Origin of the sequence: Rhizobium sp. NLR22b (assembly GCF_019685295.1) — a bacterium.
Lineage (GTDB): Bacteria > Pseudomonadota > Alphaproteobacteria > Rhizobiales > Rhizobiaceae > Rhizobium.
In genome coordinates, this window is record NZ_JABDWM010000020.1 from 57,672 (window position 1) to 115,172 (window position 57,501).

At 57.6% G+C, this 57,501-nt stretch carries 47 protein-coding genes and 9 pseudogenes; 26 read left to right on the forward strand and 30 right to left on the reverse strand.

Going from position 1 to position 57,501, the window contains the following annotated elements:
* Positions 1 to 133 precede the first annotated feature (133 nt).
* Together HJC00_RS26945 and HJC00_RS26950 are read right to left on the reverse strand one after the other, a co-directional pair.
* Positions 134 to 478: pseudogene (locus HJC00_RS26945) on the reverse strand (aldolase/citrate lyase family protein); the annotation flags it as partial.
* Between the two features lie 61 nt (positions 479 to 539).
* Positions 540 to 1,294, reverse strand: a protein-coding gene (locus tag HJC00_RS26950; RefSeq protein ID WP_221098863.1) for an IS5 family transposase whose coding sequence is annotated in 2 segments (ribosomal slippage) — positions 540 to 961 and positions 961 to 1,294 — 756 coding nt in all. Because the reading frame shifts where the segments join, the coding sequence is not laid out codon by codon here.
* A gap of 936 nt (positions 1,295 to 2,230) precedes the next feature.
* On the opposite strand from HJC00_RS26950, the gene HJC00_RS26955 reads away from it, so the two are divergent.
* From HJC00_RS26955 to HJC00_RS26965, 3 genes are all read left to right on the forward strand, one after another.
* The gene (locus HJC00_RS26955) at positions 2,231 to 3,727 is read left to right on the forward strand and encodes a S8 family serine peptidase (protein ID WP_221135299.1); all 1,497 of its coding nucleotides are present in this window, start codon (positions 2,231 to 2,233) and stop codon (positions 3,725 to 3,727) included.
* 7 nt (positions 3,728 to 3,734) lie between these two features.
* Positions 3,735 to 3,977 carry a hypothetical protein gene (locus HJC00_RS26960; protein WP_125460989.1) on the forward strand — a complete coding sequence of 81 codons (243 nt, stop codon included), beginning with the start codon at positions 3,735 to 3,737 and terminating at the stop codon, positions 3,975 to 3,977.
* A gap of 214 nt (positions 3,978 to 4,191) precedes the next feature.
* Positions 4,192 to 6,324 carry a DNA/RNA non-specific endonuclease gene (locus HJC00_RS26965; protein WP_168254687.1) on the forward strand — a complete coding sequence of 711 codons (2,133 nt, stop codon included), beginning with the start codon at positions 4,192 to 4,194 and terminating at the stop codon, positions 6,322 to 6,324.
* Between the two features lie 53 nt (positions 6,325 to 6,377).
* On the opposite strand, the gene HJC00_RS33195 is transcribed toward HJC00_RS26965, so the two are convergent.
* The 12 genes from HJC00_RS33195 to HJC00_RS27025 all read right to left on the reverse strand — a co-directional run bounded on the left by HJC00_RS33195 (position 6,378) and on the right by HJC00_RS27025 (position 18,355).
* Positions 6,378 to 6,581 (reverse strand): S8 family serine peptidase, encoded by a 204-nt coding sequence (locus HJC00_RS33195; protein ID WP_221160049.1) that lies wholly within the window; start codon positions 6,579 to 6,581, stop codon positions 6,378 to 6,380.
* Positions 6,582 to 7,378: 797 nt separating this feature from the next.
* Positions 7,379 to 7,696, reverse strand: coding sequence for a hypothetical protein (locus tag HJC00_RS26975; protein WP_168254689.1), 318 nt, complete (start codon positions 7,694 to 7,696; stop codon positions 7,379 to 7,381).
* Positions 7,697 to 8,024: 328 nt separating this feature from the next.
* Positions 8,025 to 9,014 (reverse strand): GlxA family transcriptional regulator, encoded by a 990-nt coding sequence (locus HJC00_RS26980; RefSeq protein WP_168254690.1) that lies wholly within the window; start codon positions 9,012 to 9,014, stop codon positions 8,025 to 8,027.
* Positions 9,015 to 9,038: 24 nt separating this feature from the next.
* On the reverse strand, positions 9,039 to 10,037 hold the full coding sequence (locus HJC00_RS26985; RefSeq protein WP_168300939.1) for a 4-hydroxyproline epimerase: 999 nt from the start codon (positions 10,035 to 10,037) through the stop codon (positions 9,039 to 9,041).
* Between the two features lie 20 nt (positions 10,038 to 10,057).
* A complete protein-coding gene (locus tag HJC00_RS26990) occupies positions 10,058 to 10,912 on the reverse strand; it encodes a proline/glycine betaine ABC transporter permease (RefSeq protein ID WP_085739312.1) in 855 nt (284 codons plus the stop codon).
* A complete protein-coding gene (locus tag HJC00_RS26995) occupies positions 10,912 to 11,757 on the reverse strand; it encodes a proline/glycine betaine ABC transporter permease (protein ID WP_168254692.1) in 846 nt (281 codons plus the stop codon). The genes HJC00_RS26990 and HJC00_RS26995 overlap by 1 nt, the downstream gene beginning before the upstream one ends.
* Before the next feature lie 13 nt (positions 11,758 to 11,770).
* Entirely contained in the window at positions 11,771 to 12,862 is a 1,092-nt protein-coding gene (locus HJC00_RS27000) for a glycine betaine/L-proline ABC transporter ATP-binding protein (RefSeq protein ID WP_168254693.1), read from the reverse strand.
* 91 nt (positions 12,863 to 12,953) lie between these two features.
* Positions 12,954 to 13,805 (reverse strand): glycine betaine ABC transporter substrate-binding protein, encoded by an 852-nt coding sequence (locus tag HJC00_RS27005; protein WP_221164858.1) that lies wholly within the window; start codon positions 13,803 to 13,805, stop codon positions 12,954 to 12,956.
* Positions 13,806 to 13,883: 78 nt separating this feature from the next.
* Entirely contained in the window at positions 13,884 to 15,230 is a 1,347-nt protein-coding gene (locus HJC00_RS27010) for an FAD-binding oxidoreductase (RefSeq protein ID WP_168254695.1), read from the reverse strand.
* Positions 15,227 to 16,744 (reverse strand): aldehyde dehydrogenase, encoded by a 1,518-nt coding sequence (locus HJC00_RS27015; RefSeq protein WP_168254696.1) that lies wholly within the window; start codon positions 16,742 to 16,744, stop codon positions 15,227 to 15,229. Before HJC00_RS27015 ends, HJC00_RS27010 begins: the two co-directional genes overlap by 4 nt.
* Complete coding sequence (locus HJC00_RS27020; RefSeq protein WP_168254697.1) at positions 16,737 to 17,648, reverse strand: dihydrodipicolinate synthase family protein; 912 nt, start codon at positions 17,646 to 17,648, stop codon at positions 16,737 to 16,739. The genes HJC00_RS27015 and HJC00_RS27020 overlap by 8 nt, the downstream gene beginning before the upstream one ends.
* Positions 17,645 to 18,355 carry a GntR family transcriptional regulator gene (locus HJC00_RS27025; RefSeq protein WP_168254698.1) on the reverse strand — a complete coding sequence of 237 codons (711 nt, stop codon included), beginning with the start codon at positions 18,353 to 18,355 and terminating at the stop codon, positions 17,645 to 17,647. Before HJC00_RS27025 ends, HJC00_RS27020 begins: the two co-directional genes overlap by 4 nt.
* Positions 18,356 to 18,614: 259 nt before the next feature.
* On the opposite strand from HJC00_RS27025, the gene HJC00_RS27030 reads away from it, so the two are divergent.
* The gene (locus tag HJC00_RS27030) at positions 18,615 to 19,331 is read left to right on the forward strand and encodes a GntR family transcriptional regulator (protein ID WP_168254699.1); all 717 of its coding nucleotides are present in this window, start codon (positions 18,615 to 18,617) and stop codon (positions 19,329 to 19,331) included.
* A 50-nt stretch (positions 19,332 to 19,381) separates the two neighbouring features.
* Here the strand turns inward: HJC00_RS27030 and HJC00_RS27035 are convergent.
* Positions 19,382 to 20,211 (reverse strand): annotated as a pseudogene (locus HJC00_RS27035) (LysR substrate-binding domain-containing protein).
* On the opposite strand from HJC00_RS27035, the pseudogene HJC00_RS27040 reads away from it, so the two are divergent.
* The 3 genes and pseudogenes from HJC00_RS27040 to HJC00_RS27055 form a co-directional block, all read left to right on the forward strand.
* A pseudogene (locus HJC00_RS27040) lies at positions 20,096 to 20,871 on the forward strand (2Fe-2S iron-sulfur cluster-binding protein); the annotation flags it as partial. The pseudogenes HJC00_RS27035 and HJC00_RS27040 sit on opposite strands and share 116 nt — an antisense overlap.
* 225 nt (positions 20,872 to 21,096) lie before the next feature.
* Positions 21,097 to 22,179: a hypothetical protein gene (locus HJC00_RS27050; RefSeq protein ID WP_168300928.1), complete on the forward strand. Its 1,083-nt coding sequence runs from the start codon at positions 21,097 to 21,099 to the stop codon at positions 22,177 to 22,179.
* Complete coding sequence (locus tag HJC00_RS27055; protein WP_210633119.1) at positions 22,176 to 23,087, forward strand: antitoxin; 912 nt, start codon at positions 22,176 to 22,178, stop codon at positions 23,085 to 23,087. The genes HJC00_RS27050 and HJC00_RS27055 overlap by 4 nt, the downstream gene beginning before the upstream one ends.
* Positions 23,088 to 23,327: 240 nt before the next feature.
* Here the strand turns inward: HJC00_RS27055 and HJC00_RS27060 are convergent, their stop codons facing one another.
* Positions 23,328 to 23,978 (reverse strand): TetR/AcrR family transcriptional regulator, encoded by a 651-nt coding sequence (locus HJC00_RS27060; RefSeq protein WP_221164861.1) that lies wholly within the window; start codon positions 23,976 to 23,978, stop codon positions 23,328 to 23,330.
* A 32-nt stretch (positions 23,979 to 24,010) separates the two neighbouring features.
* The gene (locus tag HJC00_RS27065) at positions 24,011 to 24,847 is read right to left on the reverse strand and encodes an enoyl-CoA hydratase/isomerase family protein (protein WP_221135293.1); all 837 of its coding nucleotides are present in this window, start codon (positions 24,845 to 24,847) and stop codon (positions 24,011 to 24,013) included.
* Between the two features lie 208 nt (positions 24,848 to 25,055).
* On the opposite strand from HJC00_RS27065, the gene HJC00_RS27070 reads away from it, so the two are divergent.
* The 5 genes and pseudogenes from HJC00_RS27070 (at position 25,056) to HJC00_RS27090 (ending at position 30,984) form a co-directional block, all read left to right on the forward strand.
* Positions 25,056 to 26,486 (forward strand): alginate export family protein, encoded by a 1,431-nt coding sequence (locus HJC00_RS27070; RefSeq protein ID WP_221164869.1) that lies wholly within the window; start codon positions 25,056 to 25,058, stop codon positions 26,484 to 26,486.
* 265 nt (positions 26,487 to 26,751) lie between these two features.
* A pseudogene (locus HJC00_RS27075) lies at positions 26,752 to 27,825 on the forward strand (RHE_PE00001 family protein); the annotation flags it as partial.
* Positions 27,826 to 28,068: 243 nt separating this feature from the next.
* On the forward strand, positions 28,069 to 28,947 hold the full coding sequence (locus HJC00_RS27080; RefSeq protein ID WP_221164862.1) for an ABC-three component system protein: 879 nt from the start codon (positions 28,069 to 28,071) through the stop codon (positions 28,945 to 28,947).
* Positions 28,925 to 29,173 carry an ABC-three component system middle component 8 gene (locus HJC00_RS27085; protein WP_221164863.1) on the forward strand — a complete coding sequence of 83 codons (249 nt, stop codon included), beginning with the start codon at positions 28,925 to 28,927 and terminating at the stop codon, positions 29,171 to 29,173. The genes HJC00_RS27080 and HJC00_RS27085 overlap by 23 nt, the downstream gene beginning before the upstream one ends.
* Positions 29,174 to 29,175: 2 nt before the next feature.
* Complete coding sequence (locus HJC00_RS27090) at positions 29,176 to 30,984, forward strand: DUF2326 domain-containing protein (RefSeq protein WP_221164864.1); 1,809 nt, start codon at positions 29,176 to 29,178, stop codon at positions 30,982 to 30,984.
* Positions 30,985 to 31,131: 147 nt separating this feature from the next.
* On the opposite strand, the gene HJC00_RS27095 is transcribed toward HJC00_RS27090, so the two are convergent.
* The 7 genes and pseudogenes from HJC00_RS27095 to HJC00_RS33200 all read right to left on the reverse strand — a co-directional run.
* Complete coding sequence (locus HJC00_RS27095) at positions 31,132 to 31,533, reverse strand: hypothetical protein (protein WP_221164871.1); 402 nt, start codon at positions 31,531 to 31,533, stop codon at positions 31,132 to 31,134.
* Positions 31,534 to 31,535: 2 nt separating this feature from the next.
* Positions 31,536 to 32,333, reverse strand: coding sequence for an ImmA/IrrE family metallo-endopeptidase (locus HJC00_RS27100; protein WP_259672322.1), 798 nt, complete (start codon positions 32,331 to 32,333; stop codon positions 31,536 to 31,538).
* Between the two features lies 1 nt (position 32,334).
* Positions 32,335 to 32,658, reverse strand: a complete 324-nt coding sequence (locus HJC00_RS27105) for a helix-turn-helix domain-containing protein (protein ID WP_221164865.1) — start codon at positions 32,656 to 32,658, stop codon at positions 32,335 to 32,337.
* Between the two features lie 156 nt (positions 32,659 to 32,814).
* Positions 32,815 to 34,068, reverse strand: a complete 1,254-nt coding sequence (locus HJC00_RS33065; RefSeq protein WP_311044195.1) for a UvrD-helicase domain-containing protein — start codon at positions 34,066 to 34,068, stop codon at positions 32,815 to 32,817.
* Positions 34,069 to 34,133: 65 nt separating this feature from the next.
* Positions 34,134 to 35,147: a nucleotidyl transferase AbiEii/AbiGii toxin family protein gene (locus tag HJC00_RS27115; protein WP_221164866.1), complete on the reverse strand. Its 1,014-nt coding sequence runs from the start codon at positions 35,145 to 35,147 to the stop codon at positions 34,134 to 34,136.
* Positions 35,140 to 35,733, reverse strand: a complete 594-nt coding sequence (locus HJC00_RS27120) for a DUF6088 family protein (protein WP_168302090.1) — start codon at positions 35,731 to 35,733, stop codon at positions 35,140 to 35,142. Before HJC00_RS27120 ends, HJC00_RS27115 begins: the two co-directional genes overlap by 8 nt.
* A 457-nt stretch (positions 35,734 to 36,190) precedes the next feature.
* A pseudogene (locus HJC00_RS33200) lies at positions 36,191 to 36,327 on the reverse strand (IS6 family transposase); the annotation flags it as partial.
* Between the two features lie 633 nt (positions 36,328 to 36,960).
* On the opposite strand from HJC00_RS33200, the gene HJC00_RS27130 reads away from it, so the two are divergent.
* The gene (locus tag HJC00_RS27130) at positions 36,961 to 37,986 is read left to right on the forward strand and encodes an LLM class flavin-dependent oxidoreductase (RefSeq protein WP_168302091.1); all 1,026 of its coding nucleotides are present in this window, start codon (positions 36,961 to 36,963) and stop codon (positions 37,984 to 37,986) included.
* 5 nt (positions 37,987 to 37,991) lie between these two features.
* Here the strand turns inward: HJC00_RS27130 and HJC00_RS27135 are convergent.
* Positions 37,992 to 38,176, reverse strand: a pseudogene (locus tag HJC00_RS27135) (IS6 family transposase); the annotation flags it as partial.
* 703 nt (positions 38,177 to 38,879) lie between these two features.
* On the opposite strand from HJC00_RS27135, the gene HJC00_RS27140 reads away from it, so the two are divergent.
* The 9 genes from HJC00_RS27140 (at position 38,880) to HJC00_RS27180 (ending at position 49,136) form a co-directional block, all read left to right on the forward strand.
* On the forward strand, positions 38,880 to 40,358 hold the full coding sequence (locus HJC00_RS27140) for an acetyl/propionyl/methylcrotonyl-CoA carboxylase subunit alpha (RefSeq protein ID WP_221164867.1): 1,479 nt from the start codon (positions 38,880 to 38,882) through the stop codon (positions 40,356 to 40,358).
* On the forward strand, positions 40,355 to 40,858 hold the full coding sequence (locus HJC00_RS33070; protein ID WP_205919284.1) for a biotin/lipoyl-containing protein: 504 nt from the start codon (positions 40,355 to 40,357) through the stop codon (positions 40,856 to 40,858). The genes HJC00_RS27140 and HJC00_RS33070 overlap by 4 nt, the downstream gene beginning before the upstream one ends.
* Before the next feature lies 1 nt (position 40,859).
* A complete protein-coding gene (locus HJC00_RS27150; RefSeq protein WP_210633128.1) occupies positions 40,860 to 42,467 on the forward strand; it encodes an acyl-CoA carboxylase subunit beta in 1,608 nt (535 codons plus the stop codon).
* A gap of 56 nt (positions 42,468 to 42,523) precedes the next feature.
* Complete coding sequence (locus HJC00_RS27155) at positions 42,524 to 44,053, forward strand: class I adenylate-forming enzyme family protein (protein ID WP_210633127.1); 1,530 nt, start codon at positions 42,524 to 42,526, stop codon at positions 44,051 to 44,053.
* Positions 44,054 to 44,665: 612 nt separating this feature from the next.
* The gene (locus HJC00_RS27160; RefSeq protein WP_221127367.1) at positions 44,666 to 45,778 is read left to right on the forward strand and encodes a fatty acid desaturase family protein; all 1,113 of its coding nucleotides are present in this window, start codon (positions 44,666 to 44,668) and stop codon (positions 45,776 to 45,778) included.
* Positions 45,779 to 45,818: 40 nt separating this feature from the next.
* Entirely contained in the window at positions 45,819 to 47,165 is a 1,347-nt protein-coding gene (locus HJC00_RS27165; RefSeq protein WP_210633125.1) for an O-acetylhomoserine aminocarboxypropyltransferase/cysteine synthase family protein, read from the forward strand.
* Positions 47,166 to 47,178: 13 nt separating this feature from the next.
* On the forward strand, positions 47,179 to 47,955 hold the full coding sequence (locus HJC00_RS27170; RefSeq protein ID WP_210633124.1) for a gamma-glutamyl-gamma-aminobutyrate hydrolase family protein: 777 nt from the start codon (positions 47,179 to 47,181) through the stop codon (positions 47,953 to 47,955).
* Positions 47,952 to 48,881, forward strand: a complete 930-nt coding sequence (locus HJC00_RS33075) for a DMT family transporter (RefSeq protein ID WP_168302097.1) — start codon at positions 47,952 to 47,954, stop codon at positions 48,879 to 48,881. Before HJC00_RS27170 ends, HJC00_RS33075 begins: the two co-directional genes overlap by 4 nt.
* A 15-nt stretch (positions 48,882 to 48,896) precedes the next feature.
* Positions 48,897 to 49,136, forward strand: a complete 240-nt coding sequence (locus HJC00_RS27180) for an autoinducer binding domain-containing protein (RefSeq protein ID WP_281438384.1) — start codon at positions 48,897 to 48,899, stop codon at positions 49,134 to 49,136.
* 874 nt (positions 49,137 to 50,010) lie between these two features.
* Here the strand turns inward: HJC00_RS27180 and repA are convergent.
* The gene (gene repA / locus HJC00_RS27185) at positions 50,011 to 51,273 is read right to left on the reverse strand and encodes a plasmid partitioning protein RepA (RefSeq protein ID WP_168302098.1); all 1,263 of its coding nucleotides are present in this window, start codon (positions 51,271 to 51,273) and stop codon (positions 50,011 to 50,013) included.
* 255 nt (positions 51,274 to 51,528) lie between these two features.
* On the opposite strand from repA, the pseudogene HJC00_RS27190 reads away from it, so the two are divergent.
* Positions 51,529 to 52,369, forward strand: a pseudogene (locus HJC00_RS27190) (sugar ABC transporter substrate-binding protein); the annotation flags it as partial.
* Positions 52,370 to 52,928: 559 nt separating this feature from the next.
* The gene (locus tag HJC00_RS27195) at positions 52,929 to 53,162 is read left to right on the forward strand and encodes a RodZ family helix-turn-helix domain-containing protein (RefSeq protein ID WP_131702551.1); all 234 of its coding nucleotides are present in this window, start codon (positions 52,929 to 52,931) and stop codon (positions 53,160 to 53,162) included.
* Between the two features lie 822 nt (positions 53,163 to 53,984).
* On the opposite strand, the gene HJC00_RS27200 is transcribed toward HJC00_RS27195, so the two are convergent.
* Positions 53,985 to 54,446 carry an ACT domain-containing protein gene (locus tag HJC00_RS27200; protein WP_245007089.1) on the reverse strand — a complete coding sequence of 154 codons (462 nt, stop codon included), beginning with the start codon at positions 54,444 to 54,446 and terminating at the stop codon, positions 53,985 to 53,987.
* A 275-nt stretch (positions 54,447 to 54,721) separates the two neighbouring features.
* Positions 54,722 to 55,225, reverse strand: a pseudogene (locus HJC00_RS32825) (ABC transporter permease); the annotation flags it as partial.
* Here HJC00_RS32825 and HJC00_RS27205 point away from each other — a divergent pair.
* A pseudogene (locus tag HJC00_RS27205) lies at positions 55,220 to 55,545 on the forward strand (DDE-type integrase/transposase/recombinase); the annotation flags it as partial. The pseudogenes HJC00_RS32825 and HJC00_RS27205 overlap by 6 nt on opposite strands.
* A gap of 147 nt (positions 55,546 to 55,692) precedes the next feature.
* Here HJC00_RS27205 and HJC00_RS27210 read toward each other — a convergent pair.
* Together HJC00_RS27210 and vapB are read right to left on the reverse strand one after the other, a co-directional pair.
* Positions 55,693 to 56,112, reverse strand: coding sequence for a type II toxin-antitoxin system VapC family toxin (locus HJC00_RS27210; RefSeq protein ID WP_018496488.1), 420 nt, complete (start codon positions 56,110 to 56,112; stop codon positions 55,693 to 55,695).
* Positions 56,112 to 56,348: a type II toxin-antitoxin system VapB family antitoxin gene (gene vapB, locus HJC00_RS27215; protein ID WP_168302099.1), complete on the reverse strand. Its 237-nt coding sequence runs from the start codon at positions 56,346 to 56,348 to the stop codon at positions 56,112 to 56,114. The genes HJC00_RS27210 and vapB overlap by 1 nt, the downstream gene beginning before the upstream one ends.
* A 357-nt stretch (positions 56,349 to 56,705) precedes the next feature.
* Here vapB and HJC00_RS27220 point away from each other — a divergent pair, with 357 nt between their 5' ends.
* Positions 56,706 to 57,002 (forward strand): hypothetical protein, encoded by a 297-nt coding sequence (locus HJC00_RS27220; protein WP_168302100.1) that lies wholly within the window; start codon positions 56,706 to 56,708, stop codon positions 57,000 to 57,002.
* Positions 57,003 to 57,501: the final 499 nt, after the last annotated feature.

The following is a 57,501-nucleotide window of genomic DNA, read 5'->3' on the forward strand; positions in this document are numbered from 1 at the left end:
GCGACGGCGACCGCGATGGCCTTTGAGTAAGCGGATCGAGATTTTTCACCTGAACGGCGCGGATGCAGGCATGTGGCGCTCTGCGGACATCGTGTTTTCATCCGATTCCAATGCGCCCGGCAGAGGTTCGAAGTCAGACCTGCTTGGCTTCATTCAGGACTTTCGCGAACGCGTCGGCGATTACTTTTTCGTCGTACTCCACAGACACAAGCTGAAAGCCGTCGCGCACGAGCTCGCGCGAGCGTTCAACGGTTCCCGCGAACGCACATGCGATCTTTCCCTTCGCGCGGGAGCGGCGGGCAACATCGAGAGTGGCGTTCCGCACTGCGCTTCCGTTTGGATCCATGATTCCGCTGCACAAGGCGAGCGAGAGGTCAGCAGGACCGACCAGAACGCCGTCGAGGCCGGGAACATTCAGGATTTCATCGAGGACATCGAGAGCCTCGCGTGTCTCGCACATGGCGATCGCCAACGTATTCCCGTTGGCAGACTGAACGAATACTTGGTCATCGGTTGCACTAGGGTCAGGACTCGTTAAATCACAGCCAGAAGATAACGGCTGCGGCGATGCATATGCTTGAGAAGAATGTGTGGGCGCAGCGGTCGTATCTGGTGTGAATTCTCGGCCAGTCCTTGAGCCTGCCGAACATGTTTTCGATCCTGTGGCGCTTTTTGTAGAGCGTCGGATCGTGCGGGATCGGCACCTTGCGGTTTGCCCGCGATGGAATGCAGGCCGTTATTTTGCGTTGCGCCAACGCGTCTCGAAACCAGTCAGCGTCATAGCCCTTGTCGGCCAGAAGCGTCTTTGCCTTGGGGAAAGCATGCAGCATCTGCGCGGCACCTTTGTAGTCGCTCATCTGTCCTTCGCTCAGAAGTAGGATCAACGGCCGACCGTGACCATCGCAGACAGCATGCAGCTTGGAGTTCAACCCGCCTTTGGTGCGTCCGATACGTCGGGGAACATCCCCTTTTTTAGCAGACTGGCTGCGGTGCGATGGGCCTTCAAATGAGTGGCATCGATCATCAATTGCTCAGGCTTACCCCGCTTTGCAGTCAGTTCGGCCAGAATGCGATTGAACACACCGAGCCTGCTCCAGCGGATGAAGCGGTTATAGATCGTCTTGTGCGGCCCATACTCCTTTGGAGCGTTGCGCCATCGCAACCCATTACGCAGAACGAAGATGATGCCGCTCAAAACAAGCCTATCATCAACGCGTGGAACGCCATGCGATAGCGGAAAATATGGCTCGATACGGCGCATTTGCGCATCCGATAACAACATCAAATCACTCATGGCGGTCCCTCCGTTCGATCCCAGTGAATCAAAACCGAGGAAACCTCGCAAGAAGCATGCATCGGCGCTAATGGGTACAATTTTCAGATCGTGTCGTTGGGCATTTAGCTGCACCTAATTTGAGATTATTCGGTGCGATTTTCCGTGCCGGACGCCTTCCAGTTCGGCAATAACCCTCTGTAATACGCGGGAATTTTCTGATGGAAGTTTGGTGATAGGCAGCCATCTTTGCCCCGGCGGCGAATCTCATATTAAGTGCCAAAAAACGAAGCCAGAATCTCGAATTAATGCCAAGTCTGAAATTAAGTAGCGGGCTATCTTGTTGAAACTGTTAGAACTAGACTCACGATCAAATGCAAAACGACACCACACTGACCAGGCTGAAAAGGCACCAAGGCGGTAGTTTCGAATGCGGCCGCTGCATTCGCCCGATCGAGAGTCATTATTATGTAACATCAGCAGCTTCGTGAATTCTGGAAGCCGAAACTATTGGGGTCGTGAGTTCAGGTCCGTTCAAAGCGCACTCGATCGAGGAGCTGTTTCCGCGGAGGCAAACGCGCTGTACCCTCGGTTTACTTCGGCCATTTATTCTTGGTCTCTTCCAAACCAACCAAGGGACACCAGTATCTGAACCGCGGGGGCGAGATATTGCCTCACGTCCGATTATTTGGTGCAGCTCGTCAACACTTTCGCGAACGTCTAGAACGCAGTCGGCCAGCCGGAACAGAACGCCAGGTGAGCCCTCGCTATATCTTAACAATCGGAGCTCTGGTGGCGCCAGTCCAGCCGGCAATACCGACTTGCGCGGGCTCGGGTGGCCTCATTGACGGGCAGTAAGTGAAGTCCGCGACTGCCACTTATCAGACCATCTTATTTGTCGTATCAGTTGCACCACCGTCGCTTTTGATCGTGTGTATTGGATCTTCCGAGGTGCTTATGCTGAAACAATATATTGTCCTTCCGGCGCACGGATTTCGGTCGCCGGTCCTTGCTCAGGCCGCGGCGCTCAGGCTGACAATACCCTTTGCTGCCGCCGCCGGTGGAACGGCCGCCCTCACCAGGGAGGCGATGAGCAAGGTCGAAGTTGTCGACTCGGTCAGCGTCGATGGGCCAAAGCTTGTCGAGATGACGCCTGAGACGGAGTTGGAGCTTCGACTGGAGGAGCCCGCCCTCAAGATCGTTCCCCTCATTACCTATGAAAAGATGCGGGCCATCTACAAGGTGAAGCGAGCAGCGGCGGCCGCGGTTGTTGCGCAACCAGGCCAAGGTGCCGTGCTTCGCGTCGAGGATACCGATGGAAACTCGCTTTCCGGCGCCCGGGTTGTAGCATTCACCAATTTCCGTACCAGGGCCGGAGATGACGGCTCGACAGACGCCAATGGCGAGATCCGATTGCGAATTGCGCCCGGCGTAAAGCTTGAGCGCATCTACGTCTATGGCCCCGCCTGCCACTGGGGGCGCTTTGAGCGCAATTTCACGCTGGCGGCAGGCGCGATCGTGCAGCTTGAAACGATCGATCTTTCAAACCAGCTGCTTGCCCTACGGCGGTTTCGCGACGTTCTTCCCGCGACGGCGGGTGACGGGGTCGTTGTTGGCATCGTCGATACCGGCATCGACCCGAACCACCCCCTCTTACCCAATATTTCGGGAGGGGCAAACATGGTTCTTGAGGAAACGAAGGACGATCCTGGCGAGATCGCCGACTGGGGGCCGGCCGCTGTCGAAGGCGAACACGGCACGCATGTGGCAGGGATCGTTGGTGCCAGACCGACGGTTGACATCGACCTCGCCGGCGTCGCGCCCGGCGTTACGCTGAGAAGCTACCGGGTCTTTCCCCATAACGGTGGAGACGCGACCAACTACGACATCATGAATGCAATCGATCGGGCTGTTCAGGATGGATGCAACATCATCAATCTTAGCCTTGGCGGCGGCGAGGAGGACGAGGCGATCAGAGCGGCAATTGGATCGGCACTTGACAGCGGCGTCCTGGTAATAGCCGCCGCCGGCAATGACGGCCGAAAGCCGGTGAGCTATCCTGCCGCGCTGCCGTTCTGTATCGCTGTTACGGCGATGGGATGGACGAATTCGTTTCCGGCAGCGTCTTCGGAGGCTGGAGATGTCGCTAGGCCATACGGAGGGGAGAATACTTTCGTGGGCGCATTTTCGAATTTTGGACCGCAAATTGATCTGACGGGGCCTGGTGTCGGCGTTGTCTCGACCTTGCCTGGAGGGACATTCGGCGCGATGAGTGGAACCTCGATGGCAAGTCCCGCATTGGCTGGCTATGCGGCCTATCTTTTGGGGCAGGATGCGACTATATTAGGCTTGAACGGTGCCGAAAAAAGCACCGCGCTTAGAGACAAGCTCTTCGGCTCGGCGACACCGCTTGGTTTTGGCCGGGATTTCGAGGGCTTCGGACTTCCAGGATAGGATGATCATGAGCGACATGGTTATGCAACAAGTGATATTGAGGAAGAACAGCCCGACAGGGCCGTCCTCGAATGAAACCGCCGAGAAGATCGGGCGGGCCGGTGCGACCGTCGTTGACCAGAAGGCGTCCTCACTGTTGATCGAGGGCGATGAGGAGACCATCCGCTCGGTAACCAAGAGCCTGAACGGATGGATCACCATCCCGATGAAACGCTACTCCGTTCCCGATACGCGAAAGAAGGCCGGCTGATCGTCTTAGCCGATTTTTTCAGGAACGTTTCAGTCGCGTTGGCGACCTCGACCAAGGGTTTCGGTGGGTCAATCCGTCGGTTCATAGCGTCGATTACCATTCCCCTTAGTTTTCCGCCACACGAGGCCTCTGCTCTGCAAGTTGAGGTGGCGCGCCGCTATACAACCGTCGCAAATGTATATTAGACTTCGTCATCGTTGAGCAGGGGATGGCGATGACGGATCTGGAAACGAGACTGCAGCGGCTTCGTGCGCTGAATGCTGCCAGTGGATCGCAGGACAGGGAACTCGCAGAGGAACGAGCCGACCTTGCACCAAAAACGCTGGCTTCTCCCAAACTTGCGGTCCAGCGTGATCTCAACGCGGAACCCGAACCGAAGGAGCATCGCGCTCTTCTTGCCGAGATCACCAAAGAGAGCATCATCCTTCGACGGGAGCGGCCGATCCTGGCCATCCGGGAAAACAAGGCGGAGTTGGTCTTCAAGGACCAGGCCGACAGCGAAATCTGGAAGCAACGCCTGACCGATGCCGCGCCCGCCCTTGATATTGCCATTCGCGCCGCCGGCCGCATCGAACTTTCGGGCGCCGAGTTCGACTGGGTCGGGACCGGCTGGCTTGTACGCAACGATATCATTGTCACCAACCGCCACGTCGCCGAAGAGTTCTCCGAACACAATGGCAGCGGATTCGTCTTCAAGCAGGGCACAGACGGCCCGATGAAGGCCGGCGTCGATTTCCTGGAGGAGATCGACAATCCCGATGAACTGGTTTTCCGTCTTCTGAAGCCTCTCTACATCGAAGAGGAGCCGGGACCTGACGTCGCGTTCTTTCAGGTCGAACTCGTGAGCGGCGATGCGAAGCTGGCCGATCCCATTCCTCTGGCGGCAAATCCCGGCACGTCCCACGGTGTCGCGGTAATCGGCTATCCAGCATTCGACAGCAGGATCCCGGACGTGGATCTGATGGAAGATCTCTACGGCAGGGTCTATAACAAGAAGCGGCTCGCCCCTGGTGCAATCACCGCAGTCAAAGACGGCAAGCTTCTCCACAATTGCACGACCCTTGGTGGAAATTCGGGCTCCTGCGTGCTTGATCTTTCAAGCGGCGAGGCGTTCGGCCTGCATTTCAGTGGCCGGTTCATGGCGACGAACTATGGTGTTCCAGCCGATACGATCCGCAGCCTTCTTGCCAAGGTCCTGAAGCCGCATGCAGCAAATAGAACCACCAGGCGCGATACCAGAGTCGAAGTGTCCCATGGATCGCAAAACACATCCTCGACGGTCCAGGATCATACGATTGCGCTTGCGACGGCGTCCGTGACCATTCCGGTGACGGTGTCGATCAGCGTCGGCCAGCCGGTTGCCTATCAACCTTCGCAGCCGATCCCGCGCAGAGGGCCTGACATCACGCAGACGGCGGACCTTGACGGCGAGGAGGCAGCGGTTGCCGACTACCGTGATCGCAAGGGATACCGCGCGGCGTTTCTCCACGCCGACGATTCAGATGACATGGACGATGATCACGAGGCGAATGAAGCCTCCGTCGCCTTGCCGGTGGTCACCGGTGAAGCAGCCAAGGACGTGTTGTCGTTCCAATACGAGGGTAAGGCCGAAACTACGCTGCGCTACCAGCATTTCTCGGTGGTGATGAGCGAGAGCCGCCGCATGTGCTTTTTCAGTGCGGTCAATATCAATGGTTCGCTTGCCAAGAAGACCAAGCGTCCAAGCTGGCGGTGGGATCCTCGCATCCCGCGCGCGCAGCAGATCATGAACGAATGTTACGGCGATCCGCCAAGGTTCAGCCGTGGCCATATGACCCGCAGGGAAGACCCGGCCTGGGGCGAGCCGGATATCGCTACCCGCGGCAACGCGGATTCCATGCATGTGACCAATGCCACGCCGCAGATGCAATCGTTCAATTCACCGGTCTGGCTGGAACTCGAAGATTACGCTCTCGGACATGCCCGTCAGGACAGGATGCGGATTTCGGTCTTCACCGGACCGTACTTCACCGACAAGGATCCCGAGCTATACGGCGTGAGAATTCCATTGCGCTTCTGGAAGATCATTGCCTTCATTCACGATGACACCGGCAAGCTGTGTGCGACCGGTTACGAAATGGGCCAGGAACCCGACTTGCTGCCGGAGGAGGAGTTTGTGTTCGGGCCTTTTGCCTCAAGCCACGTCGACGGTGTGATCCAGACCCGGATTGCGACAATCCAGGCGAGGACCCAAATCGACTTCGGTCAGCTTGTCGCCGTGGATCCCCTGGCGGGGGATGACGAGGCACGCTTCGACAGGTCGCCGCGCCAGATCGCGGATCTCACCGATATCCGCTTCGTGCGGTAGCACCGGGGTGCTGGGGGTAGGGACAACGAGCGGGACAGTCATCCGTCCCGCGCCTACGCTCTATCATGACTTGCGGCGGCCTGCCAATGCAGGGCCGCCAACCCGGCGATGTGGGGGCATGCCATGCTGGTGCCGCCCAAGGCCTCCAATGCATCTTTCCTGGTCTTGTATCTTCCCGGGCGAAACGATACCGACGCCCAGACCGACCAGCGTCGGATTGGAAACGGCGCGACCGTCAGCCCGTCGTCCGCCTCCATGACGGCGCCGACCGAAATCACGCCGATGGCTGCAGAAAGGCTCGACCGCTGGATTACAAGGGTTTTGCCGCGTCCCGGCCGCTTTCATTGCCGGCTGCCGCCAACGACGACGGCGGAACGGCCAATCGATTGCTGGCGCCTGTTCATCTCCAGCAGCGCATTCGAACAGGCGAATGAAGGTTTCGAGCGCTTGAGAGGTCGCTGCTTCTGGTGCGTACCCTTTTTCCACCAGCCACTCGCAATAGCTCGGGAAATCGAAGCCGAGCGACGTCGAGATCACGTTTGCACCGCTCGAAAGCGCCCACTGGAACCCCTCCAGCAATGACCCCAAACCGCGGCTGGGACCCGGGCAGCACTGCTCGCCGTTGCGCAAGACGACGTCATCAGGCGCTACATCTTCGACCGCGATGCCCTGTGGTCCCGAGTAATCTGGAATCTGGAAGAGCATCTGAGATATTCGGATCTCAGGGCCTGTGCCATTGCGCCTTCAAGCCCGCTTCTTGCGATTGGTGCCGATGAAAGCACCATCGTCCTTCTGGACACCCGCGACGGGCAGGCCGTGCAGCAGATCGACACCACCGCGACGCTTCCGGGCGAGGTCCCGGGATTGGTTTTCCTCGATGACAAGACGCTCGTTGCGGTCGGTCCGAGGGACAGGTCGTGTATCTCCCGGCCTAGTCGAAGCGGGACCTGCAATCAGGCGCTTTTCAGCTTGCCCGGCAACCGGTATCCCGACCCATTCTGCGGATGTGCATCGTTGAGCGGCGGTGACAATGCCAGGGAGACGGCCTCAGCATTCAATGCGGAAACTGGTAGTTATAAGCGACAAGCCGGGCCCTGGCTTTGGCAAGCTCATTCTCCGTAAAGAGCGAACGCCACTTGCTGTTGTCGAGCACCAGTGCCTCCACGGTGAGATCGAGCCTGTTGCGCTCCCAAAGGTTCGTGTATCCCTCGGAAGGTGACGTGGCATTTATGAGATAGCGCGCCGTTGCAAGCCCCCCGCGATCATTCAGCATACCCAGAAAAACGTTGGCATTGTATCTGGCCTCGGTCTTGGCCCGCTGGTAGATCGACATCATTGCCGTGTCGAACTGCCTCTCGAGATTTGTGGTCATCAAAGCTTCCCCATCGCGCCTGCCTGAATAGCCAGCTTCAGATAGCCGCACAACACCAAACCAGCCGGACGCGAACACCTATTTCCATCGCCGGTCCTGTACACGTTGATTGAAATCTCGTAGTTCAGTCGCTTCCGAGCGAATGCCAACGCGATGTGGCCGCGCGACCTTGCGACGTTATAGGACCGTGCTGTTTGCGTCGCTGGTATCCAAATCTTCCTCAGCGCTTAGCCGAATGTGGCGACGGGACGCCGGTTTCGCATCCCTGCAAGGCGATCAATGAATCGTAATCTGGGGAACGTATCTCACCAAATTGTCAAAGTGCCCGCTAGCTCAACTCGGTAGCGCGCATCCTCGTTGGGCTTTTTCCAAATGTCTGGGAGAAGGCGCGGGAGAAGTGGGAGGCGTTTTCAAAGCCGACTTCGAGCGCTACTTCGATCAAGGAGGCTTTAGTCTTGATGAGCAGTTGCTTGGCGCGTTCCATCCGCACCCGTCGGTAGACGAGGGCGGGGGAGCTTTTGGTTTCCCCCATAAACAGGCGCTCGAGCTGTCGTCTGGAGAGCCCGACCGATGCGGCGAGTTCCTCGATCGGCAATCGACCCTCGATATGCTGCTCCATCATGATCAGCACGGCCCTAATCCTTGGATCCTTGCACTCGATGGAGAGCGGCTTGCGGGTCTGGATGGCAAGCGCGGTTCGCGCCTTTTCAATGTGGAGAACCTCGAGCGCATTGCGCTCGGCTTCCTTGCTGATGTGACGACGGACGATCAATGCCGCCATGTCGGCGGCGCTGCTGCCGCCGGCGCAGGAGCCCCTTGTCCGGTCGAGGTTGAAAATCCGATCGGACCGAACCTGGTGGTCGGGGAAGCGCTCGCGAAACGTGTTGTAGTGCAGCCAACTGACGCAGGTCCGGTGCTCCTTCATCAGGCCGATTTCGGCAAGGATGAAGGAGCCGGTGCACACACCGATCAGCTTGACCTTTTTTGTCGATGCCTTCTTCAGGAAGTCGACCGTTTCCTGGTCGACGGATGGACCGTTGTTGAGCAGACCGCCGACCACGACAATGTACTGGAACTGGCTGGGATCAACGAAGTCCGATGTCGGCGCGAGCTTGACGCCGCAACTGGACGTTGTCAGATGCCGCGTGCTGCCGAGCACCTCCCAGTCGGCCAGTACCCGGCCTGACCTGTCGAATTCGTCGCTCGCCAGGCGGAGCGTGTCGACGAAGAGGGCGAAGGCAGAGAGCGTGAACGATTTCGCGAGCACGAAACCGATCTTCAGCCGGTCGACAGGCGCGTTTGGCTCCAACGATTTCATCTCAACTCCACCGCGCTTTGGCCTTTATCTGATCTGGAAACCGTGCGCCAAAGGATCTCGATCGTCTACAAAGATCGTATTGTGGCCGATGATGCGTGCCCAGCCGCCGACACTCGGCTTGATGCCGTGGAACGGACCGACGTCGACCTCTGCCTCAATGCGCCCTTCAAAGACCGTACCAATCAGGCTTTCCTGGCGGAAGGTCTCGCCGGCAGGCAAGCGACCTTTGCCGTGAAGCTGGGCCATGCGTGCCGAGGTGCCGGTACCCCCAGGAGACCGGTCGATGGCCTTGTCGCCGTAGAAGACAGCGCCACGCCCGTCGGCTTTGTCGCTGGTCGGCGTGTCGCACCACAGAGCGTGATGCACGCCCCTGATCCTTGGGTCATCCGGATGTTCCGGATCGCAGATCTTGGCCAATGCGTCGCGCAGTTTGACGCTGAGATCGACGATATCGCTGGCGGACATGCCGCCCAGTCCCGACCACGCGGCCTGCGGCTCCACCACGGCGTAGTAATTCCCACCATAGGCGATATCGACGATCAGGCGCCCGATGCCTGCGACATCGACGGCAATGTCTGCGGCGTGGAGATAGCTCGGCACGTTGAACATCCGCACCGATTCCACGAATTCGCCGGGCTTCTCATACTGGATATCGACACGGCCCGCCGGGGTCTCGATGGAAAGCCTGCCTTCTACCCGCGGCGTGATCAGGCCTTCCTCGATGCCGGCGGTCACGAGACCGATCGTGCCGGCGCCACACATCGGCAGGCATCCGCTGACTTCGATGAAGATGACCGCGAAGTCGCAATCCTCGCGATAGGCCGGATAGATGATCGCGCCGGACATGATGTCATGGCCTCGCGGTTCAAACATCAGAGCCTGTCGCACCCAGTCATGATCGCGGACAAACAGTTCCCGGCGCTCAGTGATCGGAAGATGCGGAAGAAGCGGGCCGCCCGCGGCAACGAGACGGACCGGATTGCCGCAGGTGTGGCTGTCAATGCAGAAGAAGCTGCGCCGCATGATAAGACCTTTCGAATATGTCAGTTTCCGGCCGTAGCCGGTGCTTTGCGCTGAAGGGCACCACGCGACAGCCGGTCGAGGAAGATTGCGACCGCGACGATGGCAAGGCCCGCACGAAGGCCAAGCCCCATTTCCATTCGTGTCAGGCCGCGCGTCACCTCGGCACCAAGACCACCCGCTCCGACGAGACCTGCAAGAACGACGATGGCGAGCGATAGAAGAATGCACTGGTTCAGCCCCACCAGCAGTGTTGGCGTCGCCGCGGGGATTTCGATCTTGAACAGGATGGCGCGGGGCGAGGCGCCTGTGGCCTGCCCGAGTTCCAGCAGGTCCTTCGGAACCTGACTGAAGGCCAGCGTCGTCAATCGCAGCATCGGTGGCACGCCGTAGACGATCGTGGCGATGATGGCAGGCACGCGGCCGAGGCTGAAGATCATCACGGCAGGGATGAGATAAACCCAAGGCGGGACCGTCTGCATGATGTCGAGCACGGGACGGATGGCCGCCTCGAACTTGCGGTAACGGGATGCCAGGATGCCGAGCGGAAACGCAATCAACACCGAAATACACACCGACACCGTCACCAGAGCGAGCGTCTGCATCGATGCCTCCCACAGGCCCGCCAGAAAGCAGAAGGTCAGCGCGATCGCGCTGGTTACCGCGACGCGAACATTAACGACGACGGCAGCGAAAACCACGGCAATGAGGATGACCGCGTAGAAGGGCAGGTAAAGCAGGCTCGATTCAAGGCCGCCCAGAACGGCCTCGATCACTTTCGTCACCATGTCGAAAAAGGGATGGAAATTGGCGTTCAGCCAGTCGATGACCGGGGCGAGGTAAGCGCCGGGGGAGAAACGAACAAGGTCCAGGTCCATCACTTGCCTCCATTGGCGCGGCGCGCCGCACTCTGGGTCAGTCGGTCGATCACCATGGTGAGGATGACGATGGCGATGGCGGCGTTGATCGAGGTGGCGATATCGAGCGTTCTCACCGCGCTGTAGATGGTTTCGCCAAGCCCGCCGGAACCGACGATGCCTGCGATCACCACCATCCCAAACGCCATCATCAGGCTCTGGTTGATCCCTGCCATGACGCTCGGGATTGCGAAGGGCAGCCTGATCTTGACGAACATCTGCCACGGCGTCAGGCCACTTGCCTGCCCGAGCTCGATGAACTCGCGCGGGGTTCGGCGGATGCCGAGCGATGTCAGGCGGATTGCCGGAGGCATGGCAACGATGACGGTCGCCAGAAGAGCCGTGGCCGGTCCGTATCCCATCAAAGCGATCGCCGGCAGAAGGTAGATGTAGGGCGGAAGGGTCTGGATGAGATCGAGGATCGGTTCGACGAACCTGTCGAAAGATTTGACGAAGCCGGCCACGACGCCAAGAGGGATACCGATGAGCAGCGCCATGAACGTGGCCGTGATCACCAGGGCCAGCGTGCTCATGGTCTCGGCCCACAGTCCCATCACCGCGCATCCGAGCAGGGCGACGCCTACCAGAAGCCCGGCCGGCACGTTGATCAGCCGCCATCCCAGCGCCGCCGCGACAAGGGCGATCACATAGAATGGTGGAAGCTGCACGAGCCAGAGGACGCCGTCATAGGTGCCCTCCAGAACGGCGCGGATGCTGTCGAATAGCCACGAGGCATTGTCGCTGATCCAGTTCAGCGCATCGTCGATCTTCTCGTCGAAGCTGTCAGTGATGAGGGACGTGTCCATGACCATCTCCGATCTATGCCGCAGCGGGCACGGTGGCGGGACTGCCGGCGACACCACAGAGCAGGCCACGTATCGTAACGATGCCGACCACCTTGCCACCCTCGACAACAGCGACGGCATCGCGGCTCGATTGCATGGTCAGTTCGATCAGGGCGCCGATATCCGCTTCGGGCGTGGTGCGGAGCAGCGAGCCAACATCGACATTCGGGTGGCTGCGCGTGTATTCGGCAACCGGCATCATGACGGAGTGCGCCTTGACCAGATGAATCCTGGAAATCCCGGCAACGAACTCGGCGACGTAGTCGTCCGCAGGCTTGGTCACGATCTCCTCGGCATTACCGACCTGGACGATGACCCCGTCCTTCATGATGGCGATGCGGTCACCGATCCGGATGGCTTCCTCAAGATCGTGGGTGATGAACACGGCCGACTTTCCAAGCGACTTGGTCAGTTGCCGGAATTCGTCCTGAAGCTGGCGGCGGATCAGCGGATCGAGCGCGCTGAATGGTTCGTCCATCAGGATGATCTCGGGATCGGCGGCGATGGCGCGGGCAAGGCCGACGCGCTGCTGCATGCCGCCGGACAATTCGGAAGGGTATCGTGTCGTCCAGTCGGACAGGCCAACCTTGTCCAGCGCCGCGCGGGCTGTCTTGTATCGTTCTTCCTTGCCGACGCCGCGAACCTCAAGTCCGAAGGCGGCATTCTCCAGAACGGTGCGGTGCGGAAGCAGGGCGACGCTCTGGAAAACCATCCCGATGTTGCGGGCACGAATGTCGCGGAGTTCGGCGGCATTCAGGGCGGAGATGTCCTTGCCCTTGACGAGGATCTTGCCAAGGCTCGGTTCGATCAGTCTGTTGAGCAGCCGGATGAGCGTGGACTTGCCGCTGCCCGACAGTCCCATGATACAGAAGATCTCGCCGCGCCTAACCTGAAGGTTGGCGTCCGAGACGCCGACGACGCAGTCGTAGTCCGTCAGGATCTGTTTCTTGGACAAGCCGTCTGTCTTTACCGCCTCGACGGCCGCCTTGGCCTTGGCTCCGAATATCTTCCAGACCGACTGGCAGTCGATCAGGATATCGCCGGCATCATTCATTGACATGGTCATAGCGTTCCCCGCGAGCCGGTTTGATACCGGCATTCTCATTCGTGGAATGTGGAGCCGGGCCGCCAAACATGTGGAGGCCCGGCATTCGGCTTTATTCGGTGGCGATGTTTTCCCAGCGCTTCAGGAGGTCGGCATGGCTGTCGGTCCAGTCCTTGATCGCCTCGTCCATCGTCTTGCCGTCGTTGACGGCGCTGTTGATCGCGGTGATGTCGGCAAGCGGAACATAAACGCTGGCAATCACTTCACGGGCGTGCGGGTTCTCCGCGGAAAAGCCCTTTTGCCCGATCCAGTAGTAGCTCTGCGGTGGAGGGAAGACGCCTTTGGGGTCCTGAAGGAACTTGACGTCGTATTTCTGCATCATCCAGGACGGCTCCCAGATCGTCACGGCAATCCATTCCTTGCGATCGGTGGCGGACTTCAGCGCGGCGGTCATCGCGGCCGTACTGCCTTCGACGAGCTGCAGCTTGAGATCATAAGCCTTCACGGAATTGGCCGTGTCCCTCATCAGGCCCGAGCCCGGCTCGATACCGACGATCTTTCCGCCGAACTTGTCGGCATTGTCGTTCAGCTGATCCATGGAATCGATGGTGACATACTTCGGAACAGCGACGCCTTGGAACAGGCCGTGCGAGACCGGCGAAATCTTTTCGAGGCGCTTCTTGTTCTTGTCCCAGTAATCCTGCGCGACGTAGTCCGTCTGCGAGGCGAGGATCTGGACGTCACCCTTGCCCAGGGCGGCATAGGCGATGCCCCACTCGGAGAACGGGACGACCTTTACGGTGTAGCCGGAATCTTCGAGTACTTTCTTGGTGATCCCGGTGATCGGTGTCAAGTCTTCCCAGGACATCGTGCCGATGGTGATGGTCTTTTCTTCCGCATGCGCCGACATGACGGTCATCCCGATCATCGCCGCTGCGCAGAATGCTTTCCACAGAGTCTTCATTTCTCGCTCCTAATTTTGCGTTCCCATTATCGTTGAAGCCTCGCGCTGGGCTCAGTCTTCACATTGCGCGGCGAGGGATCATCCCTCGCGGCCTGCACGCAATTCCTGCAAACGGATCACGGAATTGATGCCGAGCCAGGCGAACGGCTCCGGCGGCAGCCGGGAGGGCTGCGCGTGATCCATGTATTCTTCTAGTTCTCGGGAGGTCGTACCGGTGGCGAGGTCGGCAGCCATCATGCCCGCAAGGGTGCTTTTGACCGTACCGAGGCCATTTTCGCAGCAGGCCGAATAGAGCCCCTCGTCGATCTCGCCAAAGGCCGGGACATGGTTGCGGCTCAGGCAAAGGCGGCCGGCCCAGCTGTATTCGAACGGCACTTCGGCAAGGCCCGGAAACCGGGCGTCGAAGGAGCGGCGATGCTCGCTCGCCATCTTCGCCATACGCCGTTCGCTGACGCTTACCGTTGTGTCGTAGGTATATTTCGTCCGGATCACGATCCGCGACTGCCCGCCAGTGGTAAGCTTGCGCACAGTGGCGCCCATCGCGTCGGCGGGAAGAAGAGCCCACTTGTCGCGACCTGATTTTTCCTTGCCCACGCCATCGGCATCGAAGGGTGCGGTCATCGAGGCGTAGGCGAAGATGTGCATCAGCCTGCCGCCGAAGTGACCGAAATCCTCGATATGGCCGTTGACGGCGACGATGACCCTGGGGGCCGTGACCGTTCCGCGCAACGAAATGGCAGTCCAGGTTCCGCCCTCGCGCTTCAACCCGGTCACGGGCGAGCGCTCGTACACATCGACGCTTTCCGACAGCCCGGCGGCGAAGCTGCGGATATAGTCGGCCGGCTGGATGAGGACCGCGCCGGGCGTGTAGAGCCCGCTCAGATAATAGTCCGACCCGGTGATGTCGCGCATTTCACGGGCGTCGAGAAACACATGCTTCTCGCCCGCACCCTTCAGCGATTGCCCGAACGCCATGTTCAGCTTCATGCCGCGCGCGGTTGCGGCAGCATTGATCTTGCCCGAGGGATCGAAGGTCTCGCGGGGCATTTCGTATTCATCGGCCGCTTGCGCTGCAAAGGCGATCGCGGAGCGGTTCTGCGCCATCTCCATCTGTGTGGCATCGACGCTGCCGCTTGAATATTCACTGGACGAGAGGTTGTGCGGGACGTCGATCATGAAGCCCGAGTTTCGTCCCGAAGTGCCTTTCCCCAATTCACTAGCCTCAAGGATGACGACCTTGTCCTGTGGACGACGCTCTTTCAGGCGGCGGGCCGCGGACAATCCCGCGAAGCCCGCGCCGATCACCAACCAGTCCGCGGTCACGTTGCCTTCCAGGCTCCGGACTGGAAACGGTCGCTTGCTGATCGCCTCCCAGCCCGAGACGCCGTTTTCAAAAGGCAAGCGCTTGACGGACTTGGTGATCATCGGATCGTCTCGTCCACGGAGCGCTCGGAGATATCGATCCAGATCGTCTTCAGTTCACAGTAGTTGTCGTGGGCGAAGATCGACTTGTCGCGGCCGCCAAAACCCGATTCCTTGTAGCCGCCGAAGGGCGTCGAGGCGTCACCTTCGCCGAAGCAGTTGACGGTGACCAGGCCTGCCCGGATTTCGCGCGACAGCTTGATCGCCTTGCGCAGACTGCCGGTATAAACCGAAGCGGTGAGGCCATAATTGGTGTCGTTGGCCAGCTTCACGGCTTCCGCCAACGTTTCGAACGTGGTTACCGACAGGATCGGCCCGAAGATCTCCTCCTGGAAAAGGCGGCTCGCAGGGGTGACGCCATCGACGACGGTAGGTTCGATGAAGATGCCCTTCAGGGTCTCGCCGCCATGGGTGAGCGATAGCTTCTCCTTCTTCACGTCGTCGAGGAAGGATTTGACCTTGTCGAAGTGCGACTTGCTGACCAGAGCGCCGATGCGATTTTCTGGATCCAGCGGATCGCCGGTTTTCCATTCGCGCAGATAGGCGCCGATACGTTCGAGCAACTCATCCTTGATCTTGCTGTCGACGATCAGGCGAGACGTCGCCGAGCAATTCTCGCCCATGTTCCAGAAAGCACCGTTGACGACCTGCTCGGCAACGAGGTCGAGGTCTTCGGCATCATCGAGGACGACGGCCGGGTTCTTGCCGCCGCATTCGAGCACGACCTTCTTGAGGTTTGAATCCGCCGAGTAACGCAGGAAGCGACGTCCGGTCGGCGTCGATCCGGTAAAGGCGACCATATCGATATCCATGTGCAGGCCGATCGGCTCACCGACGTCCTTGCCGCTGCCGGTGACGACATTGAAGACGCCCGCGGGGATGCCGGCCTCGAGAGCCAGTTCTGCAACACGAAGGGTGGTAAGTGTGGTTTCCTGCGCGGGCTTGACGATGACGGAGCATCCCGATGCAAGCGCAGGTCCGATCTTCCAGGCGAGCATCAAGAGCGGGAAGTTCCAGGGCAGCACGCAGCCGACGACGCCGATCGGTTCGCGCACCACCATGGCAAGGGCATTCGGCCCGACCGGGTTGGTGTTGTCGTAAAGCTTGTCGATGAGTTCGGCATGGAAGCGGATCGTGTGGATCGTGTCCGCCACATCGACTGTCTGGCATTCGCGCACCGGCTTGCCACTGTCGATGCTTTCCATAACGGCGAGCTCGTGGCGGTTTTCCTCCAGGAGCTTGGCGAGTTTGAGGAGGGCCGCCTTCCGGTCGCCGGGAGGCAACAAACGCCAGCGACCGTCGTCGAACGCCGTTTTCGCATTTGCAACCGCATCATCGACATCAACAGCGTCACAGGCCGCGATCTCGGCTAGCGTCTCGCCGGTCGCAGGGTTCGTCGTCGTGAATGTCTTGCCGGATTTCGCCGGGCGGAAGGCGCCATCGATAAAGGCGTTGGTCGGCAAATGAAGGTTGGCGGCGATTGCCTTGTATTCGGCCGCGTTCAAGGGTTCATGCATTGTTGGCTCCCGACGTGATTTGGGCAACCGTGCGCTTTAAAGTCGCGACAACGGTTTCAAGGGTTCTTTTTTCTTCGGAATTGAGCGGGCGCAGTGGCGCGCGCACGGACCCTGTCTTCAGGCCGATGATCTCGCATCCATGCTTGATCGACTGGACGAATTTTCCACATTCGAGGAAGTCCATCAGCGGCAGCATCGCCGTCATGATCGCGCGGCCCTTGTCGAAATTCTTTTCAAGGACGCAGGCTTCGTAGAGGGCGACATGTTCGCGCGGCAGGAAGTTGGAGCCGGCGCAGACCCAGCTTTTGGCACCCCAGGCAAAGAATTCCAGGGCCTGGTCGTCCCAGCCACAGGAAAGGCGGATATGCGGAAACTTACGCGCCAGGAGATGGACGTTGGCCATTTCGCCGGAGCTTTCCTTGATTGCCACGACGTTTTTGGACCGGCCCACGCGGGAGAAATAGTCCTCGCGCATGGTGATGCCCATGCGGGCCGGATAATTGTAGAGCATGATCGGCAGGTTGGCGGCGCGGTCGATCGTCAAGGCATGGATCGCATTCTCCTTTTCCGTCGGCAGCGCATAGGGCGGCGACGAGACCAGGATCGCGTCAGCGCCGATTTCCTTCGCAGCCTTGGCATATTCAACGGAGTCTTCGGTCCGCGTTGCACCGGTGCCGATGACAAGGGCGAGGCGTGTCCCGATGACATCCTTGGCGTAAGCGGCAAGCTCGAAGCGTTCCTGGGCGCTCTGAGCGTAATATTCGCCCGTCGATCCGCCGACGATGATGCCATGAACCTTGGCTTCGATCAGCGATTCCAGCACTGCCGCAAACCCCTTACGGTCGATCTGCCTGTCAGGCCCGAGCGGCGTGATCGCCGGGGTGTAGATGCCTTCGAATTTCATGATGACTTCTCCGTGGATTGCGTCGGCGTTACGACCAGTGCGTCCGCCTTGAGTGCTTGGGGTGCGATGAACATTTCCATGTTCTCGCGCGACAGTTCCCAGTGTTCGAACACGAGGTCGACGACAGCGTCTTCGTCACGGGCGGCGATCGCCGCGATGAACCCGTCATGATGACCGACTGATTTTCGAAGCCGCTCTTGCATGTCCGCGTTGCGGGGGCGGAAGAATGTGTGGCCGATGCGCGCATGATCGATCAGCAGCCTGCCGAGGCTCGGTTGCAGGTACTCGTTGCCCGACATCTCGCCGATGATCTCGTGAAACCGGTTGTTGGCGAGGGTCATCGAAAGCGCATCGTGCGAGATGCTCGCGGCCCGAAACTGTTCCTGGGTTGTCTGCAACTCGGACAGCTGCTTCACCTTGAAATTCCGAACCGCGAGGCGTCCGATCGCCGCGTAGATCATCGGGGCGACCAGGAAGAAGTGGCGCAGCGTCGAGTGGTTCATCGGGATGACCCGAGCGCCGCGGTTGGTGCGGATATCCACGTAGCCTTCGCCTTCCAGGCGACGGAAGACCTCCCGCACCGGGGTCCGTGACAGGCCGTATTTTTCACTCAGCGACACTTCATCCAGGTCTTCGTCCGGATCGAGTTCCATCGTCAGGATCCGGCGCTTGAGATCGTCGTAGAGTTCGCTCTTGCCGCCCTTCATCTCAAATCCCCGATGTGTGACCTGGCCCGCGCATCGCGCTGTCGGCTTATGAGGACAAGCTTGCATGAGATTTTAGATGAGTCAACAAAATTGTATTTTGAAAGTACACAATAGTTACACCGAAAATATACAGTTGTGCAAAGTGATAAAATTAAGAGCACTGTCACGCGAGCCCCGACTGAATATCGAGATTGCCAACGGCGACGGTCGGCCTTAAGCCAATCGCAGATCGGACACTTCTGCCTGGGGAATGAATTGAATGAAGAGCGGCAAGAGCACTCTCTACGATGATCTCAAGCGTCAGATCCTCACGATGGAACTCGACCCCGACGAGGATGTGGATGAGGTCAGCCTCAGCGAGAAGTATGGCCTGTCTCGCACGCCCGTACGGGACACGCTTCGGCGCCTCGCAGGAGAAGGCTACATTGACATGCGGGAAAACAGAAGCGCGCGCGTTATCCCGCTGAATCATTCAACTCTGCGCCATTTTTTTCTTATAGCGCCAATGATTTATGCAGCAATCGGCCGGCTGGCGGTGCAAAACTTCAAGCCTAGGCAGTTGTCGGAACTACGCGATACGCAGGAGAAATTTCGAACCGCCAGTGAGAATCTCGATACGCTTGAAATGGTCTTGGAGAACAACAGGTTTCACGAGATCATGGGTGAGATGTCGGGCAACGTTTATCTGCAGCCCAGCCTCGGGCGGCTGCTTATCGATCACGCCCGAATCGGCCACACCTTTTTCCATCCGCGCAATGATGACATGCGGCAGCGCCTTCAACTGGCTGTCGAGCACCATGACGGCTTCATCGACGCGATCAAAGCCCATGACGAACACGCCGTCGTCGACCTGGTCTTCAAGCACTGGGAACTGTCGCGCGAAAACATGGAACTCTATGTCGTGCCCAACGACATGAAGGCTGATCTTCCGGTCGAGCCCGGCTCGTCGCAGGAGAAGGATGCGCAACAGGTCTGACGCTTGGCCTTTGGACGGGGCGGCTCAGGACGTTTTCTGCAGAGCCTGCGTTAGCCGGCTGCAAAATCGGCGATCGCGGAGCGCTTGGCATCGACCGGTAACAGAACGTTGTAACGGCCCTCCCCCTCGAACTCCGTGTCCCCGACCTTGACGAGGCTGCCGTCAGCCAGAAATGTCTTGATAAGCACATCCCATCCGAGCGCAACGCCCTGGCCGGCCCGTGCCGCATAGATAGTCTCGGTGTAATGGCTGAGGCGGAGGATCGAGCGCCGATTGTCCGGCTTGCGGCCGCACCGGGCAAACCAGCCTTCCTATCGATACCAGCTTCTGTTTGGAACATCGGTCTCGATCAGTTCATAGCCGCCATGGGGGAAATCCTCGACGCGACGGGACGTGGCATAATGCGGCGAGCAGACAGGATAGATCCGGTCCCCGCATGATCCCAGCACGATCCCGTCATTGAAAGGCGGCACGCCATATCGGATCGCGATATCGACGCCGCCGTTTGTCAGGTCCAGCTTGCTGTCCTGTGAGACCACGCGAATCTGATGTCCGGATTGAGCTGGCGAAACTCGGCGATCTTCGGAAGCAGCCAGAACGACGAGAATGCGATCGTTGCGCCGATGGTCACGACGTCGGTGACGCTGGCGCGCACCGCATCGACGCTGTCGGCAATATTGGACAGACTGTCTGCTAGCGTCGCGCCGAGAATGAGGCAGGCAGGAGTCGGTTCGATCGTCCGGTGGCCGCGATGAAAGAGCGGCCGGCCGAAATCATCCTCCAGAAGGGCAATCATGCGACTGACCGCAGCCTGCGTCACCCCCAATTCACTGGCTGCCGCGGTAAAGCTGCGATGCCGGATGGCGGCCTCCAGCGCCACGAGCGCGATGGCGCGTGAGCTTGCCGACACGGCGCTGCCGGTCGACGTCATCTTCTTGCATGCCAGCCGGACGCCGGGCGACCTGGAGTTCCGTAACGAACTGGCGAGCCTTGCGACCAAGCTGAAAGGCTTTCTCCTGTATTTCCTGCCGGAGACGCTCACCGGCGAAACCTCGTGGTCTGGCCTTCACGGCCGGATTTCGCGCGACCTGTTCAAGCTCATTGTTCCCGACCTCACGGAGCGGGTGATCCTGTGCTGTGGCCTGGCTCCGTTCATGGCTGCGGCACGGACGATTTCGGCAGACCTCGGCGTGCCACCCGAAAATTACATCGAAGAGAGTTTTGACGCCGCCGTGATCGACGACGCTCCGCTTCCGATGACGGACGAGGCAGTGCTCGCGCCCTTCAAGGTCGAGTTTGCCAAGCAGGGTCGTAGATTGACGTCACATCCGATCAGACCGTGCTGTCCTGCGCAAAGAAGGCCGGCGTGAAAATCCCGTCGTCCTGCTCGAACGGCCTCTGCGGCACCTGCAAATCGAAACTCGTCAGCGGCACCGTCGACATGAACCACAACGGCGGTATCCGCCAACGCGAAATCAACGCCGGATTTTTCTTGCCTTGCTGTTCGAAACCACTCAGCGATCTGGTTATTGAGCGATAAGGCTTAAGCTGGATATTAGCTGGCCACGCGAAAATTAAGCATTTTGTGTGGCTGTCGCGGCTGTATTTTAGTAGCTAAATGACGTTCTGGAGTTCGTGTCCCTTCAAGGCGCTCGCGCGGCATGAGGCAAGCCAGAACAGCAGTTTGCTTGTTTGCTGCGCAGTACATATCGACATTTTTGCGGATATGCGGCATAGAGGCTATATTTGCTGCACAGGGAATATCGTGGAAGATTTCATCGCTATCGATATGTTGGGTAAATTGACGGCCAGCCTCACGGAGGCAGGCGGGGAAATCACGTCCGAGCCGAGGTTTGAGCCGCAGATGGGAAACTCTCACGCAGATTTCCTTATAGATGCACGATTTTCTGATGCGCCTATCAAACTTGTTGTCGAGGTCAAAAAATCAGCTTTCCCAAGAGATGTCAGGGAAGCAATCTGGCAGCTGAAGAAATTCATTGCCGCTATGCCGCCAGGCAATTTTAGAGTTCTCCCCCTATTGATGGCCGATACCATTTCCCGGGGTGCGCGTGCACTCCTGCGAGAGGAAAAGATCGGTTATTTCGATCGTAGCGGGAGCCTCTATCTTTCGGCCGACAATCTCTTTGTTCTCGTCGAAAAGCCAGCCTCGAAGCAGCAGGCTCGATCGCTTAACAATCTGTTCGTTGGAAGTCGCGCACAGGCCCTCCATGCCGTCTGGACATTTAAGGACCAGTGGTTCGGTGTGCATGAACTGGCCGAGCGGGCATCCGTATCTCCAACAACTGCATCTCAGGTTCTTATCGAACTAGAGCGCCGCGAATGGGTGAGCTCCAAGGGTGCCGGTCCATCGAAGGAAAGAATACTCTCCAATCCCCGCGCGCTGCTTGACGAGTGGTCTTCCCACGTCGCTTCGATCAAGCCGAAGCCGCTTCGCTCGTACTACATGCGGATGACCAAAATCGATGAGGCGATCCATGAGATTGACCGCACCTGCGATGAGATGGGAGTTCGCTACGAAATTTCCGGGCTCATGGCCGGCCAGATCCATGCACCGCACCTCTCGAAGATATCCCAGCTCCATTGCCGCATCGATAATGGCGGCGAAAGCCTTCTCCGAAACCTGGGAGCAAAGGCTGTCAAAGACGGCTGGAATCTGGGAGTTATAGACTCTAATCCACGCCACGACTTTATGTTTCGCCAACGGGTCGGTCATGTCTGGGTCACGGATCCACTTCAAACCTATCTCGACCTCCTGCAGCTCGGCAGCGGTCGCTCAAAGGAGCTGGCCGAACATCTTCGGCTGACAAAGCTCGCGGTACCCGAATGACAAAGCCTCAGATACTGACTGAATACAGTGCCGATGTTACCCGCGACTGCGAGCGCGTCCTGGTTACGCTCTTCAGCGGTCTCGGCCCTTGGCGGGACTCCGTCTTTCTGGTCGGTGGGCTGGCACCGCGCTACATCGTCACCAAGCGGCCGCCTGACGTCCCGCCTCATGCGGGAACCGGCGATATAGATGTCGTTGTCGATCTGTCGATCCTTGCCGACACAGAGGCATACCGGACGCTCGAGCAGAACCTCAAAAAAATGGGCTTCGAGCGAGCGCAAAATGACAAGGGCAATAAGGTCAACTGGCGTTGGCAGACTATGACCGAGCACGGTATTCTCGTCATCCTGGAGTTCTTGGCAGACGATCCGAAGCTGCTGGGTGGCGCATTACAGGAACTGCCGACGGAGGGAAATGTTTCTGCCGTGAATATCCCTCACGCGTCGCTCGTGTTCGGACACCACGACCGGATGGAAGTCACCGCCGATCTGTTGGGTGAAAAAGGCCGCTCGACAGAATCCATCCCCTATGCCGATATCGTGGCATTCACATGCCTGAAGGCGTTTGCCTTTGATCACCGGCGTGAGCGCAAAGATGCGCACGATCTCGTCTACTGCCTCGAACACGGAGAAGGCGGGCTCGCCGGTGCAATCGCCAAATTCCAAGAGGCTCTGAAAGGCAACGATCGGGAGGTCATCGAACGTGCCCTGACGCTATTGCTCACCCGATTTTGTGATCCAGAGCCAGACGAAGGCTACCTGCGCGAAGGCAACGTCGCCGTGGCGCAGTTCGAAATTGAAGGTGCTGCAGACGACACGGAAATCAGAGAAGCCCGGATTTTGCGCCAGCGTGCCGTCAATGACATCATGCTCGAATTATTGAGCACGCTTGGTATTGGGTTCAAGTGATGCTCGGAGCGTGGGATCTTGTTATCTGAGCCTGGTTGAAGGGGGTGCACTGTGACTCCGCCGAGCGCCGTAGTCGGGATTTGTTCAAAAGTCCCCTGTCGTTGTGACGCACGTCGAGCAATCCGATTTCGGTTGGCTTATCGTTGGCGCCGACGGCTAGTTCGAGTGCAGGCTTCCGATCGGAGGAAAGTTCGCAAAAATTTGTCAAGCCGATGAATCCACTTGCAGCGTTGCAAAGCCCTAAAGCTCCTTGAGTGCCGTCGCGGTGTCGGAGAGAATTTCGTCGGATAGTGCCCCTTCGCCGATTGCTCGTGCCATGGCAAGGGCACCAACCAGTGCGCTGAGTACCAAGCAGGCCCGACGTCGATCACCAGCAGCGTCCGTACCCGGCGTCAATCCGGCCAGAAGCTCGAGATACTGCTCGACCTGGCGTCTGTAGGCCGAGCGGGTTCGATCATCCGCGCGCGAAATGTCCTCAGCCAAACCGGCCACTGCGCATCCGGCCTCAGGGTGGGCGCGGTGGGCTGGACTGAGGTAGTCGTCGACGATCGCTTCGAGCGCCCGTCTGCCACCTTTGCCGGACGCAGCCAAAGTCCGCGCACTTCCCTGAGCCAAGGCGCGTTCCACCGCGGCGCTGACCAGTTCATCCCGGGATTCGAAATGACGGTAGAAGCCGCCGTGCGTCAGGCCGGCTTCCCGCATCAGCTCCGCCACTCCGACACCGTAAATGCCACTGCGGCGCATTTGAGTCGCGGCGATATCGATAATTCGATTGTGGCTTGCCGCCTTGTCAGCTTTCGAACTACCCATGAATAAACCTCCCGCCTCGATGCGACACCAGTATATCCTAACGAGTTTGGTAACCATCATTTTCAGACGAATGGTCGCCAAGGTTTCGCCCCCTCCAGGGGGCGACCTTGGTGTCAATGGGTTTCGGTGCCGAGATTGCCGAGGTGATAACTCATGCGTGCCTCGAAGTCAGGACCCACTTCGTCGCGCTTTTGCGCGATTCGGGCTCCCCGCTCAGGGACCGTCGGCCAAGAGAACGCGTTGAGGAAAGCTTCCTGTGTCTGCATTAGGTCCTCAGCGGACGGCAGGCTTCTACGGTTGATCAGCCGCTTCGCCTCGGCGAGCGCAGGCTTGTCGAACGAGGCGATGCGACGGGCGAGGTTATCGACGTGGGCGTCGAGTTCATCATCCGGGAGTGCGCGATTCACCCACCCGTAGTTCGCTGCTGTTGCAGCGTCGAAATCGTCGCTGCCGAGCACGATTTCAAGCGCCCTGGCCCGTCCGACGAGGAGTGGTAGGCGTTCCGTTGCACCACCGCCTGGGAAGACGCCCGCCCCGACTTCGATCTGAGCGAAGATCGCTCGCTCCAGGCTGGCAAAACGCATGTCACATGCCAGCGCAATCTCAGACCCGCCACCGCGAGTGCGACCCCTAATCGATGCGATCGTCACGACCGGGGAACTGGTCAACCGCGTCGTGGCATCGATGAACGTCGGCAGACCAGTCGGCCCAGGCGTCAGGGGAAAATCGGCGAATCGGGAGACGTCGTAGTGATTGACGAAGAAATCCGGGTCAGCACTATCGAACACGACCACCCGCAACGTGTCATCGGCCTCGATGAGACCGACGATCCGCTGCAGCTCGATGAGGGTCTCTGGATCGCAAAAGTTCAGCGGCGGATTGTTGAAGGTCACCCGCCAGTATCCCGGCGCCGCCTCGGTGATCGTGAACTGGGTTAGTGGAGCACTCATCCGAAAGATTCCTTCGCTTAGGGCACTGGGCACAGGACGTGTGCGCGGGCCGTTTGGTCTACAACAAAGAGGATGACGTTTATCATCCTAAACGTCAAGATGACAGCCATCATCCTCAATGTCAATGACGCGACTGCATGGGGGCTACCGTGCAACCTTTACAGGCGGCTGGCAGCCGTTCAAGCAACTAGGCGTCTCGTTGGCGTCGATGGAGGCCGAACAACTAAAATGCTTCATTTCCAGCACTTCTGGATTGTCACGCTACCGAAGTTTAATTCCTGGCATCACCCATTGGGTAGGGCAGGTGGCTGAGCTAAAGTCTTGCTGCCCGCAAGTCTTTACCGTGCGGGCTTTCATCCCGGATGACCGTCTCGGCGATCCGAATCTGCGGACTCAGCCGCTGGATAGTCTCAAATACATTCCGTTGTTTTTCTCCAATCCCGACAGTTACATTTCGTTCGGGCTCAATCTCCGCGAGATCTTCGAAGTCAGTGATGCACCGGCTTTCGGAACCGTACGTACGAATCCCAGAGATTCATATTGGCTACAGCGCGCGCAGTTTCACATCGATGTTCACCTGAATGAAAACTGGCAATTGTTCACGCAGTTCGAGGACGTGCGTGCGTTCGACAAGACGGTGGTCGGCCCCAACGACGCAAACCGATTTGACCTCCGGCTGGCATTCATCGGCTATACGCAGGAGACTGACGCGGGAACGTTCAGAGCAAGGGTCGGCCGCCAAGACTTCGCGTTTGACCTGGAGCGGTTCGTTTCGACGCGCGATGGGCCGAATGTCCGCCAGTCTTTCGATGCCGTCTGGGCCGGATGGGAGACGGATGCGTGGCGCTTCTATGGTCTTGTCAGCCAGCCTGTTCAGTATCGCGATGTCGATCCTTTCGATGATCGATCGAGCGGCGACGCAATGTTCAGCGGGGTCCGCATGGAGCGGCAGCTCTCGCCGGATATCGAGGCCTCCGCCTATTACGCGCTTTATCGGCGCCAGAACGCCAGTTTTCTTACCGCGTCGGGTGAAGAGGAGAGGCACGTTTTCGATACCCGGTCGGCCGGCAAATATGCCGGTTTCGACTGGGATGCGGAAGCGATGGGACAGGTTGGCAAGGTGGGCTCAGCCAACATTCTGGCCTGGGCCGTGGGTGCGAGGACCGGCTATACCTTCGAGGAGCTCACTTGGTCGCCACGGATTGGTTTGCAGTTCGACGTGGCATCGGGCGACCGAGCCGCAAGTGATAGCACGCTCGGCACATTCAATCCGCTGTTTCCTAATGGCTTCTATTTCTCGCTCGGCGGTCATACCGGATACGCCAACCTCGTTCACATCAAACCATCGGTCACCATTCAGCCGACAGACGACCTGACCCTTATGGCCGGGGTCGGACTGCTGTGGCGTCAGACGACACAGGACGCTGTCTACACCCTGCCAAGCGTTCCCGTCGCCGGTACTGCGGGTAAGGGGTCGGCATGGACCGGCGCTTATGCGCAAATCAAGGCGGACTGCCGCTTCAATCCCAATCTCACGGGGTCGCTGGAGGCTGTTCATTATCAGGTTGGCTCGGCGCTCGAAGCTGTGGGCGGTCGCAACAGCAATTATCTCAGGGGAGAGCTGAAGCTGGTCTGGTAACAATGCCGACGTTGCTGGGTTCGCCGACAAAGAACATCACCGATTGAAGCTGCGACCAACCGTCCGAGTTTCTCGCTCAATAGCCTCGATATTTGGCCTAAACTGCGCGCCGATCTTTCGCTTACGAATAAGCGTGAGCTGCCTTCCACCGACCAGTGACCGCAGCCCCATCGAAATTGTTAGCGAAAATCTGGACTATTTTTGCGCGCTAACTCTCACAGAAGTATGACGTTCTGCCGTTTGAAATTGTAAAGTAAAAGCGACAGCTGGTGTCGCTCTTGCCCGTCTCGACGAGCGCATTGCCCGCTCGCCGGTCGGCGCGGGGTGGATCGAGAGGATGCATTTCGCCGACACCTGCGCCTCCTTGTGGATCGACGGCGAACTCGTTCACCTCGAAGACCTCGTCCTCCACGACGCCACCCGCGACATCCGCACGCCCACCCACGAACTGACCATCGCCCGCGACGTCCTGCGCACTCGTCGGCGCATCGCCGGCCGATCCCCGGATTGGGCGCTTTCTGCCGACGGCATCCGCTCGCTGCGGAAAACCTCGGAGATCGGGTCGGGCGGCGGGGACGCGGCAACGACGGCCGAAGTTATTTGGCCGGCGGCCGCGATCCACGCGGAGGGGGAGGGGGAGGAAGGTGACGACGTCGAAATTCTCCTCGGCGTCGACTATGCCGCCATCGATGCGGTACTAGCCCGATCGGAGGCCGCGATCGAGCATGCAACACGTCCCGGCCGTGGCGGCGCGGCGGAAAAAGATCCGCTGGTCTATGATCTCGACTGGGACGAGGACGCGCGGCTCGAGGAATGGCGCGGCGTTCTACGCCAGGCCGAAAACCTGCCGCCGGTGCTGCAGGCGATCATTGCCCTCGATGCCTGGAACGAGCTTTCCGTCCTTCAGCACGCCCCCTGGCTTGGCCGCCTGTTTGCCGCGTCTATCCTGCGGCAGGCCGGCATCACCACCGGCGCGCATCTCGCCGCCATCAATCTCGGCCTCAAAACCATTCCCGTCGATCGCCGTCGGCATCGCGACCGGGAAACCCGGCTGCTCGCCATTGCCCACGGGCTGATCGCGTCCGCCGAGATCGGGCTGAAAGAACACAACCGGCTGGCGCTAGCGAAAACGATGATGGACCGAAAACTGGAGGGGCGCCGGACGTCTTCAAAACTGCCGGAGCTGGTCGAGCTGGTCATGGCAAAACCATTGGTGTCGGCCGGGATGGTGGCCAAGACGCTCGATGTGACGCCGCAGGCGGCGCGGCGGATCGTTTTGGAACTGGGCTTGAGGGAGATGACGGGGAGGGGGAGGTTTCGGGCATGGGGTGTGATCTAGTCAGCGAGTCGATGACTTCTGGTCTCGAAGCCAGTGGGTTCGCCGGACGCTCAGCGATCGATCGATCATGGAGGCGTTGCAAACGCAATTGCCCTCGGATACTCCATATCGTTAGAGTTATATTCAACTTTTGTTTGCAATCCTGATCACATGCTGCCTCGCGATTATAGACTCCACGAGCTAAATGAAGATGAGTTTGAAAAGCTTGTCGTTTGCATCTGCGTGCGTTGGCTCGGGGAGGGTGTGACTCCTTTCGCCCGCGGACGGGACGGTGGGCGTGATGGGAAGTTCCATGGTACTGCCAATGGGTTTCCGAGCGTGGCGTCGCCGTTGTCTGGGCACTTCGTCCTGCAGGCGAAGCACATTAGCGCGCCAAAAAAATCGTGTTCCGATCCCGATTTCGCAGGCCTGCTCCGAAAAGAGCACGACAAGATTAAGCGGCTAAATGGCGACGGCATTTGCGACCACTATCTGGTCTTCACCAACCGGAAATACACCGGCGGCGCTGACGAAAAGTACATGAAGGATCTCCTAGGGCTCGGTATCAGTTCGGCGCACATTGTCGGTGTTGAACGTCTTCATCTCGCACTCGACAGTTATCAAGACATCCGCGAGATATTGCCGAATTGGCTCGATCCATCGCCTTTCCGCTTCAACCCCGACGAATTGGTGGAGGTGATCGGTGCGCTGAACGCCTATACGAGGGACGATGCTGACAGCGCCTTTGAGAGCGCATTCGACTTCGAGAAGCTCAAAATGCCGTTGAAGAACAAGCTCAATGGCGTGTCAGATGAGTATTACAAGCAGGTGATCGTCGCTCAATCCATGCCGCATTTCGATCGCGTTGCACAATTCCTCCAGAATCCGAGGAATGACGAATTCGCGGCGCTCTATCATGATGCTGCTGATGAGCTGAAGCAGAAGATTATCGCCAAGCGCACACAGTTCGGAGCGTTCGATGATATCTTTCTGTTTATGTACGAGCAAATACAGCAGAAGCGTGAGGTTCTGAGAGGCAAACGCCGCCTCATATCGATCCTGCTTCACTATATGTATTTCAATTGCGATATCGGCATCAAGCAGCTGGAGGAGAACGAAGATGTCGTCCACGCTGACGCCTAAGAAGCACCTTAACCTCGACACGTCATTGCTGCGCGTCTTCTCGCTTGTTTTGAAGGAGCTGCAAAAGCGCGGCATCTGTGAATTCGAGAAGCTACGAGGCGTCGTCGTTCGTCGGGTCGGGGCTGATGGTGAGCTTTCGTTCCTGGCGGCCCTCGATCTCATGTTCCTTCTGGGCAAAGCAGAGTACCACCTCAAGAATGACACGCTTGAATACAAGGTGGATTGATTATGCAACTCAGTCGCCTTTATTCGAACTTCCCGGATATCTTTTCGCCAATTGCTTTCAACCATGGAGCTGACACCAATCGCCTCAACGTCGTGCTCGGCGAGGTCAAGCACCCCAAGGATCGGAAAAAGGACTCGCATAATCTCGGTAAGACGACCCTCCTGCATCTGATCGATTTCATGATGCTGAAGGGGTGGTCGCAGGAGAGCTTTCTGTACCGGCATCGTGACCGGTTCGCGGACTTTGTCTTCTACCTAGAGATCGCGTTGAATAGCGGCGGCTATGCCACGATCAGGCGTAGCGTCGCGGCTCCCACACGCGTGGCGCTGTCCCGTCACGAAGTCGCTGACGCGGATTTCAATGATGCAGCCGATGATACTTGGGATCATCTAGATTTGCCGATTGACGAGGCGATCAAGCTTCTCGATGCGTGGCTCGATCTACGCGCGCTAAAGCCATACGACTATCGGAAGGGGATCACCTACTTTCTGCGTTCTCAAGGCGACTGGAGCGATGAATTACAACTTCAGAAATTCCAGGCTGGGCGCGACCTTCACTGGAAGCCGTTTGTCGCACATCTCTTCGGATTCAACCAAAGCCCGATTATCCGGAAGTATGAGCTGGACGACCTCATTCAGAAGCTTCAGGAGAAGCAAGGTGAGCAACAGGCTGAGGTCCAGTTCAAGGAGGAGGATCTCCCCAAGCTGACAGCCGAGCTTGGTGTGCTTCAACAGCACGTCGAGGATCTCGAAGCGCAACTTGACGCTTTCCGGTTTGATGACGAAGAACGCCGGCTCATGCGCGACCTTGTCGAGACGATCGAAAGCGAGATTGCTGCTCTGAATCAGCAGATTTATGATGCGAGATACGATATTGGTCAGATCGACAGCTCTCTAAGCCACAAAGACAAGTTCGACCTGGACGAGGTTCAGTCGATCTTTGAAGAAGCACAACTCCACTTCCCGACGCAGCTCAAAAAACAGTATGGCGAGCTCGTCGAATTCAAGAAAAAGGTCACACAGGAGCGCAACGCAGCGCTGCGGAAGCGCCGCAAGGAGCTAGAGGACGAGCTTTCGGCGGCAGAAGGCCGCAAGGCAACACTCGACGATCAACGTGTACAGCGCCTGAAGGTGCTTCGCTCGACAGACACCTTCGACAAATTCAAGGCTTTGCAGAAAGATGTCTCCCACCAACGGGCGCAACTCGTATATCTTGAAGAGCAGCGCAAGAAGCTTGAGGCAGTCGTGGAAACGGCACGGCAGGTCCGCGAATCCGAGCGAGACCGTGGCCGCGTTGTCGACGAGATCAAGGCGATGCTCGCCAAGCCTACCGTCATCTACGAACGCTTCACCCGCATTTTCAACGACTATTGCCAGAAGGTGCTCAATCATGAGGGCATTTTCTTTTTTCACGTCAATCCAAACAACAATCTCGACTACAAGATCAGCCTGGGCCTCGCCGGGCAGAAGGGTGTGGCATCCAGCCAGGGAGAGGGTACCAGTTACAAGAAACTGATTTGCGCGTTGTTCGACTTGGCGCTCTTGCGTGTTTATGAGGACATTCCCTTCTTTCATTTCGTTTATCACGATGGAATGCTGGAAGCCCTCGACGATCGGAAAAAGCTGGCGTTCTTGGAAGTAGTTCGCGATCAAGTTTTCAATAAGAAATTGCAATACATCATGACTGTTATTGCATCTGATCTTCCACGTAGTGACAAAGGTCGGGTCGTGGCGTTCGCAGACGATGAAATTGTATTGCGGCTTGATGATAGTGGTCTGGGCGGTCGGCTGTTCAAGATGGCAGAATTCTAGATGTCCAAACTGGAGGGAAGACGACATTAACACTGGTGCCTGCAGCGTTATTGCCGAAATATTTTGAGAATAAGCCGGGGGCCGAGCTTCATTCTCAGACCGATGCCAAGATCTGGTACCGAGATGGCCTGCTCTTTGAGAGCTTATTCAGAACTGACGCACGACAGAGACGTTGCGGCCCTCGACGATGAGATCGTAGTCGTCCGATTGCCGGGGAATTCGGGGAAAGCCTTCCGGTATCTCCGATACGGCGAGACGAAAACCGGAAGCGTCGAGCCAGCGGATCCGCTGTCCGGATCGCACTGGAATGACGGCATACCGTCCCGCTCTCCCGTCGGTTCCCGACAGAGCTGCCTCGATCGGTGCGCGTCTGGGCGCATCGTCCTGTTGCACCCTCAGCGTTTTCGACCAGGCAAGAAGGTTGTTGGGGTCAATCTGATCCTCGCCATCCCAAAGGATCAACTCGTCATCGAGCCATGCGATGTATTGGGAGCGCATTGCCTCGGCTTCGGGGCGAGTTTTTGCAATGCCGAGCGAAAGCCAGAGCATGATCAGCGCATAGCCATTCTTCTGAAGACAGACTTGTTCGCTGAGTGTCGGAGCGCGTTGCCCGCGCGGCACATCGATCCAGAGGTCGGGCAGTCTTTCGTCGATCTCACTTGGTGTGCCGATCCGAAGATCTCTTCGGTAGAATAACGAACCTTGTGGAACCGGTTTGTTCCGGCTTGCTGTGATGAAGGGCGCTTCCGATTATGATATATCCGGCCGACTTTCCCATCCTTCACGATGATGAAGGCCAAGGATTCAGGGTGATAGTCGGCATATGCACGCGCCATGGCTTCTTTGCTGACCTGAAACTCGTCTGCAAGCTGGAAAAGATGCTCAATGCTCGGCGACGGTTGCCGCTTGAAATATTCGCGAAGTTTCGGCGGCGGCATCAAGATCAGTGAAGAGAAGCGGTTCGCCTCAAACTCCATCTTTGCGCGCCGGTCACCTTCCTTGGCGGATAGCGTCTGCAGATCCTGCCTTGAACAAAGGAATCGGCCGTCCTCGTCCGGCACATGATTGGCAATCAAGAAGTGCCCGAGCTCATGGCCGATCGTAAAACGACGGCGCGGCTGGTTCACGCCGCGCTTCACCAAGATGATTCCGCGGCTCCGATTGCTGTCGGTGATCAACCCGCCCTCGAAGCCCTCGGTTTCAAGTTCAGCTATCTCCTCGATCTCAAGCTGTAGTGCCAGCTCTTCGATTGGGACGGGCACTCGAAAATTGGGTTCATGCTTCAGGACGAGACTGACGAGCCCTTCGGGTGATCCGGTGTCAGCTAAATCCATCCGCATGACGCTCATGTCATTTTTCCTTCGGAACCTTGAGCCGATCCATCAACATCTGGATTGTTTCCCGGTCTTGTGGGGTGAGCGTTTTGAGGTCTCGGTACATGGCAACGAGCGCGGGATCCTCATTTGCGCCTTCCGGGTTTTCCCCGACAAGATCAGCGATCGAAACTCGAAAATGCGTAGCAAGCTTGGTGAGAAGCTCGATTGATGGATTGGTGCTGCGACCGGTCTCCAGATCATAGATGTGTGTTTTCGATGCTCCTATAGCATCAGCGACATCCTGCAACGATTGCCGGTTTTTTCCTCGTAGTTCTTTGAGCTTGGCAGCCAAAGACATCCTCAAATGCTCCCTTGAATCACTTAAGGCGCGTGCACTCTCGCGCCGCGCCGTTCGATTTATCTGTACGAAACCATAACACAGGGATTGACGGAATCAAGCGTTAGATTTATCTGTACGAAATGATAGGTGCGAATCTTACGTCCATCGACCCCTCTACGGGGACTGGAGGCACGAATGCTTCATGATCAACGACTTGTTCTGCGTGACGGAATGCTCATCGGTGCGCTTGAGCGGATGTGCGCCACACTTGAAATCTCGCAGTCCCAATCCACTCTTGCGAAGGAACGCTACGAAGGCGTCGGGGGATGGCTCGCAGAGTCGGAAGACCCGCTGTTGAAGGCGATCGGAATTTTCCTTCAGGGCTCGACTGCCATTGGAACAACCGTGAAGCCGATCGCCAGCAATGAACATGATGTGGATTTGGTGGCGCATGTGCCGGGCTTGGGGATCTGGGTGGAGCCCGCCACCCTGAAAAAGTCGATCGGTGATCGCCTTAAGGAGAATGGCCATTACAAGCAGTTCGATGATACTCCGACCGAGAGCGTGGAACGTCGTGACCTTGCACTGCAGATCCGCCGGCTGGACGCCAAGCTGCTGCGCAATTCGTTCCCTCAGCTCTTCAGCTGCGGCCCGATTGTAGGCGAGGACAAGGATTTCCTCCGGTTGATACAGTCCCTTGTCCAGCACATAAGCGACTTTGCCGACCATCGTCGCCGACTTGCCTGACCCTGCGGACGCGATGAGGAGATTGCTGTCCTCAAGGCGAATACAGGACTCCCTCTGTTGGTCGGACAATGATCGGCCATCGAGATCGTCAAAGAAGGGGGCGTATCTGGTGAGCTCGGTCGCAACAAATTCATTATTGTACTGATGGCGCCGGTCGGGGTCGGTCAGGAAAAACAGGGACCGTGGAAGATCGGCTTCCATGGCCGCGGTTAAGCCGTCGGCGTCGAACAAGGGATGGGAGAGTGCTGCGGCGGCCGGGCCAGAAACACTCGCGATGGCTTGCGCCAGATCTGCCTGTGCGAGGTATTGCCGCTTCCCCTCGATCAATGGCTCGAGTTTCGCATCGACCTCTTTCAAAACCTCTTGATCCGACCGGATCAGTTCGAGCAGGTAGCGATTGATGAACCTGTGAAGGTCCGTCGCGAGCCGAGTAGCGGCGTCCTCGCCGAGGCACGACAGAGTTTCGACATGACTGCATGTGCGGATTTCGACCGTGTGCCAAAGCAGGGCCTTTTTGATACCGATGGCGGCAATGTCCAGGCATAGCAGCTTGGCCCGCGTTCCGGTATGGAGCTCGACGGACGCCGTGGTCGCCGTCGGTAGCCGGAGCTTCCACCTACCGGAGGGAAGCAGACGGGCGAAAAGGCCGGGCCGATAGGTGGTGTAGCGGCTGAAAATCACGGGTCGGCCATCGCGCGAATTGTCATTTCAGTTGCCTTCCACAAACGCGATCATGGACGTTTTTCTCAGCCGCTGGCATTGGCCTTTTCTTGGATTTTTACGCATCGAGAGAGGAGTTCGTCGAAGGTCTCGGCCTCATCGAGAAGAAGGCCGTCTTCAAGCATCCGCGAGTAGTCCTGTTCGAGAGCTGTCCTCCCGGCGCCGGAGGGCGTCAGCTGCAGCCCCCTGCCCACAGCCGCTTCATAGTCAATCGGCGTTTTGTCAGCCGCCTTCTCAGCGAAAAACATCGATTTATGCTGCGCCACCGACTTTGCCAGCTCGCGATCAGCGATTGCGCTGTCGGCGACGCCTATATCGTCGAGACGAACGATGTCGTGCCAGTGGCGTGAAAAGCGCTCCCCGCGGAGGCGTTCCTGCAGGCAGAAGACGTGAATTGCTGTCGCCTTTTCCCAGAACGTGCGTTCGGCATGCATGACCCGCGGTCGCGCGTTGGGAAATTCGATGCCATCGACAAGGCCGGCAGCGTCGCATGAAATGTCGCGAACGCTTGCCGGTTCGCCGGTCGATCGAGCCCCAAACTCCAGCATCACGCTTGGAGCGACATAGCCGGATCCTCCACTAATTGCCTCGTAGTCGATGAAGAGCCTGTCGGCTTCGACCCGGACGGTGGCTGGAAGCGACTGGGCGCTGAGCGCATCGGCAACGAGCGGGCGCACGGTCTCGGATACCCAGACCGGCAAACGCTTGCGGACTTCGCTCGACCAGCGCTTTTCTTCGCTTCTGGTTTTCGGCAATGCCTCCTCGTTCTCGCCCACGAGATCATGAGCGAGCGTGCGGATATCGTAGGTCAGGTCTACATCTTCCGAAAACCTACGGATGGCGTTGTAGGCTTTCGAGAGGGACGTGCCGCCCTTGAAGACAAGGTGGTCGCCAAGCGCCGTTGCGTAAAGGGTCTGCAGTGCCCAGACGACCCACGCGTCCTTTTCCAGGAGGTGGATAGGCCGCCTGGCTTTCTCCGCTGCGATCGCAAGGACTTCGCGTCGATCTTCTCGGGACAGTCGTAAAAACTGTTCAGCCATAAGCGGCCTTTCCTACACTGCGGGCAAGCCAGGTGGGAAACTGAGGGGCGGCGGCAACGAGTTCGCCGAACGCCTCTGCGGAGAGCTTCCGCTTGATGCTCGGAAGAGCCTCGTCGGCCTTTTCCGGACCGAGCCAGGCCAGCGCGCGGACAGCCAGGCCGGCAGGCTTGTTCGCCAAGGCAAGCTGCCAACGTGGCACGTGCTTCAACTCGACCGTCTGGCTGCCGACAGTCATGGTTCGGCTGCGACCGGATGTGAAGTATATGGACCGGATCGGCACCTGACTGGAAAGACCGAGTGAGTTTGCAGCCGCAGCGCCATTCGAAACGATCACCTCGCCACGCTGGTGCGCAACGGCTTCGACGGCTTGCTCGACCGTAGGCGGCCGGCTTCCGAAGCGGCTCTTGATCGCCTTGAGATAGATCCCACGACCGGCCCGGACGAGCTCGCCGCGTTCATATAGGCGCGACAGAGCCTGGTCTACCGCAGCACGGTTTCCCAAATGCAGGAAGGCCTTTGCGGACAGCGCCGTTCCCTCGGGCAGCTGTTCGGCATAGGCCATGATCTGTGTTGTTAGCCGTTGCATGGCAATCTCCTGTCAGAAATATATGCAGTTTTCTGACAGTTTGCAATGTGATGTGTCCTGCCTTTCCTCTTCGACGGAGGTCTGGATAGGAAAAGCTTCATTTTTCTCCTTCCCTAATTGTCAGGATATATCCATGTTTCTCTTCGTGAATCGTGTCCAGACGTCCAATTCCTGACCGGGAGCACCAGTATCCGCCCGTGTGACCCTTTTTAATTTCCGAGAGCAAAAGGAACATCGCCGTCCTTTCGAACATAAAAACCTGAAAACAAGAGCCTGAGGAGGTCCGTGAACGATGTCGCGCGCCCACAATCCTCGCGTTCTCGAGGACCTGAGAGAGAATTACTCACCTCGAAGGATCGGCAAGCCGCAAGGCCGTGGTCCTTCCTTTCGGTGTGGCCGAGATCGATCGGCCCTTGCCCGGCGGTGGGCCTGTCTTACTCCTGGGTTGATCGCATCACACGTCGATTCCACGCTCGAGCAGCATTTCCTCAACTTCACGCAGACCAAGGTTGAACCGCAAATAGAGCCAGACCGAGTGAGAACGATCCGTGGCGGAAAACGGTGACGTTTGAAGCTGATATCTCGTGTCTGCATCACCGAAATTTACGCCCAACCCGTCAGGCAGACAACCGAAGCCCAGTTAACGTGACAATATACCGGCAGCGCTGTCCCATCAAAGCAGAGCTGATTCGCATGTAAACCTTTGCTCGGAGCCATCTCGTAGGCCGACGGGCAACCATCGTCTATTCCGAGATGCGGGCGGCCCTCCAGACCGTGCATCCATGAACGCTCCATCCAGCCTCCACGGGACCTGAACCTACTCAGTACATACAGACGCCAACGAGGAGACGCCAATGATGGCTTGTGCCGACGAGACCAACGAAGGGGACATCCACACAGCTCGGGCGGGCCACCCACCGAAAGTACAGTCCCATAGCCCGGTTCAGCTTTTGGCCGTGTTTGCCTGTTGGCGGAAGGAGCCTTCCACGCGATCTGCTAGGGTGGCCAACGCCGACGTTCTAGGTGGCCTTCGTAGGGGACGGATAAACTTCTCAGCAACAGCCGGAAGCGCAAGGACACGTGTGCGCAACTTCCAAACGCCTGATCTGGCGTGGCCAGCGCAAAGCCCAGGCAAATTAAGATCATGTCCGCCCAGTAAAAAAGCCAGGTCTCAGATCAGTTGGATCAACGCCATTGAGCTCGTTAATGAAAGTTGGAGATGACCGAATGAGACATACCTTCCCTTCAAAGCTAACCATCGGCATCTTTGATCACTTAGACGACGACGGTCGCGACATCGCACAACAGTACTCAGACCGCCTGACGTTAGCCGAGACGTGCGATCGGCTCGGTTTTTATGCATATCACCTCGCGGAGCACCATTGTACCCCGCACGGGAGAGGCGCATCGTCGAATTTGTTCTTGTCGAGCGTCGCACAGCGCACTCGGCAGCTTCGTGTCGGCCCCTTGGTCATGTTGCTCAGCCTTTGTCATCCGCTACGCGCGTTTGAAGAGATCTGTACGCTGGACCAGTTGAGCGGTGGTAGGCTCGAGCTTGGCATAGGGCGCGGCTCTCTCCCGATCGAATTGAGTTACTTCGGGATTGGTGCAGACGCGGTGCCGGAGCGCTACTTCGAAGCCTGCGAAATCCTCATGAAGGCAATGAAGGGGGGCACACTATCCTACCGAGGCTACCATTTTGAGCTGAACAATGTCCCTTTGACGCTGCGGCCTCATCAGCGTCCACATCCGCCTACATGGATCGCCACCAACCGGCCCGAGTCTGCTGCTTGGGCCGCTGCGAACGGCGCAAGCATCGCGTGCCAAGGACCCGCGTCTGTTGTTCGCAAAATTACTGATGCCTTCCGTTCCGAGCGAGTGCACAACACTGGTGCGGACGACCCAGTGCCTTTTCTCGGATTGCTCCGAATGGTAGTGGTCGGACGTTCTGCCGCGCATGCCCATTCACTCGCGGCACCTGCCTACGGCCGATGGATCAAGAACTTCAAATTCCTGTACGATCTCAACTCGATCGCCGTTCCGCCAAACTTGCCGCTGACCTTAGATGCCGCAATCGAGAGCGAGTTGTGCGTAGTAGGAACGGCAGCTCTTGTGCGCCGGGCTCTCCTCGAGCAGTTGGAAGAGGCGGGCGCCAACTACCTTCTTTGTCAACTTGCGTTTGGAGATCTGCCACTGGAGGCCTCCCAGTACACCGCCTTGGCCATTCAGTCCGTCCTTATGGATCTAAGCTGATTGAACGCGTAGAGCCGTCCGGAATTGCGGCTCCATTGCCGTATCGTTTCGTAAGGCACGACAATGTCGCGCTCCAGCAGCATTTTCTCGACCAGCCGCAGGCTCAAGGGGAACCGGAAGTACAGTCAGATCGCACGGGCGATGATCTGCGGTGGAAAGCGGTGGTTCTTGATAACTGAGAGTCAGCGATTTCATCTCAGCCCCTCATGAGGCTATGACCCAGAAAAGGACCATGACGCCGGCACGGACAAACAAGCTTGACTAAGCCCCGCGGCGGGGGAGCGCGCTAGCAGCTAACTACGGCGTTTGCCGGATACAGTGGTCAAGGACATCCACAGAGGAAAAACTAGCAACTGCGGTGTTGCAAGAAAGCGGCCTAAGGGCGTGCGGTTGTCCCAAATTGTACTACTGAACCACAACCTGCGAAGGTCGACGTTGCCTACGATGCCCTGCGTCTCGACAGTTACGGCCGTGTACCGGGGCAGCATCTTAGGGAACAGGATCTCGGCTCGGTGTCTCGGGTGCCAGCCGAGCAATAGAAGGCTCATGCCAACAGGCCAAGTGAAATACGCATTCGAAATGACCCCATGGAACAGGCGCGCTCCGTCTCTGCCGTCCACCCACAGGGAGGGCGTTGCACGAACCGCAATTGTCGCGCCCAAGTGGGCTCGTTGCTTACGCTATTGAGGAATTACTGCTACTCAGCGATGCGCTGGCCCGGCTTCGGTTTGCGGATGAGGCTACCCTGCCATCAAAACGTCGACCACAAAGAGATTGTGACAACGCGGGATCATTTGCGAACCCATGGGCGATGCAGGCCCTTATACGGAGATGGAGAGCACTACAAAGGGCCTGCAAATCTGATCTCAGCCCTAAGGTAGGCAAATAGGCGAATGCGAAAATTGCCCTTTGATACCGTTCTGATCGCCAATAGAGGCGAGATTGCCGTACGCGTCATCAAGACCCTGCGCGAGCTTGAATTGCGCTCCGCAATTGTCTACCACGCTCTCGATGCGGGAGCGCCGGCCGTCTCAATGGCTGACACGGCGATTGCTGTGAGCGGTCGCACGCCAGTCGCAGCCTATCTTGATACCAAACAAATCATCGCTGCCGCCCGCGAGGCGAACGCCGGGGCGATTCACCCAGGCTATGGGTTCCTTGCAGAGAATGCGGACTTCGCAAGGGCAGTGGTCGAGTCTGGGTTCACTTTCGTCGGGCCTACTCCTGAGAGCATCCAATTGATGGGTGACAAGATTCGGGCCCGCAACTTCGCTCAGCGGAACGGGATTCCGGTCGTGCATTCAGCGATCGAAGAAGATGACCCTGCCTCGTTCATTATGAGGGCGCGATCCATTGGAGCGCCTTTGCTGGTAAAAGCATCAGCCGGCGGCGGCGGCAAGGGCATGCGGATCGCCCGCGACCTCGACACCTTGGAAGACGCCATTGCGGAGGCACGCAGTGAGGCGCAGCGCTACTTCGGGGATGGCCGGCTCTACATCGAACGATATATCGAAAAGTTACGGCATATCGAAGTGCAGGTGCTCGGCGACTCCTTCGGAAGCGTCGTTCATTTGTTCGAGCGGGAATGCTCGGTTCAGCGCAGATTTCAGAAGGTCATTGAGGAGGCGCCCGCGTCAACGATTTCCCCGCGGTTGCGCCAGAGAATCTGCGAAGCTGCCGTTCGCATCGCTCGAGCCGCCAACTATCGAAATGCAGGAACTGTGGAATTCATCGTGGATGGAGGAGATTTCTATTTCCTCGAGATGAATACGCGCCTGCAGGTGGAACATCCCGTCACCGAAATGATCACTGGCATCGATATTGTTGCCGAACAGCTCTATCTCGCCGGGGGCCATGAGCTTAGATTTTCACAGTCAGATATCGTGTCGAAAGGACACGCGATCGAAGCGAGGATGTGTGCTGAAGCTCCTGAACGCGGCTTTTCTCCTACGACGGGGAAGGTACTGGTGCTCGAGTATCCCGGCGGTCCAGGCCTACGGATCGACACTGGCATCTCGCAGGGTCAGCAGATAACGACAGCCTTTGATTCCTTGTTGGCGAAGGTGATCGTACATGCGGACACGCGTAATGAAGCTGCGCTGAAGGTCGAACGCGTGATGCGGGAGCTGGTGCTCCTCGGCTGCGAAACAAACGCGAGCTTTCTAGCGCGCGTCCTTGCCGACGAGCAATTTTTAAGCGGACAGCTCCATACTGGATATCTTGACGAAAATCCGCAGTTGGCCGCTGGCGACTCCCCGTCCGACTTGTCGACCTTCCTAGCCGCCGCCGCTCTACTGACGAGGCCAGTGTGCGATTCGGCAGATGCCGTACCTGAGCTTCACGCCTCGCTCGGCGGCTGGAGAAACGCGTGAACCACGTTTTTGAGCTTGAAGGTGTAGATTATCAGTTGTGGCTTTCACGTTGTCAGCAGGGGTATCGCCTGCATTTGGGGGGCGAAATACTCGTACCGCTCGACTTCACCCATCAAGGCGACGGTAGCGGCATTCTTACCATTGCCGACTCAAACGAGCCGGTAAGGTTTGCGATCGATGGCGACACTATTCACCTGCATATTCGCGGCAGGACGCGCGTTCTGCGCTACCGAGACCCATTGTTAGCCCATTCGCTCGTGAAAAAGGATGCAGGTCTTCTTGTGGCGCGCGCGCCGATGCCAGGCGTGGTGGTTAAAACGTCGGTTTTGCCCGGCGACCAAATTTCCGCAGGCTCCGCGCTGATGGTGATCGAGAGCATGAAGCTGGAAAGCGTCATACGCGCGCCACAGGACGGGGTGGTCGACCGAATTCATTTTAGCGAAGGCCAGAGCTTCAAGCATGGCGCGGTACTAGTTACGATCAAAGAGGAAGGGCATTAAGATGCAGCGCATCGCTTCTCTTGTCGACGTGAACTCGCAAGAATTTCACCTCAACGAGCTCCACAACAGAAGACTTGCGGCCGAATTAAACGAGCGCCAGCGTGCGGTCCGCTTCGACCGTCCCGAGCGCGACCGCGAGCGCCTGCGGCGACAAAACAAGCATTTTGTTCGCGACCGGGTGGAGGCTTTGCTTGATCCAGAAACGCCTTTCCTCGAACTTTCGACACTGGCCGCGAACGAGGCTTACAACGGGGGTGTGCCCAGCGCAGCGCAAGTCGTCGGCATCGGCATCGTTGCGGGACGCGAGGTGATCGTTCACGCAGATGACCCGAGCGTCAAGGGTGGAGCATGGTATCCGCTGTCAGTCAAAAAGATCGTCCGATCCCTGGATATAGCAATCGAGAACCGTCTGCCCGTCGTTCATCTTTGCGACTGTGGCGGTGGATTTCTTCCTCTGCAGGCGGAACTCTTCGCGGATCGCCACCACGCGGGCAGAATCTTCCGCAACCAATCCATTCTCTCGAAGATGGGCGTGCCGCAGGTCGCCCTCGTGATGGGACATTGCATCGCGGGAGGAGCTTTCGTTCCTGCGCTTAGCGAGTACAACATTATCGTCCAGGGAAGCGGAGCGATATTTCTCGGCGGTCCATCGGTTGTGAAAGTTGCGACTGGCCAGCACGTGTCTGTCGACGAGCTCGGCGGTGCTGACATGCAAACCACGGTATCGGGAACGGCCGACTATATCGCGCATTCAGAGATGCACGCGATTGCGATTGCCCGCGACTTAGTCGGTCGTATCAATCGTCCTGAAAAAATCTCCATCGATCGAGTCGCTCCCGAGCCGCCCGCTTATGATGCATCTGAGCTATACGGTATAATTCCAAGAGATCCTCGAGTGCACTTTGATATGCGGGAGATTCTCGCGCGCTTGGTCGATGGCAGCAGGTTCCATGAATACCAACCGCTCTACGGGCGAACTCTGGTATGCGGGTTCGCGCGCCTTCATGGATACCAAATCGGTGTTCTGGCGAATAACGGCGTGCTATTCGATGACAGTGCGTTGAAGGGCGCTCACTTCATCCAGTTGTGCGACATGAATCGGACGCCGCTGTTCTTCTTGCAGAACATCACCGGCTTCATGGTGGGCAGCGAATATGAGCGGCGTGGCATCACCAAAAATGCCGCCAAGCTACTCATGGCCGTGTCTGGAGCGGCGGTGCCCAAATTCACGGTCATTTGTAATCATTCTCACGGTGGGGGAACATTCGCCATGGCAGGGCGCGCTTTCGATCCGCGTTTTCTGTTCACCTGGCCGCAGGCTCAGATTTCAGCCATGGGTGCCGATCAAGCGACGCGAGTGCTTACGGATGTGAAGGCAAAGCAAATGGCGGCCGATGGTAGGCGCTTATCGGCGGAGGAGTACGAAGTCACGAGACAGTCGATTTTGGAAGAGTATAGGGAGCGATCAAGCGCTTACTATGCAACGTCTGAAATCTGGGACGACGGGATTCTTGATCCTGTCGACACCAGAAACGCGCTGGCAATCGCCTTGAGCGCCTCGCTCAATGCTCCCACTGAGACGCCACATTATGGCATCTTTAGGATGTAGTGCGGCTCCCCCTCTCGGCCTTCCTTCAGATCGAAAAATATGCGCTGACGATTACAATGGATCTCTGCACACTGATTGACCGCAATGCGGCGGTTGCTCCAAACAAGGCCGCAATTCATTTCGAGGGTGAGACGCTAAGCTACGCCGCGTTGCGGGGATCTATCGAGCAAGCCGCCCGTGCCCTGAACAAAGAGCTGAGAGTCACTAAAGGCGATCGAGTCGCCATCCTCAGCCTGAACCGGCCCGAGTATCTAATTCTTCTCTATGCCTGTGCGCGTCTTGGCGCAATTATGCTGCCTTTGAACTGGCGGCTCGCGCCGGCTGAGCAGCTCTTCATCTTGTCCAATGCCGGAGCAAGGGTATTGGTTGTCGAGCAGGAGTTCAACAGCCTTCTGCCGCATCTGGCACACACACTGCCCGACACCTCAGTCGTCGGTTTGGACTTCACGCCCCCTCGCGGGAGCACATGGGGTAACCTGTTGGCCCAAGGCCGCGGTGATGGCGGTAACTCACATGCTGACTTGAGCTGCCCGCTTCTGATCGTCTACACTTCTGGCACTACCGGGCGGCCCAAAGGCGCGGTCCTCCGACAAGAAGCTTTGCTCTGGAACGGGGTGATGAGCCAGCACATGCATGCTCTGACGTCGGAAGATCATGTGTTGTCGGTACTACCGTTCTTTCACGTGGGTGGGCTCAACATTCAGACCACTCCGGCTTTGCAACATGGTGCGACGGTCACTATCCATTCCCGATTTGCGGCAGGTGCGACACTTACTGCATTTGAGCGCGATCGGCCAACACTAACGGCATTGGTTCCGACGGCCATCCAAACATTGACTGACCACGACGCGTGGTGGACGGCAGACCTGTACTCCTTGAAGGCCGTTTCAACGGGCTCAACGATTGTGTCCCAGGCCCTGATCGAGCGCGTTACCGCGCGAGGGGTACCGGTCCTTCAAGTGTATGGCTCCACAGAAACCTGCCCCATCGCCATCTACACGAGGCTTGGGGGTGATCTCTCACGCTGCGGGTCTATTGGCCTGCCGGGTCTATGCTGTGAGGCGATGATCATTGATGACGCCGGCAAGGAGTTGCCGGCGGGTGCCCCAGGCGAAATCGCAGTGCGCGGCCCGAATGTCTTCTGTGAATACTGGGGCGATCATCAAGCGACCCGCGAGGCACTGTGTGACGGCTGGTATCGCACTGGTGACATCGGGTACCGGGATGCCAGCGGTCACTATTGGGTTCGCGATCGCAAAAAGAACCTCATTATTTCCGGCGGAGAAAACATCTATCCAGCCGAAGTCGAGCGTGTGCTCGGGGAGCACCCTGATGTCAAGGAATGCGCCGTTGTCGGTCGGCATGATTCGCACTGGGGCGAGGTGCCGGTCGCCTACGTGGTCAGGCGGGTGGGGGCACGGATCGAAGCGGAAGCATTGGCCGCGCATGTGCAGTCGCAGGTCGCTCGCTTCAAGGTCCCGCGGGAGTTCATTTTCACGAGGGAATTGCCCCGAACAGCCTTGGGCAAGATTCAGTACTCGATTTTGAAAGAGCTTCAAGCGCGGTCCCCCAATCCCGAGAATTAACCGCCCCCTTGTTCCGAGATGATGCCGTCCCCGGATTGGGGTGTTTATCCGGGTGTCCTGCTGATTGAGACGTTCGTCCTTTGAAAGGAAGGAACGGCATGCCAGCGGAGAGACTAAAGATGCGGCGTGTCCGCGAGATTCTGAGATACAGATTGAGCTAGGGCTCGGCCCAAGTCGATTGCGGCGCGCGTTGGTGCGGTCCCGGCGGTAGCAATCGGGGGGGGGGGTTACTCTTGTTTTCACTGCGTTAAGTTTACGCTGCCTCCATGAACGCTCCATCCAGCCTCCACGGGACCTGAACCTACTCAGTACATACAGGCGCCAATGATGACTTGTGCCGACGAGACCAACGAAGGGGACATCCTCCGGATCTTAATCGGAAAGATTGAACGAAACTCTGAAGATTGGCTTCTCGTGACAATGCAAGAACTCTTCGGTCCACACTACGAGTACGCCGGCCTTCAAATGTGCCCAGCGCACGGCCGCGCTCCGCAGAGCTTCGACAGTCGGCTTACGGTTCGCTCGCCCATGCGAGACGTCGCGCCGAGTTTCCGCTTTCCGTCCGTGGGATGCTGCAGAGGGCGATGTCACGTTATCAGCCTATGCGACGGAATGGCGCTTCAATATCGAGCAAAAGGTATTTTCATGAACAGTCATGCTCAACCTCTCTATAAAGGTATCGAAGCGCCTGATCGCTATACGCACCATCACTTCGATCGATCTATCACCGGTGACATCAAGGCTCTTGCGACTGACAATTGGCATGGCCCATTTTACATCGTTAAGGACTATGCGGTGATCGCTACCCTTGTGTGGCTGGTGGTTGATGTAAGCTGGTGGTTTTATCCTCTCGCGGTAATCATGATCGGCGCGCATCAAAGGGGCATTTCCACCATTTTGCACGATTCCGCGCATGGCGTTCTGACAAAGAATCGCTTGCTGAACTTCCTGCTCGGCACGTGGCCAACCGCCTGGCCGATCTTTCAGCGCCACTTTGCCTACAAGGAGTCTCATGTCCATAGTCATCACCCCTTCCTTGGCAGAGCCGACGCCGATCCCGACCTAGAGTTCTTTATAAAGGAAGGCGTATTCACGCCGCGGACGGATCGTTCCTTTATCTGGAAGATCATTGTTCTTCCGTTACTCGGATCGAAGACCTACGCTTATTTCAGGTATCTGGTACGTAACAGATACCAGGTGATTGTCGCTTCCCTTTCCGGCAAGGAGAGCGCTACGCGAGTTCAGCGTGGAGAAGGGTGGCGCTGTGAATTCGATCGCTGGGGCTTCTATGCATTCTGGGCGTCTATTGCCGCGGCGGGTCTGGCCTCCGGCTATTTCCTGGAATTCCTCCTGCTCTGGGTCGTTCCCTACGTCACCTCATTCCATATCATCGGATGGTTCATCGAGATGTCTGAGCACTGCAGCTCCATCGACAACCAGCACGTCAACCTTCATATGGCGCGAAACCGTCAAAGCCGGAACATCGAGAAGTGGCTGACGGGGATCAACAACGACAACTATCATCTCGATCATCACCTCGATCCGACCACCCCATTCTGGCGTCTACCTGAGGCGCACGCCATCCGCATGAGCGATCTCGAATATGCGGCGCACTGCTCCGAGACAGGCGGGATATTTCAGTCTGGCCCAAATGGTGAACCTTCCATTCTGATGCTGATCAGGGACCAGAATCGGAAGCGCTTTATCGAAAGCGCGCTGGCCTAAACGCCAATTCTCGAGAAGAACAGATTTCCGGAGACAACCAATGCCGACCAAAACCCAGAGAAATATCGCCACAACACAACCCGTTCCGGCGCCGGCGCTGCACGTTGAGACGGCGGTGCTTCACGGTAGCTATCGTTACGATCAGACAACACTCGCGACGACTGTGCCGATCTACCTCTCGAATGCCTATGCTTTTGAATCTATTGATCACGCATCAGACGTATTTGATCTGCGAAGAGAGGGACGCACCTATTCGCGGTTGATGAATCCGACGACGGATATACTCGAGCAACGCATTGCTTCTCTGGAGGGCGGCGTCGCGGCTTTGGCGACGTCGTCGGGCCAGGCCGCGATTATGCTCGCCATTTTGAATATTGCGGTGGCGGGCGACAACATTGTGAGTTCCGCTCATCTATATGGCGGGACAATCAATCTGCTTTCTAGTACCTTTCAAAGGCTCGGGATCGAAACGCGTTTCGTCGATCCGGGCGATCCTACACGTTTCCGCGAAGCCTCAGACGAACGTACGCGTTGTTGGTTTGCCGAAGCATTGCCCAATCCGAAACTCACACCTTTCCCGATCGTGGAGGTCGGCGCGATTGCACATGAAATGGGCATTCTGCTCATCATCGACAACACCATGACCCCTCTCATCACACGCCCGCTTGAGCTCGGCGCGCATGTGACCTTGCACTCCACGTCAAAATACATCTGCGGCCACGGCACCACGATTGGTGGGGTCGTCGTGGATGGCGGCACCTTTGATTGGGAGGCCTGTTCCGAACGATTTCCGTTGATGACCCGCCCTGATGTCTCCCATGGCAATATCCGTTGGCTCGAAGCTGCGCGTGATCTGCCCGGTCCCTATGGAGCCAGCCCTTTCCTGCTCAAGATGCGCAATACGCTCATGCGTGACTTTGGCCCCTGTCCATCACCATTCGCATCGTTTCTCTGCATCCAGGGCCTGGAGACGCTGCCATTGCGGATGCCGCGACATTGCTCCAATGCCCGCCGCGTCGCTGAATATCTCAAGGAGCATCGGAACGTCCTCGACGTGACCTATCCGAGTCTTGGCGGAACGCTGGAACGACGTCGCGCCGAGCAAAACATGGGCGACCATGGCGGCCCGATGATCGTTTTCGAGATCGCCGGCGGTATCGATGCCGGCCGCCGGTTTATCGAGCGCCTACAACTCGTCTACCATGTTGCAAACATCGGCGATGCGAGGACACTCGCCACGCATCCGGCCTCCACGACGCATGCGTCAGTGCCGCAAGCAGCGCGCCTGGCTTCCGGCGTGCGCGACGGAACGATTCGGATTTCCGTCGGGCTTGAACATGTCGACGATATCCTTGCTGATATCGGTCAAGCCCTTGAAGAGGCCTGACATAGTGGCCGCTATGGCAGAAGACAGCCCGGCAATCGTTGGTGTCGTTTGCGATCGCCAGACGGTCGACGGCGTTGATTATGATGTGGTGCGCGCCCGTTATCTCGAAGCGTTGCACCTCACCGCTGGCGTCGTGCCAGTCCTGATCCCAGGGGGACTTGCCGACAAAGAGTTGCGGACCTGCCTGTTGGCCTTCAATGGATTGCTCCTGACCGGCGCGGCGTCAAATGTATCACCTTCACGATACGGGGGTCCGATGGCTTGCGCCAGCACGCTCGATCTTGATCGCGACAGGACGAGCATCGCTGCGATCGAGATTGCTTTGTCGCTGGGCGTCCCCTTGTTCGGAATCTGCCGTGGGCTGCAGGAACTCAATGTTGCACTTGGAGGCACCCTTTCAACCAATATCTCGGAAGGTGAAGGCCGAGGTGTGCATGTTGAAGATCTGTCTCTCTCGCGTGATCTTCAATACGCTCCCTCACATGCAATTGTCGCTGAAGGTAACGGCCATATCGCGGAGTGCATTCGCCGCCTGAAGACAAATTCTGTTTCAGTCAACACACTGCACGAGCAGGGCATTGCACAATTGGCGGATGGTCTTGCTGTCGATGCGCGGTGCGTGGACGGCGTCATCGAAGCCGTATCGGTAAAGGAAGCAACGACATTTGCCGCAGCTGTGCAATGGCATCCTGAATGGTTTCACGTCGAGGATCCGCTCAGCGGTGAAATCTTCCGCGCCTTCGGTGAGGCGTGCCACTTGCATGTGAAAAGAAAGATGTTACAGCCGTGAAAAGTACTTGTCCTTCGCCAGTTGCCGGCGCTGCTTTCGCCCTTTTTGCGGCTCTTTCAAATGGAACCGTCGGTGTACTGTCCCGCTTCGCCTTCAATGAAGGTCTCGATCATACGGCCGTCGCGTTCTGGCGTTGCGGTATCGCGCTTTCGCTGATTTCGATCATCGTTGTCTGGAAAGCTGGGGGTCTGGCCCGATTAACTGCGGCTTTCGCGGGGTCGTGGAAAATTGCGGTTTGCTCCGCACTTGGCATCTTTACGCTTTATCATTTTGAAACCAGCGCCTTCGCTTATGCGCCGATCCCGCTTGTCGCCATCCTAGTTTTTGCCGGTGGGCTTGGCGCAATCGCGCTCGACATCATCATCCTGAAGGAAAGAGTAACGATGGGGAAAGCGTTTGCCATAGCTATGGTCGTTCTCGGCGGTTTCTTCCTGATCTCTGGCGACGGGCTGGAAACGGGAAGCTTGATGGGCGTCACTCTCGCCCTCATTGCCGGCCTGGGTTATGCCAGCTTCATCTTTGCATGGAAATTCTTCAAACTCCGCTCTTCCTTGGAAAATTTGTGGTTGTTCCTGGCGTATGGACTGGTCATGCTCGCCGTGCCCTATTTCTGGAGCGGTGCACAAATCCCATCAGCAAACGCTTTGCCGAGCCTGTTGTCGCTTGGCGTTATTCCGTCTTTTTGCGGCTTTTACTGCACGATCCTCGCCCTGCGGCATATCGAAGCGTACAAAACACAGGTCATCGAATCGAGCGAGCCGTTCTTTTCCGCGCTCTTTGCCGCCATGTTCTTCGGCGAATGGCTGACAGGTTCAGGAATGTGTGCGTCCCTAGCTATCATTCTTGGTGCGTTAATCACGTCAACGCCTGATCGTCGTTGGCGTCCCCACACAGTTACGTGCAATCGGCGAAAGAGAGTAACGTGACAACACCAACGACGCATCTTCAATGACGCTAAAAAGTTCGGTTTGAACGCGGGTGTTACTGTTCCCTTCCGCGGGCAGGCGGGCATTTCCTCGACAATGAGTTTTGTGCAAAAAGAAGCGAGTGAAATGAAGGACTTTGAAATCAACCACCTCCAATCGGCCGCCTGGGTATTTCATTTGAAGGTCGTGAACACCTTAGACTGCAACGGCGACTATCCCGGCCTGACTGGGCGTGAAAAGGAGTGTCTTTCATGAGTCGCAAAAGGAAAGTCGTCTTGGGACATCTTAGCGATACTCGGAATTTCCTTAAATACAATCAATTATCAATCAAAAACGGCATAAGGAAAATGAAGACCCGGGACAGAATAGTTGAGGTGTTGAGAGCGGCAAGATTTGGATTTGATTGAGTTTCCGCCGTAACCGTAAACAAACGGCGGCTGCAGCGATTCGCGTTCAGGGTTTGACGCGACGCGTCTCGATGGTGTTGTCACGTTAAGTTTCTCTGGCTGGAAAGTCAGCGGCTCGTGGTTATTCAGGCGACACAGGCCGCAATTTTCCATGCATCGAAAGCTTCGAGCCGGCGGTAGCGTATTGTTTGCCCGGCGCGGCGACGGGACGGAACTGAAAAAGCAATTGCGGGTCGCTGAGCGCATGGAGACGAACCGTTGCAACGTGCCTGGTGATCGGTGGCCTTGCGTGGTTCGTTCCCGTTTTCGAAACGGCAGATGGCTGTCTCGGCCCCGATTATTGAGGCCCTGTCCGACCAATGGTCAAGGCCGGGTGCTACTTTCGCCTTTGCTGCACCGTAGAAGCGGAGCTTATCGGTGATGATCCGTTTGGAGCAAAGTCATAGCGCTTCATTAACGCCACCAGCACGCGCTTCGCTGCCCTATCCCGCGGGAATATACCATCAACCAATGCTGAAGAGCGGTATTAAGCGGAAGCAGCCATGGCCGCATAACTTGAACGAAATGGTCCCGAGTAAATCCGGCGCGGTTCAACCTCACGCAAATGCGGGATGTTCTTGCAACACCTCATTTGCTAGTTTTCCTCTGCCGATGTGATCTTCTTGCTGAGGTCCTTATCCGTCGAGCGCACGTGGATGCGCAAAATACGTGAGTTCACTTGCTTAGCCTCTGGATTCGGAACTCGCCTTTCCTGCAGTCGTCGAGCGCGAAGCCAGCGAGACATAGAACGGGGCGCGGCCCCAAACCTCGAACATGATGTCCATTATCTCTGCATTGGCGCAATTCAGCGATTTCATCGCTTGCTCGTACGACGATCGGCCTACCGCTCCGCTTGAGAGCTCATACAATGATCGGCCTTTGTCCCGCGCTTGCCGGATCGCGTCCGACTCCCAGACGGTTGCTGTCAACAGATCATCCCCCAGGGATTCCCGCAACATTGCGATTGACTTCTGCTGTGAGACGTCACGCGGATCGTGCCTTGTCACCAGATATTTGAAGAAATCATGATTTATGGTCCTCCCAGCCCTTTCGATCAGTGCGACGAAATGCGTGAAAGAGTAGAGGGACGAGGTCATTGACACGATCTCAGGCATCTCAGGGCGGACCGTCACAAGAACGCCGGTTGCTGCTTCATATGCACCCGCGGTCAGAAAGTCTCCATCTCCGCAGGCGAGAACGATCACATCATAATCCGCCTCAACTTCCTTAAGCGCAGACACCATCCTGGCGCTAGCGTCCGGGTACCTCAATTTCTCGCCACGGAAGCGCCGGCCACACTCCTCTTCAAAAAAAGAGAGTTCGGCAGAGCCCGGAACGAGATCAAGACCATCAAAAAGGGTGGGTTGGATTGCTGACCGCATACTTTCCTGATGCTCGTCAAAGCGTATCGCCGCATAGATGCTCGCATTGTGGACTGGATAACCAAAGTAGTAAAAACCGAACATCTTAGATAACGAGCCGTGCGAATCGAGATCTATAGCGAGGACGCGGAAACCTTGAAGTGCAAGGCCTTGAGCCAGATAAAACGATGTGGTGGTGCTTGCGGGACCGGCGACTACCGAGATGATCTGCAGCTTATCACCCTCGCGTCGCCGCGGGCGAAACTTCAAAGCCTCTTTTGGACGGGCTGAAGCGAGATGATTACGGAGTTCGTTGATCTGTTCAAGTGTATAGGAGCGTCGTCCTGCGGTCCCAAGCTCGGGTGTCGGGCCTTGCCCATCAATTGACAACTGGCGCAGATAGCTACCCGACACACCGAGAATCTCAGCGACCTCGCCCAACGAGAACGAGCGCAAGGTCCTGAGGGGAAGTGGTGCTCTGGCAGCCACGCCCTGCGCCTTTATGGAAGCCCAAATACTATCGCTATGGCGCCGAACGCGCTCCACTATACGCTCTTCATCGTCTGGTTTCTCGGATTGTGGCATAAATAACCTCGTGACGGGTTTTGTAGTGAATGACGGTTCTATTACGACATTAGGTAGGCAGCAGTCAATATGCTTCGCCTCATCGCTCTATCGAGACGGCCTTTCGTCAGCCTCATATGATGTAGTTGTATTGCTCCTCTTCGTGAAAGCGCAGCGAAGCATTTCCTCGGCGACCCGCTTCGGGCTCGGGCGTGGGTCAGTCTTCGAGCGGAAGTATGTTCCTCCATCGCGGGGGCCTTTGCAGGTGAAGCAATCGATCCAGCCGCGCTGACGGTTCTGCGCAACGGCATGACCTATTATGCAAAGACACTGAGCGGCGTGACGCTGCAGGTCGAAGACGCGCAGAACGACGTTTCCAAGCAGCAGAGCCTGATCCAGAATTTCATCGCCTCCAAGGTCGATGCAATCATCGTCAACCCTGTCGATACCGATGCGACCACGGCGATGTCGAAGCTCGCGGCCGATGCCGGCATTCCGCTGGTTTTACGTCAACCGTCAGCCGGTCAACGTCGACACGCTGCCGGACAAGCAGGCCTTCGTCGCTTCCAACGAGCTGGAATCCGGCACGCTGGAAACCAAGGAAATCTGCCGCATTCTCGGCGGCAAGGGCAAGGCTGTCGTCATCATGGGCGAGCTTTCCAACCAGGCTGCGCGCATGCGGACCCAGGACGTTCACGACGTCATCAAGACGGACGAGTGCAAAGGCATCGAGATCGTCGAAGAGCAGACGGCCAACTGGGATCGTACCCAGGGTGCCGACCTGATGACCAACTGGCTCTCCAGCGGCATCGAATTCGACGCCGTCATCTCCAATAACGACGAAATGGCGATCGGTGCCATCCAGGCGCTGAAGGCAGCCGGCAAGGACATGAGCAAGGTCGTCGTCGGCGGCGTTGACGCCACGCAGGACGCGCTTGCCGCCATGCAGGCAGGCGATCTTGACGTTACCGTGTTCCAGGATGCCGCCGGCCAGGGCAAGGGCTCGCTCGATGCAGCGCTCAAGCTCGCCAAGGGCGAGAAGATCGAAAAGAAGGTCTACATACCCTTCCAGCTCGTGACGCCTGCCAACGTCAAGGACTTCGTCACCAAGAACTGAGTCGAATGCCAAACATGATGCGGGCTTTGCCCGCATCATCTTTTCGGGCGATCGAATCAAATCCTTAAAGATGAAGGGCCCCTGAGCTCAGATTGCTGCGCTTGATCCCCATGCGCCTTTCTCAGGCGATCTCTTCAAGACGACGGCCGATCAACAGCGCCCGGCAGGTTTCTCACAGGCTCTGGCCGAATCTGTGGGCCACGAGCGTATCGCGCCGAGGCAACTCTCGAGTTGTTTGTCCATCGTTCTCCGGTTGGGAATGATCAGTGCATCACTCCCTACGAGCTTCCCTACCGGGGCGAACGCTCCTGCCAGATCAGAAGCTACTTGTCGGCCGTCGTGAGTGTGCGCCGCAGTTGGGAGCTTGGGTTACCTCTCGTCGGCTGCTACGCAAGGGTGTCCGCCCTTCATCGCGTCAGACCTGTACTCTGCTGCACAAACTGGTAGAAAGTGCGCCCGCGGAATTCGAAGAAACTGTCCGTTGCCGGACGCGGTCGGCAGCGGTGGAGCTAGAAAACGGATGCACGTTTTCCGGCTGCCAAAAGGAGCCTTAATCGACATGAACATGGTCTCGAAGATTGCGAAACCCCCAGTTGCCCCGTCCGTTGGCGCTCTGCTTGCAGAAGCTCGCCTGGCTCGTGGCTATTCGCTGAACGACGTCGCAGAAACCACTGGTCTGACTGTGGCAGAGGTGACAGCTCTGGAGAATGACGCGGATTTCGACGCGTCCAGGATTCGAAGGACTGCATCCGCTCTAGGGATTCTAGAAAAGATATGCGATGCGCCGCGCTGACATCGTTGAACAGCTTCTTCCACGGCTGCACCTTTTTCAAGGAAGGTGGGTGCAGCAACTCACGGGGCGCTTCAATGGGATGCTGTTCAACTCGGGCACGGTTTTCAAGGGTAGGGCAGGGAACCTCGGCTGTGATGTTCGGCAACCAGCTGACTCTTCAAGGGGAATGGCGCGGCTGGCGCAGTTCTTTCGCTCGTAAATTCGGCGTGATCGCCTGCAGATCGGCTCCTGACAACGGTCGAGCGACGGCCGGGACGACGCTGGATATTGGGTTGAATGGTCCTGCGCCGAGCGATGGCCTCGGTCGTGGGCCAGCTCGCACTTGGTGTAGGGGCGCATAATCGTGCGTACGAGCAGATTTCTCCGCCCAGACTCTGTCACGACGATCGCCAATTGTGAACGGGATCGAAGCCCAAGCCTGGCTTGCCCACATTCTCGCCTGCATTGCCTATATGTCCGTCAGAACGCTGATCGGTTGCTTCGGTCGATTGGTAGTCAACTGCATTGAACTGTCGGACGGCACAGCTTCGGCCCGATTTATCGGCTGCAAAGACCCAAATGGGCGTAGATGGGTGCCAGTCGATACATAGCGAGTGGCAAACCGGTCTCCTGACCGAAACCCGTCCACGATAGATTAGTGCCAATTCGGAAATGCAGTCCTTGCCGCCGGGCGACGAGCGTGCCACGTCGATGCCCGCCTTTTAGGTTCATACGCGCTCGCCCCAGTGTGTGACAAAATCCGCCGCAGATTTGACGGCTCTATATTACCCTGTGCTGCTGCTTGCTCGCAAAGTTAGTGAAGCTTCGTGGGCCTTCTGCGACTTATTGTCCGTCAACATTGCGCATCGCCCGCGCGGAGTCGCCCTGCAGCGATATCAGGAGCTGCAATGCTCGATCAGCTAGGCCCGCCGGCACAAAAATATGGTCGTGGTGATATGCAGCCACCATGTTGCACGGTATGCCAGCTTCTGCGAGACAGGCAGCGACGCCCGCCGTGAGGCCGACGCCATCGAGCGCAGAATTCACATTGAGAGTGATCTGGCGCATCGCAAGTGAAGTTTCGAACCCCGCTCCGTGCGCCTCTCCTTTCTCGAGGACGACTGCTAAGCCTTCTCTTTCATGAAATGTCGCGATCGGGTTTAGATTGTGAACTTTGCTCCCTTCATTGGGTAACGAGCAGAACACATACTCGCCGTCTTCGAGCGAGGGCTTCATATTCGACAGCATCTCGAACTTGTCTCGCAACACAGTAGTCATTTTAGCGGTCCCGCTGTCGATAATCATCGTGTCTTAAGGTGGTCAGTCATTGTGTAGGACGGGAACCGGGAGCGAACAAATGAGATTTCCTTAACTGACATAAGGCAGATTGTCGATGTTGGATCGATTCCGTCGCTCAAAGCTTGCGTTGCGAAGGACTTCGACAAGTGCCTGAAGCTGTGATTACAGGTTTTGACCTTGCCCTCAAGTTTTATCCAGTTTTGAGTTCGCTCCAGCGGTTTTTGGTTGCTGTTGTTGGTTCGGTAGCGGCGGGTTGCGGTGCCGAGCCATTTCGGCTGCGCAGCACCGGATAGAATTCCCGGCATTGCAAGTGGCAAACGTTACGCGGCGAAAAACAATCCACGGCGAGGCGCCGAGGCTTTGCGATGCAAGCTCCGTTCGCCGTCGATTCCGGAAAGTGCTCCGCCAATACTGATGACAACGAATGGAACGGCAACAACTGTATGAGTGATGATGACCCTAAGTAGGTATTCGTCAGGCCGAGTCGAGCGAGAAGCACCTGCATCCGAACACCAAGCACCACCGCAGGCACCACCATTGGCAGACGGAAAGTGTGCGGAATGTCCGCGCAACAAAAGGGTTCGAGCTCGAAGGCCCAAAGAAGCCGCCATTTCAAGTAAGGTGGCTAACAACGTAGTCCCGCCACCAATCCTCAGGCTGTTGACGATCGATCGCCGCCACGTGTCCGCCGGAAGCAGTTCCTCAAACCAACGAAGGGAATAGGACGGAACAGGGTAGGTCAGAATTACGCAAGACCAAGGCGGCCGAACGCCTGCTGGAAGCAAGGATACCTGCCGAAGCGCATCGTCACCGACAAGCTCCGCTCCTATGGAGCGGCACGGCGGCAGGTCATGCCTACTCGACCATCGATCGCACAAGGGGCCCGAACAATCGTGCCGAGAATTCGCATCTGCCGCTGCGAAAACGTCAGCGGATGATGCAACGATTTCGCTCACCGGGTGCGTTGCAACGCTTCACCAACATCTTCTCGGCCGTGCGAAATCTCGTCGTCCCTTCACACCCAACGCGTTCCGCCATCGCGGTTCACCTGCATCGTCTCGATGCGTTCGCCCAACGGAAAATGGCTACTGCAGTGACGGCCTGAGCCCGCATCATACCGCAAACGCACCTAGAGAAGTTAATTTGACATCGCCCTTTTCGCCGATCGCACCTTGGTCGTTGGCACTCTTAGCACGACCCCCGTCAAGGTCCACTCCCTGCCCGCCTCTCACGGCATAGCCGCTGGGACGGGTTAATTGGTTTCTCTGCGTTCCGCGTCCAGCCAGTTTTCGAGCTTCAGTCCGGGATACGCCAGGAAGTCCCGCGTGTTGTTGGTCACCAATACCGTGTCCAGAGCGATCGCATGCGATGCGATCAGTTTGTCGAGATGATCTTTCTTCCGGTCTCTCGTCGCCATTCGAACCGGACCGTAGGCACGCGCTGCTGCGATCCCAAACGGCTCTACCGTGATCAGCTCGGCCAGGGCGGTGAGATTATCAAGTTCTCGTGCCGGATCATCGGATGCGGAAACACCGTACTCGAGTTCCGCGAAGGTGATGGCGGACATCACCACGTCCCCCACATAGCAACTGGCAAAGCGGCGAGCGACCTGCTCCGGCTGGTTTTTCATCAGGTAGATACACATGTTCGTATCGAGCATGTAACGCGCCATCAGATCTTATCCCGCTCCTCTTGCTCATGGGACTCTCTTCCGTCGCGCATGAAATCCGGATAGAAGCGGGCGAATACATCCAGAACGCCGGCCAGGGAGCGATGCACAGGACGGATGCGAAGCTCGTCGCCGATGCGCTCGATTTCCAACTCAACATCGGTTCGCTCAAACGCCAGTTCCGCCGGTATGCGAACCGCCTGGGAATTTCCATTCTTGAAAGCTTTAGTGGTGTGCATGTCATCAACCTTGTGTGTACGTGGATGTACTATATCCTAGGCTTTCCAACTTGTACATCCTTAGTGTGTACGTTTATCGCTTGGACGGGCGCATCTCGCAACAGGTTGAGGTCGCTCGTGCCGAATTGTGTGCTGGTCCACCCGCCAGCGGGTATTGGCCCATTCGGGTAACAGTTCGTTCCTGCCCCGTCCAAATCTAGACAGACGATTGCGATGCCGCGCTCACATTTGCAAGGAGCATCCGTAGAAGGCGTATGCGCGTCTCACCCGTGATATGCCGCTCTTACGATAGGCCGGTGCTTGCGCCAATGTCGCCGGCAGCCGCGACTTCGACGGCGTAGTGCGAAAGGCGGTGAAATGTTCGCCGCCGATCTGTGTTGTATCGAGATTGCGATTGGCATGACGGGCACCTATGTCGTCGACCGTGACAAAGGGCGGTGTATTGCAGATGTATGGCTGATCTCCGCTTTGCGGCGGATCTCCGCAACCGACTGGCGATCGTTCCTCCTGGCCGAAGGCGAGCCGACGCCGGACCGCGGAGCTCGCTGCGGAAATTGTCTCGCTATGCCCTCACTAAAAGAAAATTCAATTAGGCACGAAAGGCCTTTCGATGGAGCCGGAAGTTTGTTGGCGCGGCAGCTTTTTGGCTGTTGACGGGCATATAACGATTCTATATCGTTCCGACGGATTAAAAGCAAAATCCATACATAAATCCGTCAGGAGGTAAATTTTGCTCATTTTTGAGAATCCGCGCATGGTCAAGGGGCCCAACTTCCTTGTCTCGGCGATTGAATGAGGGGGTCGAGTACATCTTTGGCGTCCCCGGCGAGGAAGCCCTCGACGTCGTCGCTCCTGCTCCATCTGCATCAAGTCGGCGCCTTCCTGTCACGATGAGGACACCGGCACTCTCTCAAAAGAAGGATACTGTCACGATGGTCCGTACCCGCAGAAGCCATTTCAGAAGACGAGATCACCGGCGTATATTGTCCCACAGATGGAACGCGCGCCACGTTTTGAACTCGAAGCGTAAGCGCGATTTTCAATGCGCATTGACGGCAGTTGACGGACACTTGCGCTTAGCTGGGTAGCAGTACCCAGCTTTATCAGGCCGCAGTGGTCTTGGAGTAATTGAAGGGCAGCAGGTCGCCGATGT

Bases quoted from the DNA above. Each gene is read 5' to 3' on its own strand.
- HJC00_RS26955 (WP_221135299.1), top strand. From the start codon at position 2,231: ATGCTGAAACAATATATTGTCCTTCCGGCGCACGGATTTCGGTCGCCG.
- HJC00_RS26960 (WP_125460989.1), top strand. From the start codon at position 3,735: ATGAGCGACATGGTTATGCAACAAGTGATATTGAGGAAGAACAGCCCG.
- HJC00_RS26965 (WP_168254687.1), top strand. From the start codon at position 4,192: ATGACGGATCTGGAAACGAGACTGCAGCGGCTTCGTGCGCTGAATGCT.
- HJC00_RS33195 (WP_221160049.1), bottom strand. From the start codon at position 6,581: ATGGAGGCGGACGACGGGCTGACGGTCGCGCCGTTTCCAATCCGACGC.
- HJC00_RS26975 (WP_168254689.1), bottom strand. From the start codon at position 7,696: ATGACCACAAATCTCGAGAGGCAGTTCGACACGGCAATGATGTCGATC.
- HJC00_RS26980 (WP_168254690.1), bottom strand. From the start codon at position 9,014: ATGAAATCGTTGGAGCCAAACGCGCCTGTCGACCGGCTGAAGATCGGT.
- HJC00_RS26985 (WP_168300939.1), bottom strand. From the start codon at position 10,037: ATGCGGCGCAGCTTCTTCTGCATTGACAGCCACACCTGCGGCAATCCG.
- HJC00_RS26990 (WP_085739312.1), bottom strand. From the start codon at position 10,912: ATGGACCTGGACCTTGTTCGTTTCTCCCCCGGCGCTTACCTCGCCCCG.
- HJC00_RS26995 (WP_168254692.1), bottom strand. From the start codon at position 11,757: ATGGACACGTCCCTCATCACTGACAGCTTCGACGAGAAGATCGACGAT.
- HJC00_RS27000 (WP_168254693.1), bottom strand. From the start codon at position 12,862: ATGACCATGTCAATGAATGATGCCGGCGATATCCTGATCGACTGCCAG.
- HJC00_RS27005 (WP_221164858.1), bottom strand. From the start codon at position 13,805: ATGAAGACTCTGTGGAAAGCATTCTGCGCAGCGGCGATGATCGGGATG.
- HJC00_RS27010 (WP_168254695.1), bottom strand. From the start codon at position 15,230: ATGATCACCAAGTCCGTCAAGCGCTTGCCTTTTGAAAACGGCGTCTCG.
- HJC00_RS27015 (WP_168254696.1), bottom strand. From the start codon at position 16,744: ATGCATGAACCCTTGAACGCGGCCGAATACAAGGCAATCGCCGCCAAC.
- HJC00_RS27020 (WP_168254697.1), bottom strand. From the start codon at position 17,648: ATGAAATTCGAAGGCATCTACACCCCGGCGATCACGCCGCTCGGGCCT.
- HJC00_RS27025 (WP_168254698.1), bottom strand. From the start codon at position 18,355: ATGAAGGGCGGCAAGAGCGAACTCTACGACGATCTCAAGCGCCGGATC.
- HJC00_RS27030 (WP_168254699.1), top strand. From the start codon at position 18,615: ATGAAGAGCGGCAAGAGCACTCTCTACGATGATCTCAAGCGTCAGATC.
- HJC00_RS27055 (WP_210633119.1), top strand. From the start codon at position 22,176: ATGACAAAGCCTCAGATACTGACTGAATACAGTGCCGATGTTACCCGC.
- HJC00_RS27065 (WP_221135293.1), bottom strand. From the start codon at position 24,847: ATGAGTGCTCCACTAACCCAGTTCACGATCACCGAGGCGGCGCCGGGA.
- HJC00_RS27070 (WP_221164869.1), top strand. From the start codon at position 25,056: ATGGAGGCCGAACAACTAAAATGCTTCATTTCCAGCACTTCTGGATTG.
- HJC00_RS27085 (WP_221164863.1), top strand. From the start codon at position 28,925: ATGTCGTCCACGCTGACGCCTAAGAAGCACCTTAACCTCGACACGTCA.
- HJC00_RS27090 (WP_221164864.1), top strand. From the start codon at position 29,176: ATGCAACTCAGTCGCCTTTATTCGAACTTCCCGGATATCTTTTCGCCA.
- HJC00_RS27095 (WP_221164871.1), bottom strand. From the start codon at position 31,533: ATGCTCTGGCTTTCGCTCGGCATTGCAAAAACTCGCCCCGAAGCCGAG.
- HJC00_RS27100 (WP_259672322.1), bottom strand. From the start codon at position 32,333: ATGAGCGTCATGCGGATGGATTTAGCTGACACCGGATCACCCGAAGGG.
- HJC00_RS27105 (WP_221164865.1), bottom strand. From the start codon at position 32,658: ATGTCTTTGGCTGCCAAGCTCAAAGAACTACGAGGAAAAAACCGGCAA.
- HJC00_RS27115 (WP_221164866.1), bottom strand. From the start codon at position 35,147: ATGGCTGAACAGTTTTTACGACTGTCCCGAGAAGATCGACGCGAAGTC.
- HJC00_RS27120 (WP_168302090.1), bottom strand. From the start codon at position 35,733: ATGCAACGGCTAACAACACAGATCATGGCCTATGCCGAACAGCTGCCC.
- HJC00_RS27130 (WP_168302091.1), top strand. From the start codon at position 36,961: ATGAGACATACCTTCCCTTCAAAGCTAACCATCGGCATCTTTGATCAC.
- HJC00_RS27140 (WP_221164867.1), top strand. From the start codon at position 38,880: ATGCGAAAATTGCCCTTTGATACCGTTCTGATCGCCAATAGAGGCGAG.
- HJC00_RS27150 (WP_210633128.1), top strand. From the start codon at position 40,860: ATGCAGCGCATCGCTTCTCTTGTCGACGTGAACTCGCAAGAATTTCAC.
- HJC00_RS27155 (WP_210633127.1), top strand. From the start codon at position 42,524: ATGGATCTCTGCACACTGATTGACCGCAATGCGGCGGTTGCTCCAAAC.
- HJC00_RS27160 (WP_221127367.1), top strand. From the start codon at position 44,666: ATGGCGCTTCAATATCGAGCAAAAGGTATTTTCATGAACAGTCATGCT.
- HJC00_RS27165 (WP_210633125.1), top strand. From the start codon at position 45,819: ATGCCGACCAAAACCCAGAGAAATATCGCCACAACACAACCCGTTCCG.
- HJC00_RS27170 (WP_210633124.1), top strand. From the start codon at position 47,179: ATGGCAGAAGACAGCCCGGCAATCGTTGGTGTCGTTTGCGATCGCCAG.
- repA (WP_168302098.1), bottom strand. From the start codon at position 51,273: ATGCCACAATCCGAGAAACCAGACGATGAAGAGCGTATAGTGGAGCGC.
- HJC00_RS27195 (WP_131702551.1), top strand. From the start codon at position 52,929: ATGAACATGGTCTCGAAGATTGCGAAACCCCCAGTTGCCCCGTCCGTT.
- HJC00_RS27200 (WP_245007089.1), bottom strand. From the start codon at position 54,446: ATGATTATCGACAGCGGGACCGCTAAAATGACTACTGTGTTGCGAGAC.
- HJC00_RS27210 (WP_018496488.1), bottom strand. From the start codon at position 56,112: ATGGCGCGTTACATGCTCGATACGAACATGTGTATCTACCTGATGAAA.
- vapB (WP_168302099.1), bottom strand. From the start codon at position 56,348: ATGCACACCACTAAAGCTTTCAAGAATGGAAATTCCCAGGCGGTTCGC.
- HJC00_RS27220 (WP_168302100.1), top strand. From the start codon at position 56,706: ATGTTCGCCGCCGATCTGTGTTGTATCGAGATTGCGATTGGCATGACG.